This window comes from Acetobacter oeni (assembly GCF_011516825.1).
GTDB lineage: Bacteria > Pseudomonadota > Alphaproteobacteria > Acetobacterales > Acetobacteraceae > Acetobacter > Acetobacter oeni.
On record NZ_WOTA01000016.1, the window covers coordinates 1 to 57,671 of the forward strand.

General features: G+C 59.1%; 48 protein-coding genes (1 of these 48 running past the window's edge). 26 read left to right on the forward strand and 22 right to left on the reverse strand.

Going from position 1 to position 57,671, the window contains the following annotated elements:
• Nucleotides 1–724: 724 nt before the first annotated feature.
• Entirely contained in the window at nt 725–910 is a 186-nt protein-coding gene (locus GOB90_RS19795) for a TraK family protein (protein ID WP_373322062.1), read from the reverse strand.
• Between the two features lie 234 nt (nt 911–1,144).
• Between GOB90_RS19795 and GOB90_RS11265 the strand changes: the two genes are divergently transcribed.
• From GOB90_RS11265 to GOB90_RS11310, 10 genes are all read left to right on the forward strand, one after another.
• Nucleotides 1,145–1,525, forward strand: a complete 381-nt coding sequence (locus tag GOB90_RS11265) for a plasmid mobilization protein (RefSeq protein ID WP_081563065.1) — start codon at nt 1,145–1,147, stop codon at nt 1,523–1,525.
• 152 nt (nt 1,526–1,677) lie between these two features.
• A complete protein-coding gene (locus GOB90_RS11270) occupies nt 1,678–2,250 on the forward strand; it encodes a recombinase family protein (protein ID WP_146888786.1) in 573 nt (190 codons plus the stop codon).
• A gap of 58 nt (nt 2,251–2,308) precedes the next feature.
• Nucleotides 2,309–3,826 (forward strand): type I restriction-modification system subunit M, encoded by a 1,518-nt coding sequence (locus GOB90_RS11275; protein ID WP_242011968.1) that lies wholly within the window; start codon nt 2,309–2,311, stop codon nt 3,824–3,826.
• Nucleotides 3,823–5,046, forward strand: a complete 1,224-nt coding sequence (locus GOB90_RS11280) for a restriction endonuclease subunit S (RefSeq protein WP_146888789.1) — start codon at nt 3,823–3,825, stop codon at nt 5,044–5,046. Before GOB90_RS11275 ends, GOB90_RS11280 begins: the two co-directional genes overlap by 4 nt.
• The gene (locus tag GOB90_RS11285) at nt 5,046–8,120 is read left to right on the forward strand and encodes a type I restriction endonuclease subunit R (RefSeq protein ID WP_146888792.1); all 3,075 of its coding nucleotides are present in this window, start codon (nt 5,046–5,048) and stop codon (nt 8,118–8,120) included. Before GOB90_RS11280 ends, GOB90_RS11285 begins: the two co-directional genes overlap by 1 nt.
• Nucleotides 8,121–8,196: 76 nt before the next feature.
• The gene (locus GOB90_RS11290) at nt 8,197–10,155 is read left to right on the forward strand and encodes an ATP-dependent nuclease (protein WP_146888795.1); all 1,959 of its coding nucleotides are present in this window, start codon (nt 8,197–8,199) and stop codon (nt 10,153–10,155) included.
• 4 nt (nt 10,156–10,159) lie between these two features.
• Nucleotides 10,160–12,151, forward strand: a complete 1,992-nt coding sequence (locus GOB90_RS11295; protein ID WP_146888798.1) for a UvrD-helicase domain-containing protein — start codon at nt 10,160–10,162, stop codon at nt 12,149–12,151.
• Nucleotides 12,148–12,384, forward strand: coding sequence for a hypothetical protein (locus GOB90_RS11300; RefSeq protein WP_146888801.1), 237 nt, complete (start codon nt 12,148–12,150; stop codon nt 12,382–12,384). Before GOB90_RS11295 ends, GOB90_RS11300 begins: the two co-directional genes overlap by 4 nt.
• Nucleotides 12,385–12,562: 178 nt before the next feature.
• A complete protein-coding gene (locus GOB90_RS11305; protein WP_146888804.1) occupies nt 12,563–13,222 on the forward strand; it encodes a peroxiredoxin in 660 nt (219 codons plus the stop codon).
• Nucleotides 13,219–13,626 carry an ArsR/SmtB family transcription factor gene (locus tag GOB90_RS11310; protein WP_146888807.1) on the forward strand — a complete coding sequence of 136 codons (408 nt, stop codon included), beginning with the start codon at nt 13,219–13,221 and terminating at the stop codon, nt 13,624–13,626. The genes GOB90_RS11305 and GOB90_RS11310 overlap by 4 nt, the downstream gene beginning before the upstream one ends.
• Nucleotides 13,627–13,651: 25 nt before the next feature.
• Here the strand turns inward: GOB90_RS11310 and GOB90_RS11315 are convergent, their stop codons facing one another.
• The 8 genes from GOB90_RS11315 to GOB90_RS11345 all read right to left on the reverse strand — a co-directional run bounded on the left by GOB90_RS11315 (nt 13,652) and on the right by GOB90_RS11345 (nt 20,305).
• Complete coding sequence (locus GOB90_RS11315; RefSeq protein WP_146888809.1) at nt 13,652–13,990, reverse strand: DUF1488 family protein; 339 nt, start codon at nt 13,988–13,990, stop codon at nt 13,652–13,654.
• Between the two features lie 78 nt (nt 13,991–14,068).
• On the reverse strand, nt 14,069–14,203 hold the full coding sequence (locus GOB90_RS19525; RefSeq protein ID WP_260175960.1) for a hypothetical protein: 135 nt from the start codon (nt 14,201–14,203) through the stop codon (nt 14,069–14,071).
• Nucleotides 14,204–14,486: 283 nt separating this feature from the next.
• Entirely contained in the window at nt 14,487–15,431 is a 945-nt protein-coding gene (locus tag GOB90_RS11320; protein WP_242011969.1) for a hypothetical protein, read from the reverse strand.
• 48 nt (nt 15,432–15,479) lie between these two features.
• On the reverse strand, nt 15,480–16,550 hold the full coding sequence (locus tag GOB90_RS11325; RefSeq protein ID WP_183187344.1) for a hypothetical protein: 1,071 nt from the start codon (nt 16,548–16,550) through the stop codon (nt 15,480–15,482).
• Between the two features lie 86 nt (nt 16,551–16,636).
• On the reverse strand, nt 16,637–17,611 hold the full coding sequence (hslO, locus tag GOB90_RS11330) for an Hsp33 family molecular chaperone HslO (RefSeq protein WP_146888933.1): 975 nt from the start codon (nt 17,609–17,611) through the stop codon (nt 16,637–16,639).
• Between the two features lie 140 nt (nt 17,612–17,751).
• Entirely contained in the window at nt 17,752–18,117 is a 366-nt protein-coding gene (locus tag GOB90_RS11335; protein ID WP_146888816.1) for a hypothetical protein, read from the reverse strand.
• On the reverse strand, nt 18,114–19,115 hold the full coding sequence (gene argF / locus GOB90_RS11340; RefSeq protein WP_261765967.1) for an ornithine carbamoyltransferase: 1,002 nt from the start codon (nt 19,113–19,115) through the stop codon (nt 18,114–18,116). Before argF ends, GOB90_RS11335 begins: the two co-directional genes overlap by 4 nt.
• Nucleotides 19,112–20,305 (reverse strand): aspartate aminotransferase family protein, encoded by a 1,194-nt coding sequence (locus GOB90_RS11345; RefSeq protein ID WP_146888820.1) that lies wholly within the window; start codon nt 20,303–20,305, stop codon nt 19,112–19,114. Before GOB90_RS11345 ends, argF begins: the two co-directional genes overlap by 4 nt.
• 1,386 nt (nt 20,306–21,691) lie before the next feature.
• On the opposite strand from GOB90_RS11345, the gene GOB90_RS11350 reads away from it, so the two are divergent.
• Nucleotides 21,692–24,607 (forward strand): TonB-dependent receptor plug domain-containing protein, encoded by a 2,916-nt coding sequence (locus GOB90_RS11350; RefSeq protein ID WP_306309435.1) that lies wholly within the window; start codon nt 21,692–21,694, stop codon nt 24,605–24,607.
• A gap of 289 nt (nt 24,608–24,896) precedes the next feature.
• Here GOB90_RS11350 and GOB90_RS11355 read toward each other — a convergent pair whose 3' ends face one another.
• Nucleotides 24,897–26,210 carry an Nramp family divalent metal transporter gene (locus tag GOB90_RS11355; RefSeq protein WP_146888824.1) on the reverse strand — a complete coding sequence of 438 codons (1,314 nt, stop codon included), beginning with the start codon at nt 26,208–26,210 and terminating at the stop codon, nt 24,897–24,899.
• A 461-nt stretch (nt 26,211–26,671) separates the two neighbouring features.
• Here GOB90_RS11355 and GOB90_RS11360 point away from each other — a divergent pair, with 461 nt between their 5' ends.
• The 7 genes from GOB90_RS11360 to GOB90_RS11390 all read left to right on the forward strand — a co-directional run bounded on the left by GOB90_RS11360 (nt 26,672) and on the right by GOB90_RS11390 (nt 37,639).
• Nucleotides 26,672–27,454: a response regulator gene (locus GOB90_RS11360; protein ID WP_146888942.1), complete on the forward strand. Its 783-nt coding sequence runs from the start codon at nt 26,672–26,674 to the stop codon at nt 27,452–27,454.
• 115 nt (nt 27,455–27,569) lie between these two features.
• On the forward strand, nt 27,570–28,898 hold the full coding sequence (locus GOB90_RS11365) for an ATP-binding protein (protein ID WP_373322060.1): 1,329 nt from the start codon (nt 27,570–27,572) through the stop codon (nt 28,896–28,898).
• Between the two features lie 89 nt (nt 28,899–28,987).
• Entirely contained in the window at nt 28,988–30,058 is a 1,071-nt protein-coding gene (locus tag GOB90_RS11370) for a purine-nucleoside phosphorylase (RefSeq protein ID WP_146888827.1), read from the forward strand.
• 357 nt (nt 30,059–30,415) lie between these two features.
• A complete protein-coding gene (locus GOB90_RS11375; RefSeq protein ID WP_146888830.1) occupies nt 30,416–31,453 on the forward strand; it encodes a CorA family divalent cation transporter in 1,038 nt (345 codons plus the stop codon).
• A gap of 305 nt (nt 31,454–31,758) precedes the next feature.
• On the forward strand, nt 31,759–32,280 hold the full coding sequence (locus tag GOB90_RS11380) for a DUF2501 domain-containing protein (protein WP_146888833.1): 522 nt from the start codon (nt 31,759–31,761) through the stop codon (nt 32,278–32,280).
• 216 nt (nt 32,281–32,496) lie between these two features.
• Nucleotides 32,497–34,929, forward strand: a complete 2,433-nt coding sequence (locus GOB90_RS11385) for a helicase-related protein (RefSeq protein ID WP_146888837.1) — start codon at nt 32,497–32,499, stop codon at nt 34,927–34,929.
• A gap of 220 nt (nt 34,930–35,149) precedes the next feature.
• Nucleotides 35,150–37,639, forward strand: coding sequence for a TonB-dependent receptor family protein (locus GOB90_RS11390; protein WP_146888840.1), 2,490 nt, complete (start codon nt 35,150–35,152; stop codon nt 37,637–37,639).
• Nucleotides 37,640–37,702: 63 nt separating this feature from the next.
• Here the strand turns inward: GOB90_RS11390 and GOB90_RS11395 are convergent, their stop codons facing one another.
• Nucleotides 37,703–38,923 carry a glycosyltransferase family 4 protein gene (locus tag GOB90_RS11395; protein ID WP_146888843.1) on the reverse strand — a complete coding sequence of 407 codons (1,221 nt, stop codon included), beginning with the start codon at nt 38,921–38,923 and terminating at the stop codon, nt 37,703–37,705.
• A 258-nt stretch (nt 38,924–39,181) separates the two neighbouring features.
• On the opposite strand from GOB90_RS11395, the gene GOB90_RS11400 reads away from it, so the two are divergent.
• From GOB90_RS11400 to GOB90_RS11415, 4 genes are all read left to right on the forward strand, one after another.
• Nucleotides 39,182–40,108 carry a tetratricopeptide repeat protein gene (locus tag GOB90_RS11400; protein ID WP_261765968.1) on the forward strand — a complete coding sequence of 309 codons (927 nt, stop codon included), beginning with the start codon at nt 39,182–39,184 and terminating at the stop codon, nt 40,106–40,108.
• On the forward strand, nt 40,105–41,010 hold the full coding sequence (locus tag GOB90_RS11405) for a glycosyltransferase family 9 protein (protein WP_146888846.1): 906 nt from the start codon (nt 40,105–40,107) through the stop codon (nt 41,008–41,010). Before GOB90_RS11400 ends, GOB90_RS11405 begins: the two co-directional genes overlap by 4 nt.
• A gap of 78 nt (nt 41,011–41,088) precedes the next feature.
• On the forward strand, nt 41,089–43,017 hold the full coding sequence (thrS, locus tag GOB90_RS11410) for a threonine--tRNA ligase (RefSeq protein WP_146888849.1): 1,929 nt from the start codon (nt 41,089–41,091) through the stop codon (nt 43,015–43,017).
• 161 nt (nt 43,018–43,178) lie between these two features.
• Nucleotides 43,179–43,940 carry a glycosyltransferase family 25 protein gene (locus GOB90_RS11415; protein WP_146888853.1) on the forward strand — a complete coding sequence of 254 codons (762 nt, stop codon included), beginning with the start codon at nt 43,179–43,181 and terminating at the stop codon, nt 43,938–43,940.
• 37 nt (nt 43,941–43,977) lie between these two features.
• On the opposite strand, the gene GOB90_RS11420 is transcribed toward GOB90_RS11415, so the two are convergent.
• On the reverse strand, nt 43,978–44,325 hold the full coding sequence (locus GOB90_RS11420) for a zinc ribbon domain-containing protein YjdM (RefSeq protein ID WP_146888856.1): 348 nt from the start codon (nt 44,323–44,325) through the stop codon (nt 43,978–43,980).
• A gap of 166 nt (nt 44,326–44,491) precedes the next feature.
• Here GOB90_RS11420 and GOB90_RS11425 point away from each other — a divergent pair, with 166 nt between their 5' ends.
• Complete coding sequence (locus GOB90_RS11425) at nt 44,492–44,749, forward strand: hypothetical protein (RefSeq protein ID WP_146888858.1); 258 nt, start codon at nt 44,492–44,494, stop codon at nt 44,747–44,749.
• A gap of 471 nt (nt 44,750–45,220) precedes the next feature.
• Here GOB90_RS11425 and GOB90_RS11430 read toward each other — a convergent pair whose 3' ends face one another.
• Together GOB90_RS11430 and GOB90_RS11435 are read right to left on the reverse strand one after the other, a co-directional pair.
• On the reverse strand, nt 45,221–46,039 hold the full coding sequence (locus GOB90_RS11430) for an OmpW/AlkL family protein (protein ID WP_146888861.1): 819 nt from the start codon (nt 46,037–46,039) through the stop codon (nt 45,221–45,223).
• 75 nt (nt 46,040–46,114) lie between these two features.
• Entirely contained in the window at nt 46,115–46,603 is a 489-nt protein-coding gene (locus GOB90_RS11435) for a hypothetical protein (RefSeq protein WP_146888864.1), read from the reverse strand.
• Between the two features lie 186 nt (nt 46,604–46,789).
• Between GOB90_RS11435 and GOB90_RS11440 the strand changes: the two genes are divergently transcribed.
• Nucleotides 46,790–47,560, forward strand: a complete 771-nt coding sequence (locus GOB90_RS11440; protein ID WP_146888867.1) for a Crp/Fnr family transcriptional regulator — start codon at nt 46,790–46,792, stop codon at nt 47,558–47,560.
• 2 nt (nt 47,561–47,562) lie between these two features.
• On the opposite strand, the gene GOB90_RS11445 is transcribed toward GOB90_RS11440, so the two are convergent.
• From GOB90_RS11445 to GOB90_RS11460, 4 genes are all read right to left on the reverse strand, one after another.
• Nucleotides 47,563–48,324 (reverse strand): C1 family peptidase, encoded by a 762-nt coding sequence (locus tag GOB90_RS11445; protein ID WP_146888870.1) that lies wholly within the window; start codon nt 48,322–48,324, stop codon nt 47,563–47,565.
• A gap of 184 nt (nt 48,325–48,508) precedes the next feature.
• A complete protein-coding gene (locus GOB90_RS11450) occupies nt 48,509–49,405 on the reverse strand; it encodes an S-methyl-5'-thioadenosine phosphorylase (RefSeq protein WP_146888873.1) in 897 nt (298 codons plus the stop codon).
• Nucleotides 49,395–50,171 (reverse strand): cytochrome c1, encoded by a 777-nt coding sequence (locus GOB90_RS11455; protein ID WP_146888876.1) that lies wholly within the window; start codon nt 50,169–50,171, stop codon nt 49,395–49,397. Before GOB90_RS11455 ends, GOB90_RS11450 begins: the two co-directional genes overlap by 11 nt.
• Entirely contained in the window at nt 50,168–51,433 is a 1,266-nt protein-coding gene (locus tag GOB90_RS11460; RefSeq protein ID WP_146888879.1) for a cytochrome b, read from the reverse strand. Before GOB90_RS11460 ends, GOB90_RS11455 begins: the two co-directional genes overlap by 4 nt.
• Before the next feature lie 247 nt (nt 51,434–51,680).
• On the opposite strand from GOB90_RS11460, the gene hemF reads away from it, so the two are divergent.
• Together hemF and GOB90_RS11470 are read left to right on the forward strand one after the other, a co-directional pair.
• Entirely contained in the window at nt 51,681–52,625 is a 945-nt protein-coding gene (gene hemF, locus GOB90_RS11465; protein WP_146888952.1) for an oxygen-dependent coproporphyrinogen oxidase, read from the forward strand.
• Between the two features lie 54 nt (nt 52,626–52,679).
• On the forward strand, nt 52,680–53,873 hold the full coding sequence (locus GOB90_RS11470; protein ID WP_146888882.1) for a hypothetical protein: 1,194 nt from the start codon (nt 52,680–52,682) through the stop codon (nt 53,871–53,873).
• An 86-nt stretch (nt 53,874–53,959) separates the two neighbouring features.
• Here GOB90_RS11470 and ptsP read toward each other — a convergent pair whose 3' ends face one another.
• The 4 genes from ptsP to rapZ form a co-directional block, all read right to left on the reverse strand.
• Nucleotides 53,960–55,843, reverse strand: coding sequence for a phosphoenolpyruvate--protein phosphotransferase (ptsP, locus tag GOB90_RS11475; RefSeq protein ID WP_146888956.1), 1,884 nt, complete (start codon nt 55,841–55,843; stop codon nt 53,960–53,962).
• A gap of 79 nt (nt 55,844–55,922) precedes the next feature.
• Entirely contained in the window at nt 55,923–56,222 is a 300-nt protein-coding gene (locus GOB90_RS11480; RefSeq protein ID WP_146888885.1) for an HPr family phosphocarrier protein, read from the reverse strand.
• Nucleotides 56,223–56,741, reverse strand: coding sequence for a PTS sugar transporter subunit IIA (locus GOB90_RS11485; RefSeq protein WP_146888888.1), 519 nt, complete (start codon nt 56,739–56,741; stop codon nt 56,223–56,225). It abuts the gene before it with no gap.
• On the reverse strand, nt 56,738–57,671 hold the 3' portion of the coding sequence (gene rapZ, locus GOB90_RS11490) for an RNase adapter RapZ (protein WP_146888891.1). 146 nt of this gene lie beyond the right edge of the window; the window shows 934 of its 1,080 coding nt (coding positions 147–1,080); its start codon lies beyond the right edge, outside the window; the stop codon is at nt 56,738–56,740. The genes GOB90_RS11485 and rapZ overlap by 4 nt, the downstream gene beginning before the upstream one ends.

Here is a 57,671-nt window from a genome sequence, read left to right on the forward strand (position 1 = left end):
CAGAAGAAAACGCCGTCTTCCCGCTCATGCTAATCTGATCTCCGTTCGACACGGAAATGCAGAATCATCTTTCCCGCCCTACGTCATCTCAGAAATGAGGGGATGCCTGAGAGCGTGACCACGTAACTTTCTTTGCCAATAGAGAAGATCGCTAAAAAGCAGCTGCCCGCAATCTGTCGCTGAACGGGGCGCTCATTTCATCAGCAGCAGCGCGATATTGAATACCTGATCCTCCAAAAATGCCCTGTTGATAAGTGGTGACAGCTTTGTGGAATGACACGTACCTTCACCCACGTTTCCCTGTGGATTAGCACGTACCTTTACACACGCCCGGACACGTACTTTCACCCACACAAGTGGTATATAACATATTGAAATTGATATGTTTTTCTAACCCGTAACACGCGCGCGCGTTTTAACTTAAATATATTCTTTTAACGTCTGAGGGGCTCTTCCAGCTGGGGATATGTCTACAGCAACGTTCCGCAGTATAGGATGTAGTCGAGAGCCGAGGGTGTTTAAACACTTTGATCGTAGCGTTTAAACGGTACGCAATTCATTGTTTCTCTGGGCCACCTGCGGGAGACAGCCAGTAGGCAATACGATCAGGGCTCGGATTGAGGTTTAGCGGCCTTGGGCTGGAGACGTGACGTTTCGGAGATGCCTTTGGGCTCTGTTTCTCGAAGGCGGTAGAAGGGGCAGAGGACGGCTCTTTTTGGGATATCTATGAGGAGAGCCCCAAAATAAATTTCCTGACGTGCCGAGTGAACTGACTGTAGCTCATCTGAAGAGCATCGTGATGTTTTTGGAAGACATCTGACCTGTTGTAACCTTGCTCCAACTCTTCTGCGATGACGGATTTCAGGGCAAGAAACCTCACGCGAGCCATCCCCTTCTTATTTGGCGTCATTGTAACCACTTCCAAGGCATAGCCTTCCTATTAGCGCGCGAATATGCGCGAATATAATCCAATATGTGCAATTATAGGCGAATATATGCGAAAATCTTCCAGATCGTGAGACCGGGGGTGCATTCGCATATAATTGCATATTGTCGCGTGATGTTTGAAAGCAAGATAGGCTGCCCCGTCCGGGGCAACGTGCTTATTCGCCTTTGGCTCAACGCTGGATAAGGGGCAAGCCTAATGGAAGATCAGAGCAGAAAGCGCAACAAGCATGTGGGGCCGAGGGCCGGAACGCCAATCAAAGTTCAGGTTACGGCGGATGAGAGGAAGGCCATTCAGGATACTGCACGGAAGGTGCGGCTTCCTGTTTCTGCCCTGCTTCGGAAGTTGGCTCTTGGATACGAACCGCCAAGCAAGATTGACCTTGAAACCCTCTATGCGGTTGGACGGTTGCGGGGTGACTTCGGGCGGCTGGGTGGTCTCTTGAAATTGTGGCTTGTGGACGCGCCCGGTCAGGGTGTTCCTGAGAGCGACGTAAGGGCCGCGCTCGATACGATTTTGGCTAAGCAAGGTGAGCTTTCCAGCCTTATTGCAGCCATTGAGAAAGCGACTTGTAGCTGATGGCTCGTTTGGCATGGAAGCATGAGAACAATGCAAGACTGTCCAGAAAACGGTGGTTTTCCAAACACATCAAAAAATGACATCCGAGACTATCCGAACCCCAATTGTCGAGTTAACATTCTCGTCAAGTTTTCAACGTCCCGGTTGTGTCAATGAAACAGCGAATCGGCTACGCACGGGTCTCCACGGAGGACCAGCATCTGGACTTGCAGCGCGATGCGCTTCAGCAGGCCGGGTGCCATGTAATCTATGAAGAAACGGCGAGCGGAAAGAATGCCTCGCGTCTGGAGCTGGAGCAGTGCCGAAAGGCTCTGCGCGACGGCGATACGCTGGTGGTGTGGAGGTTGGATCGCCTAGGGCGCAGCCTACCGGATCTCGTGCAGATCGTAGCCGAGCTGGAGCGCTCTGGAATTGGCTTTGAGAGCCTCACCGAGAAAATCGAAACGAACAGCGCGGCGGGCAAGCTAGTCTTCCACGTGTTTGCGGCCCTCGCGGAATTCGAACGCAGTCTGATCCGCGAGCGAACTCATGCTGGTCTGGCTGCAGCGCGTGCCAGAGGCCGCTCTGGCGGCCGCAAACCGAAGCTCGGGGAGAAGCAGGTCCGCGAGATCAAGGCGCTGCTTCGTGACCCTGAAATACAGGTTGCCGATGTAGCCCGGCGCTACGGCGTGTCCCGAACCACCCTGTACAAGCATGTCGGTGTCGTGGCCCCACGGCACCCATGACGTTCAGCGCACATAGCCGCTCCCAAGGAATCACAAGAATGCTGTCTCGGAGACCACATTGAGCATCGAAAAAACCCTCTTCGCCGCCGCTGACAAGATGCGCGGCGCGATGGACGCCGGGGAATACAAGCACATCGCGCTTGGCCTGCTGTTCCTCCGCTATGTCTCCGAGGCCTTTACGCGACGGCATGATCTGATTGCCGAGGAGGGCGGCGATCCGGAGGACCGCGACGAGTATCTGGCCGAAAACACGTTCTTCGTGCCGCCATCGGCCCGCTGGTCTTCACTCGCCGCGCAGTCGAAGGATGCCCGCATCGGCGTGATGATCGATGACGCGATGCGTGAGATCGAAGCCGAGAACCCCAGCCTCAAAGGCGCGCTGCCAAAGGTCTTTGGTCGCGAGAGCATCGACCGCGCCATGCTCTCGGGCCTGATCGACCTATTCTCGAACCTTAAGCTTGATGGCACTCGTGCTGATTTCGACCTGATCGGGCGCATCTACGAATACTGTATTGGCGAGTTCGCCAGTAGCGAAGGCAAGCGCGGCGGAGAGTTCTATACGCCAAAATCAGTGGTCGATACGCTAATCGAGATGATTGAGCCCACCCATGGTCGCGTTTACGACCCATGCTGCGGTACGGGCGGCTTCTTTGTCCAGTCGGAAAAGTTCATCGACGCCCATCAGGGACGCACCGACGACATCGCCATCTACGGGCAGGAGCGCAACCACACCACCTTTGGTCTGGCCCGTATGAATCTGGCCATTCGTTCCATCTTCGCCGATATCCGCTGGAATTCCGAAGGCACGTTGCTGCGCGACGAGTTCCCGGATGAGCGTTTCGACTACATTCTCGCCAACCCGCCATTCAACATTTCGGACTGGTCGGGCAACCTGCTGCGCGAAGACGCCCGCTGGCGCTTCGGCGCACCGCCAGTTGGCAACGCCAACTTTGCCTGGATTCAGCATATCCATGCGCATCTGTCCGCCGTCGGAATCGGTGGCGTGGTCATGGCCAACGGTTCCATGTCGTCCATGTCTGGCGGTGAAGGCGAAATCCGGCAGGCGCTGGTGCAGGGCGATGCGGTGGATTGCATGGTCGCGCTGCCCGGGCAGTTGTTCTATGGCACGCAGATTCCCGCGTGCCTGTGGATTCTGGCCAAGGACAAGTCCAACGGTGTCGCCATGAACGAGAAGCTGCGCGATCGGCGCGGCGAGGTGCTGTTTATCGACGCGCGGAAAATGGGCGCGCTGGTGCCCGGCTCACGCAAGCAAAAGGAACTGTCAGAAGACGAGATCCGCCGTATCGCTGCCACCTATCACGCGTGGCGTGGTGAGGCGCGCGAGGGGGCTTACGAGGACGTGCCTGGCTTCTGTAAGTCGGCGACGCTGGCCGAGATCGAGGGGCATAACTTCGTTCTGACACCGGGCCGTTATGTCGGTGCGGGTGTGGGTGAGGAAGATGATGAACTGTTCGAGGAGAAGTTCGAGCGGTTGATGGGCGGCTTACGCGAGCAGTTTGCTGAAGGGCGAAGGCTGGAGGTTGAAATCGAATCTCGGTTGGGATCGCTCCAATGAAGGGATTTCAGTTAACCGAGGTCGGACGAATTGTTACAGGTAAGACGCCCAAGACCAGTCGCCCTGAATATTTCGGTGGCGACATCCCATTCGTCACCCCCTCGGACATGCAAGAAAGTCGCGTTATCGAAAGTACCGGCCGCAGCCTTACAGCTGACGGTGCGGCTACGGTGAAAAACTTGGTCATACCTCGTCATGCAGTGATGGTTTCTTGTATCGGTTCTGATATGGGAAAGACATATCTGTCCAATGGGCGGTGCGTTACCAATCAGCAAATCAACTCAATTATTGTGGATCGTGAAAAATTTGATCCTCTATTCATCTATTACAACCTCTCTGGAAGGCGCAGTGAGATACGCAATGCTGCGGCTGGCGCTGCGCAACCTATCCTGAACAAAACCGAGTTTGGAAAGATCCTCGTCGAGGCTCCATCGCTAGAGGAGCAACGCGAAATCGCAGCCACCCTTGGCGCCCTAGACGACAAGATCGAGCTGAACCGCAAGACGGCGGCGACGCTGGAGGAGATGGCGCGGGCGCTCTATCGCTCGTGGTTCGTGGATTTCGACCCGGTGCGCGCCCGCGCCGAGGGCCGCGCACCCGCCCACATGGACGCCGCCACTGCCGCACTCTTCCCCGACACCTTCGGCAAGGACGGGCTGCCGGAGGGCTGGAGTAAGGCGCCACTTAACACGCTTTGCAAAATCACAAGCGGCAAACGACCATCGCAGAAGGTATTAACGGAGAATGCAGACAATCCGATTCCTGTTTATGGCGGGAATGGGATTTCTTGGTTTACCAATAAAAAATTATTTGATGACAAATTTTTAGTTACAGGACGCGTTGGGACGTTGGGTACGGTCTTTCGTGTGCAAGAGGCGTGTTGGGTGTCAGATAATGCTCTTTGTCTTTTTCCGAAGAATGACGCAGGCTTTGAATATCTGTTTTTTGCACTTTCACAGATTGATATTCTCAGTTTGAACAGTGGTTCTACCCAACCCCTTCTTACACAGACTAGTCTTGCGGCTCAGAATTGTTTGCTACCCAACCAGCGGGTAATCTTGTCGTTTCACGAATATGTCTTTCCGTGGTTTGAGTCCCAAAGACACTTAGTGAGCCAAAACCGTACCCTGGCAATTCTACGTGACACTCTTCTCCCGCGCCTCATGTCCGGCGAACTGCGTGTGGCTGCCGCCCGCGAACTGATCGAGGAGGTCGCCTGATGGCCTGGATCAGCGAGGCGCAGCTTGAAACGCATTTCATGGAGAGCCTCGCGCCGCTCGGCTACAGGCTGGCAGATGGGGCAGATGTATCGCCCGAGGTGAAGGACCCGCTGCGGGCCAGCTTCCGCGAGACAATCCTCACCCCGGTGTTGCTGGAAAGTCTGGCGCGGCTGAACCCGGATGTGCCGAAAACTGCGTTAGAGGACGCGGCCCGGCGCGTCACCGACAGCGTATTTACTTCCGACATCGTGCAGGAAAACCGTCGCCTCCATGATCTGATGGTTCATGGCGTGCCGGTGACGTTCTTTCGCGATGGGGAGGAACGCAATGCCCGTGTTCAGCTGATCGACTGGAGCAACGCGGCCAATGACTGGTGCGCGGTGCGTCAGCTTGATGTGGTGGGTAAAACGGCGCGCATTCCCGATGTTGTGTTGTTCCTCAATGGCCTGCCGCTAGTAGTGGTAGAGCTGAAGGGCGTTGCCGGAGCGGATATCAAAGCCGCCTGGAACCAGATCGACACTTATCGGACCGACATCCCGGACCTGTTCCGAACCAATCTGCTGACCGTGATCTCGGACGGGCTGCATGCGCGCTACGGCTCGCTGTCGGCGGGTTTCGATCGTTATATGAGCTGGCGCACGGTGGACGGCACGACATTGGTGCCGAAGGGCTCAGAGCTTGAGCTTTCGACGCTGACGAAAGGTTTGCTCACGCCGCAAGTATTACTAGACATGCTGCGCTGGTTTGTGGTGTTCGAGGATGAGGGCAAGGGGCCGATCAAGAAGATCGCGGGCTATCATCAGTTCCATGCAGTGCGTAAGGCGTGCGAGACGATCCTGAGCGCTCGTGCGGGCGACGGCAAGGGCGGTGTGATCTGGCACACGCAGGGGTCGGGCAAGAGCCTGCTGATGACCTTCCTGTCCGGCCGCGTCATGCATCACCCGGCGATGGAGAACCCGACGCTGCTGGTGCTGACTGACCGCAACGATCTGGACAACCAACTTTTCGCGACCTTTGCCCGCTGCAAGGATCTGCTGGGGGAGGAGCCGGTACAGGCGGACAGTACCGAGGATCTACGCCGTCTGCTGGATCGTAATGTCGGCGGCATCATCTTTTCCACCATCCAGAAGTTCCGCCCGGAAACCGGCGAGACCTTCCCGGAGCTGACCGCACGCTCCAACGTAGTGGTGCTGGTGGATGAGGCGCATCGTACGCAATACGGGTTCGAGGCCAAGCTGAACAAGGAAACCGGCGAGATCCGCCACGGTCTTGCCTATCAGCTGCGCAAGGCGTTGCCGAACGCGGTGTATGTGGCCTTCACCGGCACGCCAGTGGAGCTGGTGGGCGCAGATACGCGCGGTGTGTTCGGCGACTATATCGACGTCTACGACATCGCACAGGCGGTCTCAGACGGCGCAACTGTGCCGATCTATTACGAGGCGCGGGTCGCGAAGATCACACTCGATGACGATATTGCCGCGACACTGGACGACGATTTCAACGAGGCAACGGAGATGCTGGCCGAAGATCAGGCTAGTGCGACCGCGAAGAAATGGACACGGGTTGAAGCGCTAGTCGGGGCGGATAAACGCCTTGATACGGTAGTTCAGGACATCCTTACCCATTTTGATGCCCGGCTGGAGGCGATGGACGGCAAGGCGATGATCGTCTGCATGAGCCGCCGCATCTGCGCCGAGGTCTATGATCGCATCATTGCCGCACGGCCAGACTGGCACGGTGACACAGACGATACCGGCAATGTCAAAGTGGTGATGACCGGTTCGGCGACCGACCCGGCAACGCTGCAGCAGCATATCCGCTCCAAGACCCGGCAGGAGGCGATCCGTAATCGGTTCAAAAACCCGGCCGATCCGCTGAAACTCGTCATCGTGCGCGACATGTGGCTGACGGGCTTTGATGCGCCGTGCATGCACACGCTCTACGTCGATAAGCCGATGAAGGGGCACGGGCTGATGCAGGCCATCGCTCGCGTAAACCGCGTGTTCCGCGACAAGCCTGCGGGTCTGGTGGTGGACTATATCGGCATCGCGGCAGAGCTGAAGGCGGCGCTGGCGCACTACTCACAGACCGATCAAGCCCAGACTGGCATCGATGAAGCCGAAGCGGTCGCTGCCTTTCTGGACGCCTTGGACGTGGCACGGACGCAGTTCCATGGGTTTAATAACTATGGGGCCGCGTTGCATGGTGCGCCGAGCGAGCGTCTGGCCGTGCTCCCGGGCGCGATAGAACACATTCTGGCCCAATATCGCGACAGCGACGCGGGACCGAAGCGTTTTCATGATGCTGTCGCGGCTCTCGTCAAGGCTTACAAGCTGGCATCGGGCAGTCCTCAGGCGACCGAGCATGCGGAGGAGGTGGCGTTCTTCGCTGCCGTCCGATCAAGCCTAGGCAAGCTGGATGTAGGCGGCGGTCGCAATGATGGCGGGACCGATTTCGCGATCCAGCAACTGGTCAACAACGCCGTGGCATCGACAGAGGTGGTCGATATCCTAGAGGCCTGCGGATTCGACCGGCCGGACATCAGCGTTCTGTCCGACGCCTTCATGCTCGAGCTTCAGAACATGCAGCACCGCAATCTGGCGGTGGAAGCGTTGAAGAAGTTGTTGAATGGCGAGATCAAGGCACGGACGCGCACTAACGTGGTCCAACAGGAGGCTTTCTCGTCCCGGCTGGAAGAGGCAATCGCTCGCTACCATAACCGCAGTGTTGATGCCCTTCAGATCCTTCAGGAACTGATCGCGCTGGCCAAGGATCTACGCAACGAGCCCGAGGATGGCCTGAATGCAGCCGAGCGCGCGTTCTACGACGCGCTCGCTCAGAATGAGAGCGCCGTGCAGGTGATGAGCAATCAGGAGCTGAGGGTGATTGCGACGGAGTTGGTGTCCACAGTTCGCAACAATTCGGGGGTGGACTGGTGGAAGAGGGAGAATGTCAGGGCCAAGATGCGTGTGGCGATCAAGCGAATCTTGCACCGGCATGGCTATCCGCCAGATTTGGCCTCAGAGGCCGTCAAGCTAGTGCTGCGGCAGGCGGAAGCTTTGGCAGTGAGCTGACTGAAATCTCGTAGCTTATTCTAGATCAGTGACCTTTCTTTGCGCATGGCTTGTCGATTGTTAGTGAGAAGAGATCGTGTACATTTCAGAGATATATGCAAGTGGTTTTCGTTGTTTCGATCCTCTCACTCCGCTGCAGCTTTGCCTCTCTTCTGGCTTAAATATTTTCGTTGGGCCAAATGATGCGGGCAAGAGCGCAATTGTTGACGCTGCTCGCTACGTCCTATGGACGCGTGGCGACGACTATATCCGCCCGGACGAGCACGATTTCCACGTCGACGCCGATGGCGCACGGGGTTGCGACTTCATCATTCGCTGCACCTTCGACGATCTCAGCGCGGATGAAGAGGCTCGGTTCCTCGAATGGTGCACCAACGAAAAGGGGAAGCTCCGTCTTCACGTCTGTATGCGGGGCGCTCGGCGCGTTTCTCCTGGTGGTGGCAGCATCATCTCCAGCCAGCACCGCGCCGGCGCCGAAGGCGAAGGCTTACCGCTCGACGGGGAACTGCGCGAGTATTTGAAGGCCACCTATCTCAAGCCTCTGCGGGACGCCGAGCGTGAGATGCGAGCGGGGCGCCGGTCACGCCTGTCGCGTATTCTGGGGGCAATGCCCACGATGGGGCCTCAGAGCAAGCCGGCGGCGCCAGGCGCCAACGCTACGCTCTATGACACGCTTGCCGCCGCCGATGTCGCCGTCCGAGACAACCCTGCCGTGTACGGCGTGGCCAATAGCGTGAACACTGATTTCCTCGACAAACTGTCGTTCGTCGATGATCGCCTCGTGGCGACGCTGGACCTCGGCGCTGGTGGCTCGTTCGATCAGATTCTCGAAAGGTTCGAGCTTTATCTGAATGCCAAGGCTGGCACGGAGCGAGTGCAGCGGGGGCTAGGCTACAACAACCTGCTCTTCATGGCAGCCGAGCTGCTATTGCTTCAGTCGCATCCCGACCAGGTGCCGTTTCTGCTGATTGAGGAGCCCGAAGCGCATCTGCATCCGCAGCACCAGACGCTCTTCATGGAAGTGCTTGCGGCCCGCGCCGCCAAGCCGGACCCGGACAAGGGCGAGACCCATCAGCAGGTCCAGGTGTTACTCACCACCCATAGCCCGCAGCTCGCGGCCGGCGCTGAGCTTGAAACCATGACGATGATCGTCGGTCACCGCGCTTTTCCGCTGGGCGCGGCCCATACCCGGCTCGAAGTGGACGATTATGAGTTCCTTCGCCGGTTCCTCGATGCGACCAAGGCCAACCTGTTCTTCGCTCGTGCGCTGATTGTAGTCGAGGGCGACGGCGAGCACCTGTTGCTGCCGGCCGTCGCCGAGAAGCTAGGCCGTCCGCTCAGCCGCCACGGCGTGTCGATCGTCAATGTCGGCCACCGTGGTCTGTTCCGCTATAGCCGGATTCTGCAGCGTAAGGCCGGGGACGCGGTGCCGGTGCCTGTGGCGCTCATTCCAGATAGGGACATCCCGCCACCTGAAGCCAAAGGTCTCGTCGGCGAGCGCAAGACTGAGAACGAGTTGACTCAGGACGAGATCGCAGCGCGGCTGAAGACGCTGCGGCGCGATATCGGAGATCCCGTCGACGCTTTCATCGCCGATAGCTGGACACTTGAGTTCGATCTCGCGCTCCGACCCGAGCTTGCCGAGAGCGTTCACCAAGCGGTCCAGCTCGCCAAGACCAGCAGTCGCAAGCCCGAGTGGCTGGCGAAGATCGTGAAGAGCGCTAGTGAAACCTACGCGGGCTGGAAAGAGGCGGGGCACTCTGCGACCGAGATCGCCGTCAAGATCTACCAGCCCGTCCATGACAAGGACGCCTCCAAGGCCGAGGTCGCCGAGCAACTCGCTGCCATATTGCGCAAGCGCACGGATACGCCGGAACAGATGCGCGATCGGCTCCCTCCTTATCTGGTGCGCGCGATCGATTACGTGACGGGTGGCTATGTTCCCGGCGCGCCGGCAACCGCTCCTGAGCTGGATGCTGAAGACGAAGAGATTGGGGCCGCCGGGATAGAGGGCGCGGCGGCGGCGGAGGGGTAACGTCATGTTCGAAATCCTGCCGCTGACGCCTGAACTGCTTGCTGAACTTGGCGACGAACTGGGCGGCCGCGATTTCACCGACGCGAGCCAGACCGACTTCCTGGCCAAGACCACCCCATGTGACGTCCAGGCAGCGCCCGGCAATGGTAAGACGACGCTGCTGGCGGCGAAGCTCGCGCTGCTTTCACGTAACTGGCTGACCCGCAGGCGGGGCGTCTGTGTGATCTCGCATACCAATGCCGCACGGACGGAGGTCGAAGACCTGATCGCCCGCCACCCGACAGCGGCGCGACTGACGTCCTATCCCCATTTTACCGGCACGGTCACGGCTTTCATCAACCAGTACCTTGCCTTGCCTTACCTCAGCGGCTTGGGCTGGAGCGTGCGCCAGATTGATGACGACGCCTTCGCGGCGGAGGCGTTGAGGCGGTATCCCGGTTGGGGCGTCCTCGACAGTCTCGCCAAGAACAAGAAGCTCAAGCTGAAGCGTAGGCTCGAAGAGTGGATTGCGCTCCTCGATTTGGATCCGGGTTTCACGGACATAGATGCAGAGCCCCAGACACTCACGGTGCGCCGCCGCAAAGGACAATGGGGTGCCCACACCGATTGCGGGAAGGCGCTCGAATCCCTCAAGGCCTCGATGGTCAGGAGCGGACTCTATCGCTACGCCGACATGACTGCGCTCGCATGGCGTGCGCTCCGTGAAAACCCGGCTCTGGCCGCGCGGCTTCGTGATCGCTTCCCGCTCGTCATTCTTGATGAGGCGCAGGACACTCATGGCGAACAGCTTCGACTGCTGGAGCACGTCTTCAAGCAGGACGGGACAGCGTTCCAACGCCTCGGGGACAGCAATCAAACGCTCTACGAGGACGATGGAGCGGCCCCGGCCTATTGGACGCCAGGCCCCGACTGCATCCCTCTTGATACGAGCCGCAGGTTCGGCGGGGAGATCGCCGGTTTTGCAAGCCGGCTGACCGCGCGGCAGGCTCAGACGATTGTGGGCTTGGGCATACGGCCTGCGTCGCGGGTGATGCTCCTGTTCGACGAGAGTACGATCGGCAGGGTTCTCGGAGCCTTCGCCGAAGAAGCGCGCGCGCTGTGGGGCGAAGATTGCAGCAGGCGCGACGTCTGGGCCGTCGCATCGCGTCACAATCTGACCGGCAAAAAGGGGGCGTGGCAGCCGAAGAGCCTAGTCGACTATCACCCTGCATATCGCAGCGAAGGTGGTTCTCGCGGGAAGGCCAACCTTCTGTGCCGGCAGTTTCAGAAGGCTGCGGTACACCATGCCTCAGCACGCCCTCCCGCCGAGGTTAGTGAGATGCTCGCGGTCGGCATTTCCAGTTTGGCGCGCGCCCATGGGTGGAGAGCGGCGAATGATCGTCCAATTACCGCGCACAATGTGTGGACGGCACTATCACATCGCGACCTCGCGTTGCCACGGGCTGTGCGCCGACTACTGCGGGATCATGTGCTTGCCGGCGACGCGGCGTGGGATCAGGCGGCATGGTTGATTTTCATGGAACAGTTGTTGCCGCTCTTCAGTCCGCATCCTCTGGGCGCTGAAGCGGAAATCGCGGACTTTTGCAGTTTCGTCGCCGAACAAAAGGCCGATCCCGCCGACCCCGAACGCCGCTCTACGAAACAGGTGCAGTTCGACGATCTCACATTGCGGCTGGGATCGATCCACTCGGTCAAGGGCAAGAGCGTCGACGGAATTCTCGTCGTCGAGAGCGAGGTATGGAAAGGCAGCGGAGCAGACGAGCAGTGCATCGATCTGACCACGGTCCTGCCCCGTGCCTTTGGAGTTACTGACCAGCCATTTACGGGCGTAGGACTAAGCGCCGCGACTAACGTCTTTGTGGGTGTGACCAGGCCGCGGGAATTGCTTGGACTGGCGTTGCGCAAATCCGAAGCAACGGCGCTGATAGGGCCTGCCACGGATCAAGGGTGGAAACTCGTTGACCTTGTAGCCCAGGCGGCGGAGTTGAAGGAGTGAGCGAGCCCGTGTCGACCACGGGGTTGGGAACGTTGGACAAGCTGATTGGTTTGACGAAGCACACGACGCACGGCCAAGTACCAAGCCCGGTCTCTCCGCATTACTGGTTCTTACGCATCCCAATCGCCATCTGCTCGATAGCTCCAGTCAAAGTCGAAGCCAAAAAGCCTACACATGGTATTTTTCGTGGTTTGAGAGTCGTTAGTTTTGATAAATATAAGCAAAAACAATGAGTTGGTATGTCTGTTTATAATTGAGTGGGAATGAAGAGTTTTTGAGAGGGGCGATGCTCCTGCCGGGTTTGAGGGATGGTCTCTCAGACGTCCGGCTTGCCGAACGACACTTTGCCGGTTTAGTTAATTAAGAAACACTGACCCGCAAAAGACTGTTTGTTCTGGCATAAGGATGACTATGACCGGCCTGTCACCCGCTCCTTCTCCGGCCCCGCATGAGGCTGTTGCGCCGCGTATTGGCGATATGGCGCCGGATTTTACGGCTCGGACCACGCAGGGCGCTCTGACGCTGAGCGATCTGCGTGGACAGTGGGTGCTGCTGTTTTCGCATCCCGCGGATTTTACGCCGGTGTGTACGAGCGAGTTTATTGCGCTGGCACGGGAGGCGGACCGGTTCGCCGCGCTGAACTGCCGGCTGGTGGGGCTCTCGGTGGACAGTTTGCCGTCCCATCTGGCGTGGCTTGAGGCGATCCGTGTCAGCTTCGGGGTGCGGGTGCCGTTTCCGGTGGTGGAAGATCCTTCGATGGCCATTGCGCGGGCTTACGGGATGCTGGATGTCGCGGCGGACAGCAGTGCGACAGTTCGCGGCGTGTATGTGATTGATCCGGCAGGGGTCATTCGGGCCATCACATGGTATCCGGCTTCGGTCGGCCGGTCGGTCGAGGAACTGCTCCGGCTGCTTCAGGCCTTACAGCAGGCGGATCGGGCCGGGGTTCTGACGCCTGAAGGCTGGCAGCCGGGGGACGATGTGGTCGTTCCGGGCGAGCTAACGGAAGGCGCGGTCACAGCGACAGGGCAGGCGTGGTTTTTGCAGTATGCGCGATGCACGCAGTCATGACGCGGCTGACCGGGGAGGATGCGCGGCAGCTGACTGAGCGTTTGCGGCTTCTGGCGCAGCCGCAGCGGCTGATGATCCTGGATCTGTTGCTGGAAGGAACGCTTGCGGTCAGCGATATCGAGGCGCGATCGGGGATCGGACAGCCGACGCTAAGTCAGCAGCTTGGCACGTTGCGCCGGGCGGGGATTATTGCGGCAAAGCGGGATTCCCGTTCCATGCATTACAGTTTTTCCAGTGAGACGGAGCGGGAGAGGACGCGGCTTCTGCTCGGGCTGCTGTGTGGCAGTCAGGTCATGGCACCGGTTATCACGGTTTCTGAGGGATATGTGGAGCGTGAATCCGGCGGCGATGGCGGAGGGGCGCGGTTTGCGCGGGTTCTTGGTTCCGGGCGACGGACACCCTGACCCGCCAGATTGCCGGGGGAGAGCTTCATTCAGATATTACGGCAGTATCCCGGGGTATTTTGCCGAAGACCGGGACGCCTTTTTCGGGCGGGACGTGGCGTAAATCTTCGCTTCCGAGCATGACGATCACGTCGGAGGCTTTTCCTGATCTGGCAAATTTCAGTGTTGCGGCGGCATGAATAAGAACCCGGAAACGCTGGAATGACTGCCGGCGTGCTGCCAGAGTGGCGGGCGATGCGAGGCCGGCGGCGGCTTCCAGAGCTTCATCAAGGACACGGCAACTGACGCGCTGATTGCCGGCGAAGATTTCAAAAGAGATATGGCCCCTGTCTGCCTGATCGGAGGGCTGTGGCGTCAATGTCATAGATCCTCAGTCCTGCTCCGCAGACGGCCGGTTTTTCGGAAAATCAGAGTAATATCCGGAAACCGGCGCAATGCGGGGTTATTTTTTTCCGCTTTTTGAGAGGGAGGCCTTACCCTGCAACTGAAGCAGGGCATGCTGCGCCTCGGGGCTTGTTTTTTTTACAGCTTTTGGCTTCTTTAATTCACGATTGCCGCGTTTCTGACCTTTGGCCATGAGATAATTCCTTTCTGAATACGGATCAGAGAACCGTACAAGAACTGATCGCGGATGCGGTTGTCCGTATGGATAATATTCAGACACAGGGAAGCCTGACGGCAGAACGAAATATTTTAACTTGTTTGTTCTGAAATTTCTGCCGTTGATATCTTCTCTATCACTTCGGAGACAGGCGCGGCTATTTTTATTTTATTATCTCACGATAACATTTTGGATATAATGGCAGACAGCCGGCTGGCAAACCGGAGTATTCTGTCTGCCCGGTTTGTCAGATGGTTGCTCAGTATCCTGTTGAAGAGGTGGATGTTGATTGTGTCGTCGGGGATGGCAGATGCAGATAGCCGGCTGCCGGGGTGCGCTTCTGTTCTGTTGTCGTTTCCGATGAGTCCGACGAGGAGCCGCTTGGGAAGATAGCATCCGGTTCCGTGGATGCCGCCGCCGGCGCAGAGGCTGTGCCCGCTGAAGATGCGGCAGTGCCTGTGGCCTGTCCGGTTGTTTCTGGTGTGGCGAGTGCCGTTCCGGAAGAAACAGGCGCCGCGTCCGTTGTTGCCGGAGCCGTATCGCCGGTTGTATCGGTGGTGTGTGTTCCGGAACCGGTCAGCGTCTGCGTCTGAATCGCCCCGGCGACAGGCGTGCCGCCTGCATCAACCAGCCAGTCCTTCAGGTTTTTGCGGATCTGAAATTCCATCTCCACGTTCATGTCCTGCATCATCTGCCGCGTCATGTCATAGAGATTTGCGCGGCTGTCGCTGTCCCCCTTGTTCAGATCGGGTTTGAAGTTGCGTGTCACATGCGCTTCCGCGACGCCGAGTTGCTGGCCGGTTGCGGAGTTGATGTCGAGATGCGCATCCATCTGCCCGGTTAATGTGCCGCCGGGCTGATGCAGAATCGAGGCGTGGTCTACAGTGAAAATAGCCGACCCGGTTTGCCCGGCTGCGACGAGGCGATCCTGCGCGACCTGCACGAGGGCCTGATCAGGGGGGATCGGTGCCTGTCCGGACTCGTCGCCGGGAACGCTGCCGGCGATTGCATGATCGAGAACCTGCACCGTCGCGACGTTAAACTGCAGCTTTGAGAGATAGTCGTACTGATAAGGCGGGAACGAGGTTGTTGCATTGTCCGATCCGCAGCCTGACAGCAGGCTGGCGGATGCGATTGCGGTGGCCATCAGACCCGCGCGTGAGACGCGCGTGAAAGTCAGAAACCGGTTGCGAACACGCGTCATTTCACGTTCCTTCATTTCTGCGGGCAGCACGGTTTCTGATGCCATGCCTCAGAGTACTTTGTCATGATACGATTCAAAAGCAGCCGCGTCGGCAGCTCTCGTATGGTTTTTGCTGATTCTCTCAGAAGAGAATGCGGGGCCGAACGCATCGGTAATCTGAGCGTCTGACAGGCTGAGTTTCCCCGTTGTGCTGTCCGGCAGCCAGTTCCCGGGCAGAGGAGGTGGTGAGGTCGCGAGCGACGAAGCCGCGCCAAGGGTAAAGCTTCCCGTTGCGCCGAAATCCATGAGGAGGTGGTCGGGTGCGGCGGAGACATGGTTCGGATCGTCCATGAAACGGGATAGTATCCGCCCCGGGATCTGCTGTGCCTGAGAGGCAGGGAGGTCGGTCACGATCGTATCGGTCCCGGGACTGTAAATAACCGGTTTCGGAATGGGATCACGGGATGAGGTTCTGCCGGTGCCGACATAAAGAACTGTGCCGGAGACCGGGTCCGCGAACCGTGTCAGGTGGAGGTCATTGTCTTTCAGAACGTGATGGCCGCACAGAACGGAAGACCCGTAGGGGAACAGGATAACGGGTGACGTCTGTTCCGAAAGGCCCTGCGCCGACGGGAGGAGCGGAGCGAGCGCTGGCAGGTCCGAAGACGGCGCATCGGATGGCGGGACGAGAGACATTCCGGACAGGGCGACCGATGTAATGCAGCGCGGAGGACGAAACCGTGCCAGCCAGGTTGTGATCATGGCGTCGCGCAGCCGGGCGCTGAGGTTTTTTATCTGGCTGGCGGCTTCCGAAGGTGTCTGTTTTACGGCTTTCAGCGATCGTTGCGTCAGTGAGTGGAAAAATGGTGACAGAGAGTCGACCATTTCGTTCCGCTCGGACTCAGTCAGATCTTCGAACAGACTGGCGCGGTAATTGAGGTTGGCGTCGAAGATCCAGTAAGCTTCCGTCCCGTTTTCGTGGCATAGCCGGGCCACGGCCATGGGAAGCAGGGTGACGTGCAGAGCGGTGATATGCCAGCCGGGATAGAGAGTGCGGATCGGTTTTCCGCGGATACAGAGCGGGAAAATATGTGGTCCGAGACGGATGACAAACGCATCTGATTTGCCGGGTGATGACATTTGTGACGCATCCGTGCTGATGGTTCTCACTCCCTGCTCCGGGGCGCCCGATGGTTTAGCAGAGCTCTGACCGGTCTTGTCCGTCGTCATTGTTCAGGCGGGTGCCTTCCGACCTCGTCGCGCCTGAAATGGAAATCGACGTTACAGAACTCGCATTTCATCGTGATCTGACCGTCTTCAGCCATGTGGTCCAGGTCGTCGCCCGGGAAGCGTTCCAGCACGTCGGCCAGTTTTGCTCGTGAGCAGCGACAGCCATAGGCCAGGGCGCGCGACGTGCCGACACGGAGTTCTTCCTCATGGAAAAGCCGGTGCAGCACGGTTTCCGGTGGCAGCGATTCATCGAGCAGTTCGTCTTCGGTAAGAGTGCGTGCGAGCACGACGGCTGTGTCCCAGGCATCTTCGCCGAGTTCGTCCAGAGCCTCGCTGACATCGCTGTTCCGGTGCGTTCCGCCTGTTCCGGCGATCCGCTCCAGAATCAGGGCTCCGGCACGCCAGCCTTCCGGAGTGTGTCGGGCGGCCAGCATGAGCCAGCAGGCATGCTGTTCGCTGGTTTCGAAATAATGGGCCGCCATATCGGAGAGATTATTTCCAGAGATTTCGACGATTCCCTGATGCCGGTCCATTTCCGGTCCCTGATCCACGGTCAGGGCGAGATAGCCTGAGCCCGTCAGGTCCCTGTCTGTCGGATGCGGATTTCCGGCCAGAAGTTTGTCCAGCGCTTCCTGGTCTTCGCGTACGTAGAAACGCAGCGCGCCGGTATCCGTGCAGTCCGCGAGCAGCAGGCTGAGCGGGCCGTCGCCCTTGATCTGGAGAGAGAACGAACCCTGAAATTTCAGGGCCGTGGAGAGGGCGGCGACCAGGGCCAGGGCCTTTCCGCCCAGGGCGGAGACAGCGGGGACCGTGTCGTGGCGGCTGAGCAGCGCGTCGGCCAGGCGACCGAGCCGCACGAGGCGCCCGCGAACCGGTCTTCCTGCAAGATGAAACGGCGTGACGCCGCCGGGGACCACGATATCGGGAACGTCAGGGCGACCGCGATCGAGAAAAGCCGGGGTCTCTGGCATGGTCATACTCCTGTCCGTCCGCGGAGCCGGGTTTCCGGTCGCCGCATCCGGGCCTCCTGAATGGTCCGGGCCGGGCCGTCCATGACACAACGTATCTGTCCGGCGCCCCACGGACGCATATGTATTACGTCACGTCCGGTTTACAAATCGGACGTCAGTTCGCTTTCTATGGTTTCCAGCTTTTCCCCGAAGGCACGCCAGACGGCGTCATCAAGTGTAAATCCGTTTTTCAGAGCGCGCAGCAGACCGAGACGGCAGGCATCATGGCCTGTATCGAGATCGGTGGTGCGGGGCACGCCGGCCAGGCAGTCCAGATAGGAATCCCGGTAGCGGCTCAGTTCGGCTGTGCTCAGGTTCAGCGTTGCAAACGCTGCATCCACTTCCGGTTCCAGCCATCCTGGCGCTGCGGGCGTGTCTTCGGTCGTGCTCGACAGCGCCGGGCCATCTTCAGGCCCTGTCCCGACAACCCGTGTCGGTTCGCTGTCATTTTCTGTCGTCCCGGTCATTCCGGCTCCTTTCCGAAACGGGTCCAGTCCTCGCCGCCCAGCGCCCACACCAGCAGGCCTTTCTGCGCGTGAAGACGGTTTTCCGCTTCGTCAAACACCACGGACTGAGGTCCTTCGAAAACCTCTTCCGTCACTTCCTCGCCAATATGAGCCGGGAGGCAGTGCATGAACAGAGCATCTTTTGCCGCGTGGGACATCAGGGAGCGGTCAACGCGATAGGGTTCCAGCAGGATGACCCGCTCGGCGGCGGCTTCGTCCGACATGCTGACCCAGGTGTCGGTAAGGATGCAGTCCGCGCCCGACACGGCCTCGCGCGGGTCATGTGTCAGGAACAGTTTTGCGCCGTTGGTACGGGCCCAGGCGACGACTTCCTTGTCAGGTGGCAGCTGTTTCGGGGTGGCCACGCGGAGGGCGAAATCAAAGCGTGCGGCGGCTTCCATCAGTGAGGAGGTGACATTGTTGCCATCTCCGACCCAGGCCAGCGTGCGGCCTTTAATGGGCCCCCGATGCTCTTCGAAGGTAAGGATGTCCGCCAGGATCTGCACCGGATGGGACGCCGGTGTCAGTCCGTTAATGACGGGGACGCTGCTCCAGCGCGCGAGATCACGCAGGGAGGTGGTGCGTCCGGTGCGCAGCACGATGGCGTCCACGAAGCGGGACAGCACCCGGGCTGTGTCCTGAATGGATTCGCCGCGGCCGATCTGGGTATCGCTGGCTGAGAGGACGACGGCGTCCCCGCCGAGCTGGCGGATGCCGACTTCGAAGGAGACGCGGGTTCGGGTTGAGGGTTTGGAGAGCAGGATGCCGAGGGCGCGGCCTTCGAGAGGTTTCGCCGGATGCAGCGGGCGTTTGCGGCCCTGCTGCATTTTTTTGATACCTGCGGCGACATCAAGAATCTGGCGCAGTGTGGCTGCATCCAGGTCACGGATATCGAGGAAATGCCGGGGCGTGCTGCCGTTCTGATGAGCGGGGGGGAGAATGTTGGTTGCGGTGCTCACGAGACGGTCTCCCGGGAGGTGGCCCGAATGGCTTCGGCGGCCTGTTTCAGCCGGGAGACGGCTTCGTGGCAGTCGGCTTCGGTGATCACCAGCGGGGGGACAAGACGGAGCACGTTATCGCCAGCCGTCACGGCCAGGAGACCTGCGTTATGGGCGGCATTCAGCACATCCGCTGCTTTTGGAACGCATTTCAGGCCGATCAGCAGGCCGAGGCCGCGCCGTTCGGAGAATATGTCGGGGCATTCCCGGATGAGGTTATCAAGCAGCGTGTCGAGCAGACGCGCCCGCTCGCGCACCTGTTCCAGAAATCCCGGGGCGAGAAGCACGTCGAGCACGGCGTTGGCGGCGGCACAGGCAAGCGGGTTGCCGCCGAAGGTTGTGCCGTGGGAGCCGGCAGTCAGGTGCTTTGCGACGGTTTCCGTGGCGAGAATCGCGCCGATCGGAAAGCCGCCGCCGAGACCTTTGGCTGTCGACATGACATCCGGCGTGACGCCGGCCCATTCATGCGCGAAAAGCTTTCCGGTTCGTCCGACCCCGGTCTGCACTTCATCGAAGGCGAGGAACAGGCCGAACTCGTCGCACATGGTGCGGAGTTCCCGGAGGAAGCGCATGTCGGCGGCTTTGATCCCGCTTTCGCCCTGGACAGGTTCGAGCATGACGCCGGCTGTCTCAGGGGTGATGGCCGAGCGGACGGCGTTCATATTGTTCAGCGGCACATGATCGAAGCCGGGTGCGCGCTCGCCGAAGCCATCGAGATAGGCCGGGTTTCCGGTGGCCGAGAGCATGCCGAGTGTGCGGCCATGGAAGGCGCCATCGAAGCAGAGGATGCGCGTGCGTTCCGGATGGCCGGATTTTGCCTGGGCCCGGCGGACGGCTTTCACCATGCCTTCATTGGCTTCCGCGCCGGAATTGCAGAAGAACACACTGTCCGCGAAGGTGGCTTCGACCAGTCGCGCGGCCAGTTTTTCGGCCTGAGGGATCCGGAACAGGTTGGATACGTGAATCACCCGCGCGGCCTGTTCGGAGATGGCCTTCACGAGATGCGCGTTGGCGTGTCCGAGCGAGCAGGTGGCGATGCCTGCCGCGAAATCGAGAAATCGTCGCCCGTCCGTCGCGTACAGCCAGGCGCCTTCGCCCCGCTCGAAAGCGAGGTCGGCACGGTTGTAGGTCGGCATAAGAGCGGGAATCATCGAACGCGTTACTTCTTGTCTGAATTAATATTCCTGAAACGGAAACCGCCCGCTGCCTGGTGGGAGCGGGCGACCGGTTCGGTACTATGATGACCGTGCTGTTACGCTCAAGTCAAACGGTGATGGAGCGGGAGGTGATAAATATGTGCGGTTCCGGATGTTTCAGACCTGATTATCGGGGCGGGCCGTCTTTCTGAATGAAGAAAGGTTTTCGGGCCGTAGCCAGGCCCCTTAAAATTGAGGGGGCTCTTTTTGATCGCCGGTTTATTATACAAACCGGGTGACGGGGCTGCTTTATCTTCTCTTTACTCGCGCAGTTATCACCACATGAATCTGGTATGGTGGAAATGGCCCGCAATTATCCGTCTTCTGCCACTATGAAAACGGATAATTCATAAAACTATCTGATATGGTTTGTTGTTTAAAGCTGGTCACGGTCAGCCGGGAATGAAGCAGCTTATCCCGCTAATCTGCGGGCACCTTGCTCCAATGGGGATCGCAGGTCGGTAGTATGCTGGTATGCAGACTGCTGTTCATGGCAACAATCAGATACCCGAGACTCAGGAAGGGCTCCCGGGCGGGTTGTCGTCACAGTATTGCCTGATCGCTTTTGACAAGCCTCTCTCTGCTTTGCCGCAGATAACGATGCGGATTTCATACGACAGGTCCGGAGCCTGGATTCAGTAAAATACGTTTTCCGGGCGCTTTTTTTACAACTCCGATGCAGTTGGGGCTCTTCGTTGTTTTCGACTCATTTGCGAATGCAGAAATCTTTGGACCTCCGACATATTTTGTAAGCAACGGAGTCCTTATCAACGCATGTCGGAGCAATCATCGAATAGCCGGAGGGGTATCATCAGCCCCATATTCGCCCGAAAAAAGAAAAAAACCGGCCCATAACGAAATACGTTGTTGCTTTTCGGCAACATTAAGCCGGGCAAATGTATCATGAGCACTGTTATCTCGTTGACAGTGCGGCCTAACAGAGACGTAAATTGTCCATATCAAGTTCGAAACGTGTTGCCATACCCGGAAAAGCAACAGAGGCATTTCCGAAAGCAATAGCTGATGGAATGCGTCATGCAGGGTACGTCAGCACGTCCGGGTCACATCGTTGTTTATGCTTGCCTCGCCCACGGCCAGGCCATCTGAAACCAGACAGGCCTGAAGCGAGGAAAGATTCATGTGGAAGCATGCCGAATGAGCCAGATGTTAACTAAAACTGTCCGCTATCGGAAACTGCTTCTCCTTACTTTTTCGGCCACGAGCGGGATGATCTGTTCTTCCGCTTTTGCCCAGAGTACAGACACGCAGCCTCATTCGACCAGCAAAGCTCATACTAAAAAATCTAGGCCGGCCAGTAAAACGCCGGCGACAACGACCGCCGTGACAAGACCGCCAGCCTCAGCTGCTGCAGTCCCCGCAACGACTGTACGGTCAACGAACGCTTCGGTCGTCTCGAAGGCCGCCGCTATGCGTGGTATGGAGGCCAGATCCTCCGAATCAGAAAATGTCGTTGTAACCGGCACATTGTTTCACGACCCGAATGCCGCCAGCGCGGCTCCGGTTGAAGAGCTGACCGCTCGCGATCTTCAGCGTCGTGGCATCAAGACCGTGACAGATGCTCTGCAGCAGCTGTCCTCGAACGGCTCGGGTAATCTGACCAACGCGTTCGGTTCCAATGGCGCGTTTGCGACGGGCGCATCAGCACCATCGCTGCACGGACTGACGACCGATTCAACACTGATCCTGATGGATGGTCAGCGCCTGTCCTACTATCCGCTGGCTGATGATGGCGAGCGCGATTTCGTTGACACCAACTGGATGCCGAACTCGATCATGCAACGGATCGACGTAAAGGAGGACGGCGGGTCCGCGACCTATGGCGCGGATGCCGTGGGCGGCGTGATCAACTTCATTACCCGCAAGGAAATCAAGGGGTTTGAAGGCAATGCCGAAGGCGGGCTGAGCCAGCTCGGGATCGCGGGCCATCAGCGGCTGTACGCGACCTACGGACATGGTGACCTAGCGAATGATGGATACAACGTCTACATCAATGCGGAATACCAGCAGGATGACGCCGTCTATAACCGGGATGTCGGCTATCCGTACAACACCTCTAACCTGACCGGGATCGGTGGCACGAACTGGATCAACAACAGCAGCAATCCCAGTGCGACTTACGGAAGCACGCAGGCCATCGTTGCGCCCGTGGTCAACGGGCAGGTCGTCGGCTCCTATCAGCTTCTGAATCCATCCGCTTCGTGCGGGAAGTACGGTTCGCGTTCAAGCGGAACTCTCGGAGCGACGAATAACTACTACGGCAGCGGCTCGGCTTTTACGGGGTGCAGCACTGATACGACCAAAGCATATGGCCAGATCAGCCCGTCTATTCAGCGCATCAATACCACGCTCCATTTCACTGCCAATGTTACGCCGCGCTCACAGTTCACGACGATGTTCACCTACTCGCAGACCCTGACGGTCGCTCAGGGAATAACACCGGCCACCCTGCAGTCACAAACTCAGTCGAAGCAGGCCAGCTCGTACGATCTTCTGATTCCTGCTGTTCTGTCCAACGGGAAACTCAATCCAAACGATCCGTTCGCGGCACAGGGCGAGGCTGCGAGCATGAATTACATGTTTGGAGATCTCGTTCCGACAACCACTGCTTATAACCAGAATTTTCGTGGTTCGATGCGCTATAACGGCACGGCGGCCTCGAAGTGGGGATCGGACTGGAACTACGATTTCAATTTCGTCGGCATGGATTCTTTGCTGACCCAGACCTACACAGGTTACCCGACGATCAACGGAATCGAGAACGCGGTTAATAACGGCACATACAACTTCGTCAATCCGTCGGAAAATTCACAGTCCGTCCTGAATTCGATCGCCCCGAAAGACGTGGTCCATGACAGGACCCAGGAATATTCCTACGAGATGACGGCCAGCAAGGGTCTGTTCAAACTTCCCGGCGGTATGGTGAACATTGCTATCGGCGGAAACATACGCTGGGAGGCCCTGAATGCCCCCAACGCAAATCCGTACAATGCCGCCGATCCCGGAGCACAGTACTGGACCATCAATCCGGTCAGCGCGAAAGGCAGCCGCTGGGTGGAATCCGGATTCTGGGAGCTGGGTCTTCCCTTCCACAAGATGCTGAAGGGCGATCTTGCTGGCCGCTACGACAATTATTCGACCAGCACCGGTGTCAGTTACCACCACTATACGCCGCAGGCTAATCTCGTGTTCAAACCGGTCGATGAGTTCGCGCTCCGCGGTACATTCTCACGTGGTTTTCGCGTTCCCAGCTTCTCTGAAACTGGTGGCGACACTGTCGGTTATATTCAGAATACGATCACGAATTCCGCGTGGCTGGCGGAGCACAACAATAACTCTTACACCAATGCGTACTATGTCGGGCTGAACTCGGTTGGCAATCCGAACCTGAAACCGGAAATCGCGACGAATTTCAGCGGCGGCGCGGTCATCAGGCCACTCCCGTGGATAACCCTGAGTGCCGATTATTATTATATCAAGAAATCCAACTATATTATGGGCAATCCGCTGGGACAGGATGCGTCCGCGATCAGCGAAGATTATGTTACGGGCGCCGCGTTACCTGCGGGCATAACGGTCACGCCCGATACGGTTGATCCGGCAAATCCGACTGCCACCGCGCGCCCGGGCCTGATCAATTACAGTTACATCAACGCGCCATGGATGCGTACGGACGGTGTCCAGCTCGGCTTTACTGCCTCCCATCGCCTGCCAGGAATTCTGCATGAGATAAACTGGTACAGCAAAGGCGAAATGACCTTTGTCCGCCGGTTCTCAGTCGCGTTGCCCGATGGTGGCGGGGTTGAACAGTTCGCCGGGACAATCGGTCCTTACAACACGACGTCGGCTTCCGGCACGCCGCGCTGGAAGGCCAACTGGTCCAACACATTTATGTGGCGCAAGCTCGCGGTGACACCAACGGTGTATTACACCAGCGGTTACAAAACCGTTGCGCAGGACGCTGAGGGAGCCGGCGTCACGTCCTGTTCCGAGGCCCTGACCGGCTGGGACCAGGTTCCTTCCGGCCAGTGCCATGTCAAAAACTACTGGGACGTTGATCTGACCGTTAATTATCAGATTAGTCCACGCTGGTCAGTCTACGCTAACGTGTACAATCTGCTTGGCTTCCGCGCACCGTATGATTACGCGACTTACGGTTCGTATCTTTACAACTCTTCCTGGTCGGAGAAGGGGATTGTCTATCGCTCATTCCAGTTCGGCGTGAACGTGAAACTTTAATGGGGTGATTTCGGAGAGCCCTTTCGTAACGGGCTCTCCCCTTATAACAATTTCGGAAAGTCAGGATTCATTTTTTAAAAACAGAAGATGAAACTGGCGGGAATATAGATTGTGGACATGACCGTGCGTGTATGCCGGTTGTCGGTCTTTCAGCATTGCAAACATATTTTCGATGTAACGGCATTTCTTATACAGGTTCGGGTTTTCCTGGAAGGAATGCAGACTGCAGATATTCTGCCCGCGAGAGGCTTGCTGCCGGGTTATGTTGCTGTTCTGGCGCCGGTCGCTGTTATCCGGCAAGACTGCTGTAAAGCAGCTGAAAATTCAGCACCAGAATGATCCCCGCCACGGTCCAGGCCGCGCCCGCCGTGAGGCGTGAGATCACGAATTCTCCCATCAGCTTCCGTCGGGATACGAACCAGACCAGCGGGATAACAGCGAATGGCAACTGCATCGAAAGGACGACCTGACTGAACAGGAGAAGTTCGTCGACGCTCCGGTCACCATAGAGCCAGGTGGCGATCACGACCGGGATGATGGCGAGGCTGCGGGTGAGCAGGCGGCGGGCCCAGTTGGGAATTTTCAGGTGCAGGAAGCCTTCCATCACGATCTGTCCGGCGAGGGTGCCGGTGATGGTCGAGTTCGTTCCGGCGGCGAGCAGCGCCACGGCGAAGAGGGTGGAGGCGATTCCGGCGCCAAGGATCGGGGCCAGAAGGTGATAGGCATCGGCAATATCGGCCACGTCGGCATGGCCGCTGGTATGAAACGCGGCGGCCGCGACGATCAGGATGGCGGCGTTGATGAACAGGGCGAGGGTCAGGGCGATGGTGCTGTCGAGTGTGGCGAAACGGATGGCTTCCCGTTTTCCGGTCGGGGTGCGCGCGTAATCCCGGGTCTGCACGATGGATGAATGCAGATAGAGATTATGCGGCATCACGGTGGCGCCGATGATTCCGATGGCGATGTAGAGCATCGCACCGTCTGTCACGACCTGAGTGCGCGGGATGAAGCCACGGAGAATTTCCGCCACCGGAGGGGTGGCTATGGCGAGCTGCACGGCAAAGCACAGGGCGATGATGGCCAGAAGCGCGATGATGAAGGCTTCGAGATAACGGAAGCCGCGTCCCATCAGCAGAAGGACGAGAAAAGCGTCCAGTGCTGATATCAGCGCGCCGGCGAGCAGGGGCAGGCCGAAGAGGAGCTGCAGGGCCACGGCGGTGCCGATGACCTCGGCCAGGTCGCAGGCGATGATGGCGAGTTCGCAGGCGATCCAGAGCAGAAAGCTGATGCCGCGTGGAAAATGCGCGCGGCAGGCCTGGGCGAGATCCTGGCCGGTGGCGATGCCGAGGCGCGCGGAAAGGGCCTGCAGGAGGATGGCCATCATATTTGAGAGCAGGATGACGCTGAGCAGGGTGTAACCGAAGCGTGCGCCGCCCTGGAGGTCTGTAGCCCAGTTACCCGGGTCCATATAGCCGACCGAAACCAGATAGCCGGGACCGACGAACGCGAGGAACCGACGCAGCCATGAAGCGTCGGGACCGGGGACGCGCACGGAGGCGAAGACTTCGGACAGACTGCGATCGTGGTTTTCAGTGGTCGGCACGTGCGCTCCCTGGCTTTCGGCTTCGTATATGCATTATGCTATATTAAATTGCCTTCTGAAAACAATGTTACGTGTCTCCGGGGAGAAGGCCTGTCTGTTTGTCGGAAAATGTTCATGGGTTTGTTTCGGGCAGAAGCGGATGATGTGAGGGAACTGCATGACAAACCATGTCTGTTTGTCGGCGGGAGGGCGCAGGCTGCTTTGCGTTCGCGGACAGTTTCACCGTCCGGGGTGTGACTTTAAGTTATTGAAAAATAGAGTTTATATGAGTGTGGGGGCATGCCGGACACAGACGAATGGTGCCGACAATGTGCTTCCGGCCGGGTCGGTCGGGCTGAAAGCGCCAGTTGCAAAAAATCGCAACTTTTACCAGGTTCCGGAATACAGGGTCTCTGTCTGCAACATCTGACGCAAAAATGCGTTTCTATCTCGCTCCTGCAACCGGACAACACGACACGCGCATGAACGACACATCATTACCTTCACTTGCTCTGCAGGATCTTCCCGTCAGACTCCTCATCGTGGAGGATGATCCCGGGATGCGCACGCTTCTGAGCCGGACATTACAGTCGGATGGTTATCGCATCCGCGCCGTGCCGGACGCGCGGTCAATGTGGGAAGCGCTGGAGACCGAGGCTGCTGATCTGATCATCCTGGACGTGATGATGCCGGGCATGAACGGGCTTGATCTTTGCCGTGCGCTTCGTCAGGGCGGGGTGAGGGGCAATGTGGAAGACAAGGGATTTTCGCGCATTCCCATCATCATGGTTTCAGCCAGGGGTGAAGAACTCGACCGCGTTCTGGGGCTGGAACTGGGTGCCGACGATTATGTGGCCAAGCCTTTTGGTCAGAAAGAACTTCTTGCCCGAGTGCGGGCTGTTCTCCGGCGCGGTCAGCAGAACAGTGCGGTTGCGGCTGACCGGCCACGACGGGAGATGATCACCTTCGCGGGCTGGTCTCTCGATCTCCGGCGCCGTGAACTCTATGATCCGACCGGCGCCGTGGTCGAAATTTCCGGGGCCGAGCACGATCTGCTGGTCAGTTTTCTGGATAATCCGCAACGGGTGATTGGCCGGGATCGCCTGCTTGAGTTGTCGCGTACCCGTCTGGGGGATGTGTCTGATCGTTCGATTGATGTACTGGTCAGCCGGCTGCGTCGTAAGCTTGGCACCGACGCGGACAATCTGATCCGGACTGTTCGCGGGCAGGGATATATTTTTACGGCGCCGATTGAACGGGTCTGAGACTGCTTCTGTTCGGAACCGGGGCTAAAGGGCGGGTACCTTTGGGAACTGTTTTATAAATGGGCCGGTTTTTACAGGCCCGGGGTACAGTTTTTTGACATCGCAGGCACCATCCGTGAAACGCGAACGCCGGATCCGTCTCTGGCCGCGTGGTCTGGTCGGGCGCGTGATGCTCGTTCTGCTTGCTTCGATCGGTCTGGTCTTCGTCGTCAGCTGGACGCTCTATGAACATGCCGAAGCCTATATCGAGGATGGCGACCGCCTCGATCTGATCGGCGAGCGTCTCGCCACCGATGTCCGCGTGCTCGACGGTGCCGCACCGACGACGCGGCCCATGCTGACAACCATGCTGTCCACCAATGATCTGCGCATGATCTGGCTTCCTGTCAGCGCTCCTCCGGACAGGGAGGGGGAACCGGCGCGCATGTCGGAGCTTCACAGACAGCTTGTCGCTGCCAACCCCGTTCTCGCTCATGCCCAGCTTCGCCTGCATCCGGGGCGGCCCGGGAAATGGACCGATGTTACCGGGACCATTCTGCTTGCCGATCACAGTCAGATCCGTTTTACGGCCCCGGACATTCTTCGCAGCCATGTTGTGACCCGTGGTCTTGCCACGGCCACGATTGTTTCGCTCTCCGTGCTGCTGGCTGCGGGCATGCTCGTTCATGCGCTCAGCATGCCTCTGCGTGCTCTGGCCACTGTTGCCGATACGGTGGGGTCCGGGGAATGGGAGCCACTCGAAGAGAAGGGGCCGCGGGAGGTTCGTCGTCTGGCTCATGCCATTAACGAAATGCAGAAGCGGATCACGCATCTCATCGAGGATCGCACGGAGGCTCTGGCCGCTGTTTCTCACGATCTTCGCACGCCGCTCGCCCGTTTGCGTCTGCGTGCCGGTTTTCTCGCGGATGCGGAATCCCAGGAGTCCATTGAAGCTGACATCGACGAGATGGAAGCCATGGTCGGCGGTGTGCTGGCCTATCTCTCCGGCGAGAAGAAGCGTGAGCCCTCCCGCTCCATTGATCTTGCCGCCATTCTGACCACCATTGCCGATGACGCTCATGATCGGGGCGCCGTTGTGATTTATGAAGGTCCGCATCGTCTTCCCATGTGTCTTCCGCCTCTGGCCATGAAGAGGGTTTTTACAAATCTTGTGGAAAATGCGCTGCATTATGCAGGTTCGGCATCGATCCGCCTTACGGCGGAACGTGGCTGGGTCATTGTGGATGTGGAGGATGAAGGGCCGGGTATTCCGGATCTCGAAATCGGTCGGGTCACCACGGCTTTTTACCGGGTGGAAACTTCCCGGTCGCGTAAGACGGGTGGCCTTGGTCTGGGGCTGGCCATTGTAAAACGCGAGGTCGAACGGACGGGCGGGAGTTTTACGCTGGAAAATCGTCTGACCGGAGGCCTCAGGGCGCGGGTTATGTTGTTAACGGCGGTATGACGGTGGTGAGGCGGGACCGGGCATTTCCTCGCTTCCGTTTGTTCTGCTACCGTTTCGTGATGATGGTTCACGACGGAAAAGTACACCCGATGGCTCGTTTATCTGCTGCTGTTCTTTCGCTTGCCTGTGTTCTGGTTTCCGTTTCCGTGCGACCGGCTGCTGCTCAGCCTGTCATACAACCTCGCGTGATCGTGGTTGCCGGCTGGGAAAACGGCGCTGACAGCGGAGACGCGCCCGGTGAGTATCAGGACTGGGTTGAGCGTGAGCACCTCAGTGAGACAGTCCCGGTCCGGGGCGTGCCGGGCGTCATTTTTCGGCGCAATGATGATGGTGTGTACGGGCTTGTTCTTCGCTATGGGTCTTCGGATCTTCTGACGCTGGCGCTTGATCCACATTTTGATCTGACAAAAACATACTGGCTCTTTACCGGCATTTCCGGCGTGAACCCTGATGTTGCGTCTGTTGGCAGTGTTGCGTGGGCGCGCTGGGTTGTGGATGGCGATGCTGTCAGGGAAGTCGATGACCGCGACATACCGAAGGACTGGCCTTACGGACTCTATGCGATTGGCGCGGCCCGTCCGGACACTCTGCCTTCTGCTGCCAATCATTATGGGTCGGTTACGGATGTTGCGGAACTCACCAGAGCCTATCCTCTGAATCAGGGACTTGCCCGCTGGGCTTTTGCCATCAGCAGGCAGGTCAGGCTGGATGATGATCCGAAAATTGCCGCTGCCCGAAAAGTCTGGATCGGGTATCCCCTGGCTCAGAAGCCGCCTTTTATTCTGATGGGAGAAACGCTCGGTGCGGAACGCTACTGGCATGGCGCAAGCCGCAATCTCTGGGCGGAGAGATGGGTGAAGCTCTGGACAAAAGACGCAGGCACGTTTGTCATGACCAATGAGGAAAGTCAGAGTAATCAGCGTGAGATGCGGTTGCTTGCCAGCCGGCAGCTCATCGATCCTGAGCGGATCATGGTGCTGCGTTCGGCCAGTAATTTTGATATGCCGCCTCCGGGGATCGGGCCGACGCAGTCGATGGGAGACGAAGGCCCGGGTCAGCCGCTTGCCTTTGACAATAATGAACGGGCCGGCGCGCCGGTTGTGCGGGAACTGGCGACGCACTGGAGCCGCTATCGGGATACCGTGCCGATGGCGCAGTGATACGGTCTTTGCATGGCGGGGCAGGATATTCCGGCTGCCGGCGGTTGCTGTCCGGCCCCTGCACCGCGATCTGCTGATAAACAAACAGGTTTCCAAAGGCCCCGGCCTTTGGCGGGTTTCAGGGCAAGGCCCTGAGAAGTAATGCGAACAGAGCCACTGTTTTTCGTTCCATGCCCGAAAGAACGGCAATTCTGCGCCCGCCGGAAGACGTTTCCTTTGTCGTCATAAATTCAGCAATTACTCCGAGCCGGATTGTCAGTCCACAATGCCTGTGCGACATCATCCCCCGATGGCGGTCGGCTGTCTCCGGAGCATTTTGCCGGCTTCCCGTTCCGCGGAGATACGAGGAGGGATTCAATGCACGATGTTCAGTCTCTCCCGCTTGCCGCAACGGATGTGGGCGCTGCCCTCGCGGATGGTCTGGTCTGGGCTATTCTCTGTAATCCGGGAGAAAAACCTGAAAAACTGCATCCGGAAGAGGTTGCGGCACGGCTTTCGGGGCGTCCGTTCGGACATCCGGGATGGGCATGGCTTCATTTTGACATCGTGCACACTGTTTCCCGCGCGCAGGTGGAGGCCATTCCGTGTCTGCCGGACGACGTGAAGCAGGCTCTGACCAGTACGGATCGCGGCGCCCGTCTGGAGTCTGAGGACGATCTTGTTTTTGGCGCGCTGCCTGCGTTTGACGATGCGGCTTCCGATGATGATCGCGATGTCTGTGTCTGGCGCTTCGCGCTTCTGCCGGACCTGCTGATCACCACCCGCCGGCATCCGATCCCGGCGCTGGGCGTGGTTTATCGCGAATTGCAACGCCAGAAAGTGCCGGAGAACCCGGCCTGTCTGGTGGATCGCGCGCTGCTTGAGTTTGCCGATACGGCCCGGCGGGATCTGTCGCGCCTTGATGATCATCTCGATCGTGCCGAGGATGTGCTTCTTCTGCTGGATCGCGATACCGATCTCGGCCGGATGGGTGGTATGCTGGGTCAGGTACGCCGCCGGTCCACCGAACTGCGTCGGGTCATTGCGCCGGTAAACCGCATTTTTCACGATGAGGAACTGGAACTGCCGGAATGGGCGGAAGATGATTTGCGGGACCGGTCGCAGCGGCAGATTCATGGCGCGCTGGACGATCTTCTGGCGCTTCAGGACCGGGCGCGGTCGCTGCAGGATGAGCTGACATCCAGTCAGGCGGAAGAGACGAACAGGCGCCTCTACATTGTTTCCGCTGGCACGACCCTGATGCTGCCCGCAACTTTTGTGACCGGATTTTTCGGTATGAACACGGGTGGAATGTTCCTGACCGGCGGGTCGTGGGGCACCGTTTATGCAGGTTTCATCTGCTTTCTCATCATGTTGGGAACGTGGTTTGTACTCAAATTTACACGGATGCTCTGAGCATCCGTAAGGGCATCTGTTTTTGTTTCGGTCGCAGATATTATTCCAGGATCGAATTGCTAATAAAAGCAGTTTCAATGCCAAAATGAGGTAAAATTTTTCTCTAACGCAGTAAACTCTGTCCGGTTGCTATCGATTCAGTGAGCCCTGTATCGCGAAAAAAACGATTGCTGTCTGGAAAAACTTTTCGGACTGTCGCGCTTTAATATCGCGAGATGGCTGGTAATGCCGCATCAGTCTGCAGCAGAGCTGTTTTTATCTGATTGTGGCAGTTCACCGGCCTCGTTGAGAAAGGTTGATTATCAATGTTTGGTTCCAGACAGCTTGCTCTTCTTGCGTCCTGCGGGCTTGTTTTTGCCTCTGTCGGTGCGGCGCACGCACAGACGTCACAGCAGCTCCCGGCCGGTACTACGCTTTCCGCTCCGCCTCCGGGTTCTGTTCCTGTGACAAATCCGGCGGATGCGGCTTCCGCGCCGACGCAGGGTGCTCAGATGGTTCATGGCGTGACCGGCGCGGACACGGCGGGAACGCCGGGCGCTGTGGGTGCGGGTGGGATGCCATCAATTGACAATGCGGGCACAGGCAATGTTGCAGGGCTGCTGTCCTACTGTGTCGATAAAAAATACACGCCTGGCACCACGCCCCGGACCGTTGCCCGCAAACTGGCGGAGCGTCCCGATGTGAAGAACGACCAGGCCTATTCGCTTGGCGGGCAGGGACTGTTGCAGAACGGCACCAGCACACCGTTCGATATCTCCACGTTAAAAAAATCCCAGCGCGTGAAGCTTTGCAGTGATCTGACCAAAAAAGGCCAGTCCCTTCAGTAATAGTGGCGAAGCAGAGCTTTAACCCGCTCAGACGGGTTCAGGCCTCTGCTGTGAAGACTTAAAGGGGGCAGGTCTTCAGAGACCGGTTCGCTTTATAAATCAGGGCGCGGAAGCTGAGGTTTCCACGCCCTTTTTCCTGCAGACCTCACGGCGGATAACGATACGTCCCATCTCCTGCCATTGCTCAGATCGGGATGATCGCGCACACTTGAGCGCATGAATACGCCGAACGGCTCTCCGCCCCCTTCGACCGGGCTTCCGGATGCGGAACTGATCCGCGATCCATCGCTTTCTCCTGCCAGAGCCGCTCTTGAGGCTGCTGTCGCACGCACCGGCATTATCATTGCGCCGCGTGAGGAGACGGCCCTTCTGCGCCGGATCAGCCGCGCTTTGACGCCGGACGCCCGGAACATATCGGACGAAGTCTTCCGCGCCGCGCTTTGTGCGGTGCGCCGCAAGCGGTGGACGTCCCGTCTGATGGATCTGACCCGGCGTGAGAGCCGGATATGGGTCTCACGCGAGGATATGGAGCGGGCGGCGGGAACGATCACAGATCCGGGGGCCTCCGATCCCGCGCTGCTGATCGCTCTGGACCCGGTGATGAGCGATCGCTTCCATGAACTGGGCGCGACGCCCCGGACGGCGCTGGAGGCGATGAAGGCCGATCTGCTGGATACGGGCCGCGTTCTGTCCGCCGCGCAGACAGCCCGTCTCGCGGAAGAAATCGCGGAGGCCTTCGATCTTACTGATCGTGCCGGCTTTGTCGGTGGCGCTCAGCAAGAAGCCGAGAAGCGCGCGCGCGCCGAAGCAAGTATCGAGCACACGGCCCGGACGCGTCGCGAAAGCGAGGAGCGGCGCCTGAAGGAGTGGGAGAGCAGTCTCGTCCGCTTCCAGGAGGTGCCGCGCCTGCTGCATTGCTCGCATCGCGAGGCTCTGCGCTGGATTGCTGAGAACCGTCTGCCGGTTGCGCGTCGTGTCAGCCAGCCGGAAGGGCAGGAGCTCTGGGAGTTCGATCCGGCGGAGATCATTGCGCTGCGCCCGCTGCTGCCTGAGTGGCGGCGCGGCACTTCGGAGGGCGGTGATCGGAAGGAGCGGCAGGGTCGGGGGCGAGACCGGCGGGACAATCAGCTTCCCGAACCGCCCGCGGTCGGCAAGCATGTTGCGAATGCGGTAATCGCCCGTGTGGCGGCGCTGGATCGCTATGCGGCTCATTTTCGCACGGCGCGGGCTCTGGATCGCCGGATCACCCTGGTTACCGGACCGACCAACAGTGGCAAATCGCATACGGCGCTGGATGCGCTGGCCCACGCGGAAAGCGGGCTGGCCCTGGCGCCGCTGCGACTTCTGGCCCATGAATTTCGCGAGGCGCTTGCGGCGCGCGGCGTTGAGGCTTCGCTGGCGACGGGCGAAGAGCGGTTCATCATTCCGGACAGTCGTCATCTGGCCGCGACTGTCGAGATGTGTCCGTTCAGAAATCCTGTCGATGTTGCGGTCATTGACGAAGCGCAGATGCTGTTCGATGCGGATCGCGGGGCGGCCTGGACGGCGGCGATCATGGGTGCGCCGGCGCGACATCTTTATATTCTTGGGGCGCCCGACTGTATTCCGATGGTCCGGCGCATCGCTGAACTCTGTGGCGACCCGGTCGATGAGATTTCACTGGAGCGGAAAAGTCCTTTGCGGGCGGCGTCCTCGACCGTGCGGCTTACGGATCTGCGTTCGGGAGATGCTCTGATTGCATTCTCGCGTCGGGAGGTGCTGGATCTGCGCGCGGCCCTGATGGAGCACGGACGGCGCGTGGCGGTTGTGTACGGGGCGCTCAGTCCGGAAGTTCGCCGGGCGGAGGCGCAGCGTTTCAATTCCGGGGCGGCCGATATTCTGATCGCCACCGATGCGATCGGCATGGGGCTCAATCTGTCGATCCGGCGTGTCGTGTTTGCATCGCTGCGAAAATTCGACGGACGACAGACGCGGGATCTTTCCGTTCAGGAGGTGAAGCAGATCGGGGGGAGGGCCGGGCGTTACGGCAAACACGAGGACGGCATTGTCGCTGTGCTGGCGGATGCGGGAAGTCCGAAATTCATCCGGGACCGGCTGAACGCACATCCCGAACCGCCGGAAGAACTGCGCCCTTATGTGCAGCCGGACGCGGAGATCGTTCGGGCCATTGCGACCGAGATCGATTCAGACAGTCTCTATGGTGTTCTGGCCCGTATCCGGCGGGCGGTTCTGCGGCATGACGATCCGAATTATCGTCTGGCTGATATGGAGCAGCCTTTTGCGATTGCGTCCGCGCTGGAAGGGGTTGTGGGGCTCGATCTGACACAACGCTGGACCTATGCCATGTGTCCGGTGGATGACCGGGACAACGGCATCCGTCGGCTGGTCGGCTGGGCGGCGGACCATGCCGCGGGGATCAGGGTTCCGCCGCCAGGAACCGGACGTCTGCCACCCGCTGACAAGGCGGGCCGGGAGGAGCTTGAACGCGCCGAGAAGCGTCACAAGCGGCTGGTGGCATGGCGCTGGCTGGCATTGCGCTTTTCGGATTTTTATCCTGACCGGGAAGAGGCTGAAGAGTCGACCCGCAAGCTGAATGACTGGATTGAGAGCGTGCTGCGGCAGCAGAGCAGAGCCCGCAAACGGCACTGAGGAGACGGCCCGGCGCCTGACGGATATTATCTTAAATAGCTCTTATCCGGCGCCGGTATAAGGTGTTGCGGATACAACACGATACAGAGTCTGAAACTCATTCCGGAATATCTGTGTCTTGTCGCAGGGAAACTTCGCCGCATAAACCTTTCCGCAATTGTCATATTTTCGACATATACGGCACGTCGTCCCTTTGCCGTGCCGGGAGGGATAGTTTTTTATGCATATCGACGTGCGCCAGGATTTTCTGAGCAGAATCGGCGCCCGGTTACGACGCTTCCGACGCGTTACGCCGGTTCTGCTGTGCTCCACAGCGATTGCATCTTCGGCTTATGCGGCTGACAAAAAGCCGGTGGCACGTCATGTGACCAGTCATCCGGTCGCAGGGTCGCAAAAGACTGCGGCGGCGCGCAAGCCGGCCGCGCCTGTCCGGCATCGGCCGACCTCGATGAATGCGTCCGGTGATGCCGAAGCCGTTGTCGCCACCGGGCACCGTCACGTTTCGCACGGCGTGAACGAGGTCGTCTCCCGCACGACGATGGATCATTTCGTCGCGGGAACCAGTCCGATGCAGATTCTGGCTCAGACCACGCCTGGTGTGAGCTTTCAGTCTTCCGATGCGCTCGGTCTCGATACTGTTGCCGCCACGCTCTATGTTCGTGGTTTCAATCAGACGCAGCTTGGTGTCAGTCTCGACGGTATTCCGATGGGAGAGCAGGGTTTCCATAACTGGTACGGGCTGAATGTCGATCAGATGGAGATCCAGGATAACGTCAATTCCATTACGGTCTCTCAGGGCGCCGGCGCTCTGAGTACGCCGTCCACACAGACTCTGGGTGGCGCGATTACTTTCACGTCTTCCGATCCGGAAGATAAGGCCGGTGGCCGGATCAGCCAGACTTTCGGCAGCTACAACATGTTCCGGACTTTCGGGCGCGTTGACAGTGGTATTCTGAATCCGACCGGTACGAAGTTCTATGCCGCCTATGCCCGGACGGATATGGATCTCTGGAAGGGTTACGGAGATCAGCAGGAGCAGCAGGCCAATTTCAAGCTGGTCCAGCCGCTTGGCAGTAAGGGCAAGATTCAGGCGATTTTCGATTATTCAAATTTCACACAGTATAACTTTCTGGGCATGACGAAAAACATGTGGGAGCAGATGGGGCGCCAGGCGGCCTACCTGAAGCCCAATTATCAGAAGGCCATTCAGTGGGCGAATCTTGCCCAGTCCGGCTCGGGTGTGCCGGCTGAATATGCCGGTCGCCTGAGCAATGACGAAGTCGGCGACGTGACCTATGACGGTACGCAGATCCAGCGGAACTATCTGTCGGCTCTGACCGGCGAATACGAGATTTTTCCGAATGTCACGTCCAGGACGGTCGCTTATGGCCATGTCTCGAATGGTGTATACCAAGGCACGAACAATTTTATGACCTCGCCTTCATCGGGCGTTCCGCTGGTCGATGAAGCGGGGCATCCGGATGTCAGACGGCTCGGTTTTACCCAGGCTTTCGAGATCAGACTGCATAAGAACGATATTCAGACCGGGATCTGGTACGAAAACAACAGCTTCAATTATCCGATGCGACTTTATCAGGATGGTCTCACCGAAGCGCACAATTCGAAAAGCGATTATCTGGAATCACAGGCGACCAATCTGTGGAAAGATTCGTTTAATACGAACACGTTCCAGTTCTATCTTCAGGACACCTGGACGATTATTCCTGGCATGACGTTGCTTGGCGGCTTCCGGTCCATGACGCAGACGACGCATGGCGGCACGAAATATGACAATACGGCTGCTCTGGCTTCCACATGGGATACCTATTACCAGCATCCGGCCAATGGCAGCCTGACGGCTTCAGCCGCGTTTCTTCCGCATTTCAATTTCGACTACCATTTTCTGGATCATCACGAATTTTACTGGGACATTGCCGAAAACGAGCGGGCCTATGATTACTCGCAGCAGTCCGGCAGCGGATCAGCATGGTCAGGTCTCGGGACAAGTGCAACTGTTGATTCGGCTCAGCAGGTATTTAACGAGAACAAGAGCAAGCTCAAGCCTGAGCGTACATGGAATTATCTTGTCGGCTATCGTTTCAACTCCGAATATTTTTCGGGAAGCGCTGATTTTTATCATACGGATTACTATAATCGTCTTGCTGCCATCACGGCCGGCACGACAAACAATATGTACAGCTCGTACATCAATGTTGGTCGTGAGACGATGAACGGCGCGGATGTCATGGGCACGGTTCGTCCCTTTAAAGGTCTGGCCATCACCAACAGCTTCAGCTGGAACGATGCAACCTACCAGACGAAGGATCTGCCTTACGACGGGTCAACCATCAGCCTGAAAGGAAAACATCAGGTCTATTACCCGAAGTTTATGTATAAAGCCGATGTGACCTACACGTGGCGTCAGGCAACGTTCAACTTCAACACTTCGTATATGGGTTCCCGTCCGATGACCTATACGAACGATGTCCGGATTCCGGCATACTGGGCATCTTCCCTGTCCGCGAGCTATAATTTCGGACAGATCGGTTTCATGCGCGGTTTCAAGACGGCGTTTGGAATCAACAACCTGTTCAATCAGGGCTATATTGGCGGTGTCTATGGTGCTGCCTCGGTCTCCGGCGATGACAACCCCAACCTGTTTGCGGCGGCTCCGCGTCAGTTTTTCGGAACCGTCAGCGCTCAGTTTTAAGAAACAGAGATGTGACACGGGGGCCTGCCCCTGTGTCACGGCCCGGACGATCCTGGAAGACTGTTATCCGATAAGGGAAAAATCCGGCTGTGAGTCTGATGTAAACTCTTTGCTTTTGCTCAGCGATGTGCCGAGCAGTTCGTCATAGACCGCGAGTGTGGCGGCCTGCATGGCCTCCGTAGTGTAATGCATCAGTACATTTTCGCGTGCCCGCCATCCCATGCCGGCACGGTCCTCCGCCGAAGCTTCAAGTGTGGCGGCGATCATTTCGGCCAGAGCGCCGGCGTCACCGGGTGGAAAGAGGATACCTGTGTCGCCGTGGGTGACCGTCTCCATGGCGGCACCATGTGCCGCAACGATCACCGGTCGCGCCATGGCCTGAGCTTCCACTACCACACGTCCGAACGGCTCCGGTTTCAGGGACGGGATGACCACCAGTTCGGATAATGCCAGGGCGGCGGGCATATCGGCGCAATGGCCCCCAAAGCGTATCTGCTCGGACAGGCCGAGCGTTTTGACCCGTTCTTTCAGTTCTTCCGGAAATTCCGACCGGTCAGGAGCTGAGCCGACGAAAACGCAAACCCGGTTCCGGGTCGTCAGGCCTTCCCGCATCATCAGGGCGAGCGCGTCGAGCAGCAGGGTCTGGCCTTTCCATTCGGTCAGGCGACCGGGCATAAGGATAACGGGAGCATCTTCCGCGATGTCCCAGGCATCGATGAGCATCTGAATGCGGTCGCCACGGACCAGCTCGGGGTCGAACTGGCGTGTATCGGCGCCTCGCGGGATGACGCGGAGCCGGTCGGGGCCGACATCGTAATCACGCAGCAGACGGTCACCGATAAACTGGCTGATGGCGATCACACGGTCGCCTGAAGCCAGAACGGAGTTGTATTTCTTCTTGCCCGGAAAGCTTTCGCTGTGGACACCGTGCCAGGTCGTGACGAATCGGGTCTGCTTCGCACGGGTCGCGAGCCGGGCAGCCCAGGCCGGAGCGCGGGAACGGGCATGAACCAGACTGACATTCTCGCTGGCAATCACGGATTTCAGCCGGCTGGCATTTCTCAGAATGGCGTAAGGGGATTTGTCGCCAAGATTCAGGGGAATATGGCGGCCGCCGTAATACGCGACTTTTGGCACAAGACGGCCTTCCGCGCTGGCGACAAGCGCTGTGCCACCTGCGCGGGTGATGGCTTCGACCATTTCGATGGTTCCGCGCTCTACCCCTCCGGCATCGAGTGCGGGCAGAACCTGGAGAATAACGGGGCGGCGGGGCGGCACACTCATAGTTGTTCAGCCCTAGCATGCCCCAGGCAATCCTGCATCCATAACGATGCTTCGCAGCGGCCAGTCTTCCCGGTCAGGATATGCGGTTCAGCTTTTCCCCGGATTTAATCGGGTTGCGTGAGGCAGAGACGCCTGTCTCAAAGGCGTAAAGTCAGCCGCGAGACTTGACCGGAATGACCAGGACGCGGTCAAGTAACAGGGATGTCCGCCTGTCTTCAGCCCGCCCGCGGCGCAATCCCTGTTCCGGTGATGGCTTCCGTGACTGATTATCGCCGCGAGCACACTTTGCGCGGGTTTGTTATGTCACGCGCGCCCGCGCTCATGGCACCGGCCGTCTGCTTAATGCTGATCTGTGTCTCTTCGGCACTTGCGAGTCCGGCGGCAGTGCGGGGAAAGCCTGTCGAAGCGGCACTGCCTTCGTTCTCGTTCTCTGATTGCCTGGCATTGCTGGATGATGATCCGTCCGATGTCAGTGATTATGTCGCCAGCCATAGTCACACCGGCGATGAACGGGCTGTCCGTCACTGCGAGGCGCTCTCGGATGTGTTGTCGGGCGATTTTACCGGCGGCGGGGAGCGGCTTGATGCTCTGGCGTATGATGCGACCCGCAATAAGAATACCGAAGATGCCACACCCGAGGAACGGGCGGATGTCGCGGCGGATGCTGCTCGGGCCTGGCTCGCGGCCGATATGGCGCGCAAAGCGGAAGAGTCCGCTTCTTATGGTCTGACACTCGCGCCGAACTCTGTTGCGCTGCGTCTGATCCGGGACCGGGCGCTGCTGCGTCTCGGACAGCCCGATACCGCTCTCACCGATCTTAAGGAACTCTCATCCAATCCTCTGCTGGCCTCCGAAACGCACCTGCTGAAGGCAACGGCTGAACGGGAAACCGGTCATATGAAAGCCGCACGGACGGATATCGACATCACCCTTGCTGAGACGCCGGATGATCCTGCTGCCCTGCTGGAGCGTGGTATTATCCGCCAGCGTCTTGGCGATCCTGCCGGGGCCAGGTCTGACTGGGAGCAGGTTATCTCGCTGGCCGCCGACTCGCATGAAGCCGATCTTGCGCGGCAGGATCTGGATGTCCTGGCTTCGGACCCGGATTCGGCTCCGGTGCATACTGACACGGCAGCCAATCAGACGTCCGCCGCTCCCGGACAGTCCTCGCCCGCGCATCCATGAACCGACATATTCTGGTCATCAAACTTGGTGCTCTTGGCGATTTCGTGCAGGCATTTCCGGCTTTTCAGGCGATCCGGACTCATCATCCGCACGCCCGGATAACTTTGCTTACAACCCGGGCCTTTGCTGGTCTGGGAGAGGCCAGTCCCTGGTTTGACGCGATTGAAGTGGATGAGCGCCCGAAAATTACGAATCGTCGGGGGATGAGACATCTGAAGGACCAGCTTTCCGGCTTCGATCTGATTTACGATCTGCAAACGTCCGCACGCTCGACCTGGTATTATCGTTTTGCCGGGCACAGGATGTGGTCGGGGATCGCCGGACAGGCGGCTCTGCCCCATGCAAATCCGTGGCGCGACCAGATGCATACGCGGACCCGGCAGCGGGACCAGTTGCGGATGGCGGGGATTCCGGAGGTGCCGGACGCCGACCTTTCCTGGCTTGTCGAAGCGGGACCGGTGATCGCGGAGCCTTATGCGCTGTTGTTCCCGGGGGCCGCGCCGCATCGCCCGGGCAAGCGCTGGCCGGCGGAACGGTATGCGGAGCTGGCCTGTGAGCTGAGCCGGCGCGGGGTGCTGCCGGTGATTTCCGGTAGTCGGGAGGATGGAGAGCTGGCGTCTGTTATCCGTGCGGGCTGTCCCGGAGCCCTGGATCTGACCGGGCAGACCACGTTGCCCGAACTGGGAGGGGTGTGCGCGCGCGCCTGCCTGGCCATTGGCAACGACACCGGGCCCATGCACCTTGCTGCCGCCATGGGCTGCCGCGCCATCACCCTGTTCTCGGGCGAGAGCGATCCGTCCCTTACCGCGCCGTCTGGCCGGACGGCGGGGCAGGTTCGGGTGATCCGGGTCAACGATATGGCAACTCTTTCCGTGGACAGGGTTGTCTCGGCTCTCGGCTGACGCCATTAAAGTCGGCTTTTCGTGCAACGGTCACTTATGCGGCCGTTCGATCTGATTTCTATGACCGGAGCGCTCATCATGCTTGCCATAACTCTGCCTGACGGATCCGTTCGCCAGTTTGATGGCCCGGTCACGGGCACGGAGATCGCAGCTGCCATTGGGCCCGGTCTCGCCAAAGCGGCGCTCGCGATAGAAGTGGACGGTCAGCTTCGTGACATCTCGCGTCCGGTTGAACAGGATGCGTCCATCCGCTTCATCACCCGCAAGGACGAGATCTCGCTGGAGATGATCCGTCATGATGCCGCCCATATCCTCGCCGAAGCCGTGCAGTCGCTGCATCCAGGTACGCAGGTGACGATCGGGCCTTCAATCGAGAACGGGTTCTATTACGATTTCTACCGCAATGAGCCTTTCAGCCCGGAAGACTTCCCGGCCATTGAGAAGCGGATGCGCGAGATCGTGGCGGCAAACGAGCCGTTTACCCGCGAGGTCTGGGACCGCGATGTCGCGATTAAATTCTTTGAAGATCGTGGCGAGCGCTTTAAGGCCGAACTGATCCGCGACCTGCCCGGTGACGAGCAGATTTCGATTTACCGTCAGGGCGAGTGGCTGGATCTTTGCCGTGGTCCGCATCTGCGCGGCACGTCGGACGTCGGCAATGCTTTCAAACTGATGAAGGTAGCGGGGGCTTACTGGCGCGGCGATCATCGTAACCCGATGTTGACCCGTATTTATGGCACGGCCTGGCGCGATCAGAAGGAGCTGGACGCGCATCTGCTTCAGCTTGAGGAGGCTGAACGCCGCGATCATCGCCGGATCGGCAAGGAGATGGATCTCTTCCACATCCAGGAAGAGGCTGTCGGCCAGGTGTTCTGGCATGCCAAAGGATGGCGTCTCTACACCGCGTTGCAGGATTATATGCGGCGTGCGCAGACCCGGGCCGACTATCAGGAGGTGCGCACCCCGCAGCTGGTCGACCGCAGCCTGTGGGAGGCTTCAGGTCACTGGGACAAATACCGCCACCACATGTTCGTCGCCACGGTCGAGGACGAAAACAAAACCCTCGCCCTGAAGCCGATGAATTGTCCCTGCCATGTGCAGATCTTCCGCCACGGCCTGCGTTCCTACCGCGAGCTGCCGCTCCGTATGGCCGAGTTCGGTGCCTGCCATCGCTACGAGCCGTCCGGCGCATTGCACGGCATTATGCGTGTGCGTGGTTTCACCCAGGATGACGCGCATATCTTCTGCACGGAAAACCAGATAGCAGCCGAGACCGTTCGTTTCGTCGCCATGCTGTCAGAGGTCTACAAGGATCTCGGTTTCGAGCATTTTCGCATCAAGTTCGCGGATCGTCCGGAAGCCCGCGCCGGTTCCGACGAAACATGGGACAAGGCCGAAACCGCCCTGAAAGAAGCCTGCGCCACGGCTGGCGTGGATTACGAATATAATCCTGGTGAAGGCGCTTTTTACGGCCCGAAACTTGAGTTCGTTCTGCGCGATGCCATCGGTCGTGACTGGCAATGCGGAACTTTGCAGGTGGATCTGGTCCTGCCGGAGCGACTCGACGCAAGCTATATTGGCGAGGACAGTGCGCGGCATCGTCCGGTCATGCTGCATCGTGCCATTCTGGGGTCATTCGAGCGCTTTATAGGTATTCTGATTGAGCAGCATGCCGGTAAATTCCCGCTCTGGCTGGCGCCGACACAGGTTGTCGTGGCGTCGATTGTCTCGGATGCCGAACCTTATGCGAGTGAGGTGGTTGCGCGGCTCCGCAAAGCGGGTCTCATCGTTGAAGCCGATGTCCGCAACGAGAAGATTAATGCCAAGATCCGTGAACACAGTCTGGCGCGTGTTCCGGTGATTCTGGTGGTCGGTCGCAAGGAAGCGGAAGCCGGGACGGTGGCGATGCGCCGTCTGGGCGGGGCTGAGCAGCAGATTCTGTCGCTCGACGAGGCGGTGACGCTGCTGGCGGAAGAGGCAAAAGCACCGGATCTGAAGCGGGGCTGATTGTCCGCCCGTTTCGGAGCAGCCGCGCTTTAGAGGGCATGAAGCTGCTTCTGATATGCGGTCTGTAAATATGAATTCTGCGTTTTTCTTCCCGACGCATTAACGAATTCAAAAGTATTTGGATGTTCATCTGAGGTTCTGAAAAGTCAGGGCCTCAGATTATGAGTTATAAGATCAGAGTGATCAGTCTGGACCGGATACCCTGGAGGTTTGAGGCGTTCGTCCGGGCCAATCCGAACCTTCCGGCTGAACGCGTCTCTGCCTGCGACGGGTCCGGACTGGATATTGCCACATGCGTGCGCGACGGGCTGTTTGCCGATACGTTTGGCTACCGGGCCGGAGAAATGGGCTGTGCCGTCTCCCATATTATCCTGTGGCAGGAATGCGCCGGTGGCTCCATTCCGTTTCACATTGCGGAAGACGATGCCATTATTCGCGATGATTTTTTCAGACAGGTCCACAATATTCTCAGTCGCAGGGAAGACTGGGACATTGTTCTGTGGACCTATAATTATAACTGGCCCGTCGCGCTGCGTCCTGCATCCGGGACAGGCCATGTCGTCCTGACAGGCCCGGACAGCAATCCTGCTATTGTTGCCCGGCAGAAAGAGGAGTTTCAGTCCGGCTTGCGGGAACCCGCTCTGCTCCCTCTCGCATCTGCGGCGGGCATTGGCTGTTATTCCATTTCGCCGAAGGGGGCGGCCAGAATGCTCGACGCCTGTCTGCCGCTGACACAGCAACCGGCCCGCTATGCCATCAATCCGGAGGTTGCCTGGATCAACAGTGCTCTGGATGTCGAAATGTCACGATATTACGAAAAGCAGAATGCCTGGCTCGCCTACCCCCCTCTCGCTCTTATGATCAATGATGAGAGCGTTTCCACGATCCGGGGCAGCCATTGCTTTGAGGCTGAAGCCTTGTAAGCGAGGACGGAACAGCCCGGGTGTGTGGCTCTGGCTATCAGGCTTTCTTCACGAATTCAGATTTCAGATTCATTGCTCCGATACCATTGATTTTACAGTCGATATTGTGTCCGTCGCTGCCGTTTGTCAGACGAATGTTTTTTACTTTGGTGCCGCTTTTGACCACAAGGGACGAGCCTTTCACTTTCAGGTCTTTGAGCACCGTGACGGTGTCACCGTCAGTCAGTACATTTCCGTTGGCATCCCGGATGGCGTCGTCTTCTGCCGCGCTGTTCTCTGTGCTGTTCACACCCCATTCATGCGTGCACTCAGGGCAGATCCACAGGCTGCCGTCCTGATAGACATGTTCGCAGCCGCATTCGGGGCAGTTCGGTGTAGAATCCATGCGTTGGGTCTCGTTGCTGGTGGCCGGTCCGGTGATGCCGGCGATCTGAAGTTCGGGCCTGAGATTAAAGAAGAAATGATGTCCGTCCGACTATTTTCCTCGTCCCCCTTTCTTTTTCCCCGTCATGTCGGATACCTCACAAACCTGAAGCGAAGAGGAGTACACCATGAGTGACGAAGACAACGACAACGAAGTGATCGCAGGATATCTGATTCAGCGCGAATATGAGGAAGACGAGTTCGACTTCTGGGATCCGGAGAACGAGTGGCAGGACGATCCCAACGAAGCGAAGCTCTACGAGTCGGAAGAAGAAGCCGAGCACGATGCGAAGGCACTTCAGACCGAGGACAGTTCCATGGAGATTTCGGTCGCCGTGGTGATCGAAGATGACGAAGAAGATGATGAGGACGAAGACGAGGAGTAAGATCAGTCTGTCCTGATCTGCTGAAACACACCTCCCTGGTGTTACGTGCCGGGGAGTGTGCTGATTCAGCGCGGAACTGACGAAAGCAAGTCAGGTGCAATGGTATGAATCAGATCTCAGAGAATATTTTCAGGCTGTCAGTGATGAGTACCGGACAGAGAACGGGAAGGTTCGGACTGCAACGGATATAGTCGCCGCATGACACTGATCGCTATCCCGGTGGTTCCCCGAAGTTCTGACGGAACGACCAGTTCGTTCGTTATTTTCCGGGTCGCTCTTTCAATGAGACAAAGGTTGTCACCGACATAGTCGGGATCGGAGAGCGGCACGTTTTCTGCAAACGCCCGGGCCACAGATTCAGCTTTAAAAAGCCGTTTTCGCAGCGAAATGAACGACCGCACTTTAGTATTTAGAGCGTGTAGCCAAACCGGAAAACTGAAGCGGAGCGACCAGTGCCCCGCTTCAGGCAGATCAGAAGCGGTATGCGATACCGGCCGATACGACGGTCGGGTCCAGGGATTCGTGGGCGCGCACTTTGAGGCTTTCGTCGGAGTTCTCAAGCCAGGCGTGCATGCGAACGAACATCTGTTTGACGTCAGCATTGAAGAACCAGTTGCCGACAATCTGATAATCGAAGCCGGCATTGACCGACGGGCCACCCGTGAAGCCGGCATTGAGCTTGTTGAAGCCCATTGCGCCTGAGGCATTCATGTTGTGGAACCACATCATGGTGCCACCGACGCCCACATACGGGTTGAACCGCTTGTGCGGACGGAAGTGCCACGCGACGGTGATGGTCGGCGGAAGCACCCAGGCGCTGCCGACGTCAAGCTTCCGCGGTCCGCCGATGCCGGGAACATCACTGCCCAGAGCCGCGACTTCGTGGCGTGTGCTGGTGGCGATCAGATCGAATGAAATGTTGTCCGTGAGAAAATATTCGAATGTCAGCTCAGGCATGGCCTGGTTGGTCGTCGAAAGATGCGTGTGGGTGAGCTGGGCACCGTTCAGCCACACTTTGCTGTCCCGATCCTGCGGCAGGACGCCGGCGCCGGACAGGCGGATCATGAAGTCGCCTTTGCCGAGACCGATTCGCGTGCTGGCGCATGTCTCGAAGATGCCACAGTGGCCGCGGTGAGCGACGGGTGCTGAAACCGGGGCAGCGACCGGTGCGTTGACGTAAGTGGTTGCCGTCGGGCCGGCGGGGCGCATGGTCTGGGCCTGTGCTGCGGCGCAGAGGGCGGTGCCTGTGAAGAGTGCTGCTGCAAGCAGAGCACGTGGTGTCCTGATCATATTTCCGCTCGTCTTTCGAAAACTTAATATTACGCGCTGAAAAACACGCCTGTTACGGAGCGGCCTTGATCTGAATCAATTCTTCGCAAGTTCTCGCGAGGTGAGATTTTTATGCAACAGGATGACGCTGTCGGTGAAGCCGTCCTCGGAGAAGCGGGAAATCAGCGCGGGACTGTCTGTCGCGATATGACAGCGGGTTTCGTCGCAGCCGAAATTGTCGCCCAGCCGGACGCTTGCGCGGGCCAGGGCGCGCATCACAGGCCATTCCAGACCTGGCATCGCGGCGGCGAGTATTTCGACCGAGAGAAAGCGTTTGCCGCGCATATTTGCGCCTTTGACCTGGTAGAACGCGGCGCCACACGGGCCGGGCCATTCCGCATAACGTGCCAGGATAACGCCGTTTTTTTCAGGAAATCCGGTCCGGGCGAGGCGCATACCTCTGCGGGACCAGGCACGCCGGGTAAGCTCCGGGTCATAGAGCTGCAGCAACGGAAAAACGAGCGGAACATCTTCCGGGAGCATCGGAGCGATGCGGACGGCAACGGGTTCCTCTTCTCCGGTCACTACTGCCTGTGCCTCCCCGGTTTCCCCGATTCCGGCCGGGGCATTACCGATCGGGTGCCGGGATGCACACGCCGGTGCAATGATCCAGGTCAATGCTGTTATTTGCAGACAGGGGATGTGATTTGCGATTTTTCGGGGTAAGGATCAGTCGGCTTGATCCCGCTTACTGCCAGGGAGAAGGAAAATATGATGCCGTCTTCCCTGACTGCTGAAAACACAGCTGGCCGCCCGAGACGCCTTGTGATTGCAGGGATGGAGGGGTGTACCAACTGCGCGATCTGCGAAGTGCGTGCGCATGGTGTCTGCAGCGCATTGCGTGACGATGAACTGGAGCGCCTGGCACGGGCGGCGGTTCGCATGACGGTGCCGCCAGGACATATTTTTATTGAAGAAGGGTCACGGGCGACTGATTTCTTCAATGTTACCGGTGGAACGGTGAAGCTGTTCAAGTCGCTCCCGGACGGGCGACGTCAGATTACGGGCTTTGTCAGCGTCGGTCATTTCCTGGGGCTGGCGGTGTCGGATCGTTATGCATTCGGGGCCGAGGCGATTGATCAGGTCAAGCTGTGCCGGTTTTCCCGTCCGAAGCTTGAGGGCATGATTGAGGAATTTCCTCGTATGGAACGGCGGCTGCTGGCCGAGGCCGCCAATGAACTGGTGACGGCTCAGGACCAGATGCTGCTTCTGGGCCGGAAGACGGCCCGCGAGAGGGTGGCCAGCTTCCTTTACGGTCAGCTGGAGAATCATTACGGAGATGCGATTCCGCCGAATGCGCAGATCAGTTTTCCGATGACCCGCGCGGATATCGCCGATTTTCTTGGCCTCACGGTGGAGACTGTCAGCCGCACGCTGAGCGGTCTGCGTAAGGACGGTCTGGTCACGCTGAACGCCGGGCATGGAATCACGGTCATCTCTCCGGTACGTCTTGAGGCCATTGCCCGGGGTGGCGAAAGCTAGAGTCAGCCCTCCGCCGTTGCTTTCAGTTCATCGACGAGGCTGTCGAGGTTTTCGTGTTCAGGGGAAACGCCCTGGAGTGTTGTCCAGTTCTGGCGTGAAATCAGGCCGTAGGCTTCATCGCTGAATTGTGAGAAAAACTGCCAGGACATGCGCTTCGGTGCGCCCCAGGTATTGAGATAGAGCCAGTCCTGATCGTAGCCATGCAGCCAGACAGCATGGCCACCGGCGATGGTGTTGTCGGCCTGCGGGTCGATGACCCAGTCATTGTTCCCCTCACAGGCGTAATTCGGCAGGGAAAGGCCGATATACAGGCCGCCGAGCATGGAAATGGCCCGGTGAACGGAAGCGGTGTCGCACGGATTGATGTAACCGAAAGCGGTCAGGTAATCGCGGGTCTGACCGGGCCGTTCATAGCCGACCCGGCACCAGCGTGAGAGAACCTCGACTTCAACACCGCCCTGATCGGTAGCGGGATTGCCGGGGGTGTATCCTGATTCGGCGCTGTAATTATCGACCACTTCCTGACCGGTGAGCTGGACGGGGCTGAGTGCGGCGCCTGTCCAGGTGCGGATCGCGGAGGCCACTGAAACTTGGGTGCAGCATCCGAGCGTGTCGTTGCACCACATCGGCCACTGCACGTCCTGTGCCCAGTTGACGGAGGGAGGCGGCTCCGGCAGGCGAAAAGCCAGAGGGGCTGTGAGTTTGTAGGTTCTCGGATCGAGGCGAGCGGGTTTTTTACCGAGTTTGCGGTGATGTGTTGTCATTCTTTCTCCACGGGATCGGCGCGGCGTGAAGCGGCGCTGGTGTGATGGAGAAAATAACTGTCCCCTGCTTTTCTCAGGGCGCTGCTCTGAAACCGGTTCCGGAGACCGACAGCCTCCGGAACCGGTTTGTTTAATAAGAAGCTGGTGTGTCCTTTTGTCGGTACGGATGGAGCCCCGCGAGACTTCAGACTGAGAGGACGCGCCCGGCGATGACCTCAAGCCGGCTGAGGAGCGCCGGATCGCGTTTGGCCGGGGCAGTGATCAGGGCGTGCTCAAGCGCCCGGTCGCAGCCGGCAGGGCAGAGGCCGCGGGTTTTGCCGAGTTCGGGAATCATGGCTTTGACCAGGGACCGGGCGCGATCGGCATTGGCATGCATGACCCTGACGACGGCATCGACGGTCACGCTGTCATGACCCGCGTGCCAGCAGTCATAATCGGTCACCATGGCGATGGTGGCGTAAGAGAGTTCGGCCTCACGGGCGAGTTTGGCTTCCGGCATGTTGGTCATGCCTATGACCGAACAGTTCCAGCTTCGGTAAAGCTCGCTCTCGGCGCGGGTGGAGAACTGAGGTCCTTCCATGACGAGATAGGTGCCGCCCCGGGTATAGGTGATGCCGAGCTCTTTCAGCTTTGCTTCGGCGACGTCTCCGATCCGGGAGCAGACAGGGTCGGCGACCGAGACATGAGCGACGCAGCCGGTGTCGAAGAAGCTTTTTTCACGGGCAAAGGTGCGGTCGATAAACTGATCGACGATGACGAAATGTCCCGGTGGCAGATCTTCACGCAGGGAGCCTACGGCAGAGAGAGAAATAATATCCGTCACGCCGGCAATTTTCATCGCGGCGATATTGGCGCGATAGTTCAGCCGTGACGGAGGCAGCGGATGGCCGCGACCGTGGCGGGGCAGGAAGACGCAGCGGATACCGTCGAGTATGCCGAACAGGAGCTTATCCGACGGCGCACCCCAGGGTGTGACCACGGTACGCCATTCCTTGTTTTCAAGGCCTGCGATGTCATAGAGACCCGAGCCACCGATAATGCCGATGACAGGATGAACCGCATGCGCGGTGTTAGTAGACATTGGACCAGAGTCTCCGTTTCAGGACAAAGAGAAGGACGCCCAGGAACACCAGGTAGATCATGACGCGAACGCCCGTACGGTGCCGTTCTGCGAGGTGTGGTTGCGCTACCCAGGCAAGAAAGGTGGTGACATCCCTGGCTTCCTGCTCGGTGGTGGCCTTTGTGCCGTCCGGATATTCGACGGCATCGTCGCTCAGCGGTGGCGGCATGGCGATCGCGCGGGCCTGGGCGAAGCGATTGTAGAACAGGCCGGGCGGCGGCGTGACCCCGGGGGGCGGAGGGCCGTATCCCGTCAGCAGGGCATAGATGCGGTCAGGTCCGCCTGGATAGACTTCGGCGAGACGTGACTGGTCGGGCGGGATGACGGCGCCGGGGATCAGGCCTTGCGCGACCGGCGGAGTCGGAAAGGCATCATCGGCGGTCGCCGCGCGCAGGGCAGGCTTGCCGTCTGAACCGATGCCGTCGGGAATTTTGTGGCTGGCCGCAATGGCCTGGGCCTGTGCGGCGGTCAGGCCTGTGCCAGCCAGGTCTCCGAAGTGAACATGCTGCATTCCGTGACAGGTGGAGCAGATCTCAGCATAAACCGTGTAACCACGCTGCACGCTGGCGAGATCGAAATTGCCAAGCGGACCGTCGAAACTCCACTGCTGATGGGGCGCCGGATCGTGGGAGGGCGGTTCCGCGTGTGCGTTCTGGCCGCCAGCGATGAGAATGCCGGCGGCAACCAGAGCAATAGCAGTGGCAGAGCGATGGCGGAGAGCGGTCATGGCGCGTCTCCGACCCGGAGAGCGGAGCCGTAGGCTAGCGCGGCGTTTTCACGACGGGAGACCAGCGGCATCAGCACGAGGAAGTGCAGGTAGTAATAGAGCGTGGCAAGCTGGCCGACATAGAGCCATGCGCCTTCCACATGGTGTTTCCCCGCGAAACCAAGCAGCACGAAGGCGACCACAAGAGCAATCATGCCGATCCGGTAAACAGGGCGGTTACGGGCCGACCTTATGGGCGAGGTATCGAGCCATGGCGTGAGGAACAGGAGCAGAATGGCGCCGACAGACACGACCAGGCCACCAAATTTGGAAGGAATCGACTGGAGGATTCCGTAGAAGGGCAGGAAATACCACTCCGGCTCGATATCGGTGGGCGTGTGCATCGGATTGGCCGGACGATAATTCTCGGGTTCGGAGATCAGGCCGGGCAGGAAGAACAGGACGGCAGCGAAAAGGATGGCGAACACGACGAGGCCGAGGCCGTCCTTGACGGTGAAATAGGGATGGAACGGCAGCGTCTGTTCGGGCTCTTTTGCCGGAATGCCGGTGGGATTTCCGGGGCCTGCCACATGGAGCGCGGCGACATGCAGGCCGACGACGCCGACGATCCCGAAGGCCAGAGTGAAATGCAGGACGAACAGATGATGGAGCGTCACGTCCCCGGGCTGGTCGCCCCCGAGGAAAAGTCGTTCCAGAAAAGGACCAATCCCGGGCACGGCACCGACGGCTTTGCCGGCAACGTCCGCGCCCCAGTAGGACATCTGGCCCCAGGGAAGGACATAACCCGCGAAAGCCGTCACCATCACCATGGCCAGCAGCGCGACACCGATGATCCACAGAATTTCACGCGGGGCCTTATAGGAGCCGTAATAGAGGCCGCGAAACAGGTGGACGTAGAGCGCGGCCAGAAAGAGGCTGGCGCCGGTCATATGCATGGACCGGAGCAGCCAGCCGGCTGGCAGGCGGCGCTCGATCGCCTCGACGGAGGCAAAGGCGCCGGCGGCGGTGGGCGTGTAATTCATCGCCAGGGCCAGGCCTGAAAGCAGCATCAGAACGAGCACAACCGTGAGCATGGCGCCCACGGTCCAGAGCGCGTTCAGGGAACGCGGCATCGGGAAGCGGATGTATTCGTTGCGAAAGGCACTTATGACGGGCAGACGCGCGTCCAGCCAGCCGGCAAATCCTGTCGACTCACTGTCCTGCGGGTTGTCATCGCCGGTTACACCAGGCTCTGTCGTGTGTCTGGAAGGCGAACCCGCCATTGCTGCTCCCCGTTTCCGTCCGCTTTCGCGACCGGTTCTTCCTGTTCCGGTTTCGATCCGGTTGCCGCGTGTTTAGCTGTGGGGGCGCCGCTCTTGCAATGATTTACGGGATAGCGCACCCCTTAACGCGCCCGTGATCCCGGCATTCAGCCGCGGAGCAGGCGCGACGACGGGCAGGCCTGAGTGCGCCCACGGGGACGAATAAGACCAGAGCAGGAGAAAACCGGCTATGGGGGAGACAGGCAGGATGCATAACGAGCAGGCAGGCGGTGCCGAGTCCGATACATCTGAAGCAACCAGACTGGAATATGAGGCTCTTAAGCCGCAGGCCAGGCAATGGTTCGAGACGCTTCGTGACAGGATCTGCGGGGTTTTTGAGGCTATTGAGGATGAAGCGGCAGCACGCCGGTCCCCTGTTTTACCCGACCGCGAAAAGGCCGGTCGCTTTGAGCGCATTTCCTGGGAGCGCGAAGCGGATGAGGGGGCGCAGACCGAAGGCGGTGGCGTGATGAGCCTGATGCGCGGACGGGTCTTTGAGAAGGTCGGGGTCAATGTCTCAACGGTTCAGGGGGAGTTCAGCCCTGAATTCCGTAAAAATATCCCGGGTGCCTCGGAAGATCCCCGGTTTTTTGCGACCGGAATCAGTCTTGTCGCACATATGTCCAGCCCGCTTGTTCCCGCCGCGCATTTCAACACGCGGATGATCGTGACGACACGCGGATGGTTTGGCGGGGGAGGGGATATTACGCCGATGTTCCCGGACAGCGCGGAAGCCCAGGTGGATGCGGCGCACTTTCATGCCGCGTTCGAACGGGCGTGCTCACGGCACGATCCGGACTATTATCCCCGCTTCAAGGCGTGGTGTGACAGGTATTTCTATCTGCCTCACCGGAAAGAGCCGCGCGGACTTGGCGGGATTTTCTATGACCATCTGAACAGCGGGCATCCGGAAATGGATTTTGCTTTTACCCGCGACGTAGGACTGGCTTTTCTTGAGGGTTATCCGGAGGTCATCCGGTCCCGCATGATGGAGTCCTGGACACCGGAGCAGCGGGAGGCTCAGCTGGTCCGTCGCGGGCGATATGTGGAATTCAACCTGCTGCATGACCGTGGCACGCTGTTTGGTCTGAAGACCGGTGGCCATACCGAAGCGATTCTGATGAGTTTGCCGCCCGAGGTGAAATGGCCATGATCCGGCCCTGATCGGAGTTTACGGGATAGCAGGAATAATCCGGTAATCACGGTCATGATCAACAGACAGCAACAGATTGAAGAAAGGGGCACCAATGCCGTCGCGCCCGGCCCTGATAACCAGAGCGCACCTGCCGTGAGTCGTCCGCGTGTCTCAGCGACCCGGCGGTCCGTACTTCGTGCGTCTCTTTCGCTTGCGGGTGGTGCTGCGGTCGCCGCACTGGGGACGACGCGGTACGCGGGCGCCACGGAGCCGGAGCGGCTGGCGGGTTTTCAGACTACCGCGGTATTAAATCCCGTGTCATCCGTCGGTGCGCCCACAATGATCGTGGCCGGGACCAACGGTCCGGCTCGCTGGGCGCCTGTGCTCTCCGAGACCTTTTCGGAGACACTGCCGACTGATGGTCCCATTGTCTTACAGCCGACGGCGGGATGGGACGGCGTAACGGGGGCCAACAAATTTGAATCCCAGACCGGTGGTGACAATGCCGGAACTCTTCTGGTGCCAGGTGCGGCTATTCTGGCGTCCCTTACGGGCAGTTCGAGGGTGCATTTCGATTATCAGCGCTGGCTCCCGGTCTTTTTGAGTGTCGGAGCGCCTGTTGTGGTGGGCCGCGTCGATTTTCACCGCTCATTGAGGATGCTTCTTGGGGATCACCCGGTCCGGGTTGCCGTGTCGACTCCGGACGGGCTGGAACTGCCCACTCTGCTTGCTATGACAATCCTGTCGATGCGGGTGATTCCGGTCAGCGGGATTGCCTCGCCGGAAGATGCCATTGATGCCTTGCGAAGGGGCGAGGTGGATGTGGTGCAGCTTCCCGCCAGTGCGGCGCGTCCGGCGATGTTGCAGGGACTCGCGCAAAATGGATTTGAAGTGCTGTTCACACTGGGTCAGACGGATGGCGGCGGTTCGGCTGATTTTGTTACCCGTGTTGCAGCATTGCAGGGCCATGCGTCGCGACATCCGCTTTATCAGGCCTGTCTCAGTGCGTCCGTGGCGGCCGGGATGGATGCGGCCCTTGTGCTGCCGATGCTGACCTCCCCGGCGCAAACGGCGCGCTGGCGACATGCTGCTCAGCTTGCGGTGCTGAGGCCTGAGGTTACGGCCCTGGCAAAGACCGATGGCACGCGGGCTGTCGGCGGGGCTGATGTTGCCACGCTTTATCACACTTTGACTCCGGATCTGTCCGGTCTGCTTGCGTTACGGCGGTGGCTGGCGGAGCGCACGCCCGGCTGGCGGTCAGGGTAAGATTTCCGACTTGCTTTTTGTAAACGGGGAGGCCGGGGCCCCGGCAGATGTTTTCGCGGGTCGGGCGGAGCGGTCATCGGCCCGCATCAGGCTTCCCGAAATTCCTCCAGAAGACGCCTGATTTCCGTGCCGTCTGTCTCGGCCAGAATCCGTCGGGCCAGCATATGACAATCTTCGTAGCGGGATGATCGCACCACCTGTTTTACGCGAGGTACGGCTGATGCGGTCATCGACAGAGACCGCAGGCCGAGACCGATCAGGAGCGGCGTGATGCGCGGGTCACCGGCGATTTCACCGCACAGGGAGACAGGCTTTCGTTCGTGCAGCGCCGCCGTGACGACACCGGAAATCATCATCAGAACCGCTGGGTGTAAGGGGTCGTAAAGCGAGGCTGTCTCTGCCGACGCCCGGTCGGTGGCGAGCGTGTACATGGTCAGATCGTTTGTTCCGATCGCGAGGAAGTCAACATAACGGGCGAGGGCTTCGGCTGTCAGCGCCGCGCCGGGTGTTTCGATCATGGCTCCGAGCGGCGGGAGCGGATCGCCGATGCCGACCCCTTTTCGTTTCAGCCGGCGGGCCACCCGTTCATAGATCTCGCGCGCGGTCTCAATCTCGCTGGCCAGCGTGACCATAGGCAGCAGAATCTGTACGGGGCCTTTTGCGGCAGCGCGCAGAATTGCGGCGAACTGGGTTTCCAGCAGAGCCGGATAGCGCAGCAGCAGACGAATGCCCCGCAGACCAAGAGCCGGATTTTCGTTGTCTTCGCCGTCACCGGAAAACCCGGCGCGATTCAGAGCCTCGCTTTGTTTTTCTCCGCCCCAGTCCAGCACCCGGATCGTCGTCGGATCAGATCCCATCGCTGCGACCACGCTCGCATAAATTTCGTACTGTGCTGCCTCATCAGGGAGTTTTTCCGCATTGATGAAAAGAAATTCCGTACGGAGCAGACCGATTCCCGCGGCACCTGACTGAGCGATCAGCGGCAGTTCCGCCGGCAGTTCCAGATTGGCCTGCAACTGGATTTTTTCTCCGCTCGCCATGCGTGATGAAAGCCGCTTCAGCCGTCCGAGTTGCTGTCGCTCACGGGCATAAGCCGCGACGTGGCGCTGCGCCTGTCTCAGCGTTTTCGGTTCAGGATTTCTGATGACCTCGCCGGTATCGCCATTGACGACAAGCGTCGTGCCATTTGCCAGATCTGTCAGCACACCCTGCACGGCCAGCACGGACGGGATGCCGAGCGCACGGAGCATGATGGCTGTGTGTCCGGTTGTGCCGCCGCTTTCGAGCACCACGGCGCCGACACGGGACGGATCAATCAGAGCAGCATCAGCCGGACGTAATGTTTCCGCCACCAGAACGGCACCGTCGGGGAAATGTCCCAGTGCCAGAAACGGGGTTCGTGTCAGGTTGCGGATAAGGCGACGTCCGATTTCGCGGAATTCTCCGGCGCGTCGTTCGGCGGCGGCGGCCTCCTCTCCGGCCAGAGCTTCTCCGCCTGGGGAAGACAGCATCGTCCCGGCGAGGGCTTCCGTTTCATCATGCACGGATGCCTCGGCGGTCAGCCCCTCGTCGATCCGGGCCATAACGCCACGCTGCAGCCGGGACGGTCCCAGCATGCGCTGATAGACATCCAGCAGAGGACCTATTTCAACCTGACTTTCTTCGGGCAGCAGAGCCAGCCTGCCCCGCAGCTTTGTCAGTTGTGTAATGGACCGTCCGACGGCCTCATTGAACCGCGTGCGCTCCTGTTCTGGGGGCAGGGCGCTCAGGCGGGCGCCGGGTTCCGGCGCAGGCGCTTCTCCGGCGATGAAAGCCGGTCCGATTGCGAAGCCCGTGCCAACCGGTTCGCCTTCAAACAGCAATTCATCCGGGGCATGCCTGTTCTCGTTGCCATGTCGCTTCAGCGCACGGATCCCGGCGGTCGTCTCCCTCCCGTTTTTTTCCGATTCGCTCTGAGCCAGCTCTTTCATGGTGTAATCACTTGCAGTTCCCGTGGCGGGGCCGGTCACTGTATCCGGGTCAGGCCCACGCCTGTAGCCGCCATTTTTATTATTCGTTCTCGTCGAAGCCTGACGCAATCAGTAATGTCAACGCCGTCAGGGCTTCTTCGGCCTGCGGGCCTGTCGCCCGAAGTGTGATTGTCGCGCCCATCCCCGCGCCGAGCATCATGAGCCCCATAATTGAGCACGCCGGGACAGTCTCCTGTTCATATGCAACACTGATATCGGCATCCCACAGCTCTGCCGCCGCGACGAATTTTGCCGAGGCCCGGGCGTGCAGCCCCTTTGAGTTGACGATGGTGACAGGCCGGACAATTTCCCGTGGTTCAGCCGGCGCCGGAATGGTCATTCAGCCGACAACCCTGCGTGGATGGATGCCGATGACGGGCAGCGAAGATGTAACAGGCTGCGGGTGAAATTTATGCACTTTGCTGGCGGCTTCTTCAGCGCAGCGCCGCGCTCCGTCAAGACATTGCTGGGGCAGATGCGAAGCGCAGTTAATGTATTTATGCGCGGCTTCCTCGGCCAGCGTGGTGCATTCGCCGAGTGTGTGCGTCTCGCGCATCTGAGCCAGTTTCACGAGCATCGGAAGGTTTGCCCCGCCGAGAACTTCAATCCGGCCGGGGAGCATCATTGCAACGGCGAGATTGGATGGTGTGCTGCCGAACATATCGGTCACCAGCATGACACCGTCACCGTGATCGACGTCCCTGATCCGGTTTTCCAGTTCAAGTTGCCGCGCCTGAAGGTCATCATCTGCACCGACACTGACGGTTTCAAGCTGTCTCTGCGGCCCTACCACATGTTCCATGGTTTCTCGCAAAGCTACGCCGAGCGCGCCCTGCGTGACCAGAATAATGCCTATCATGCGTTTCCCCGCGCCATGGAACGCTGGCCTTTCGTATCCGGCGAAGCATGGGCTGCCTCGCCGGTCAGTTCCTGATGTCTGACGTCTGCTTCGGCCGCGTCATCGGACAGAATCTCGGCCGGTTTTCTTACCCAGCGCCAGGCGGCCGTGCTGAGACCGGCAATCCCCTGTCTGGCCAGCTCACGGTGAACCACCGCGATGGGCCATTCACCGTCTGTTTCGCAAAAATCCCGGGCGGCCAGTTTTCCTGCCAGCGCTTCCACCAGCGTTACCGAGCGGTGACGCCCCCCTGAACAGCCAATCGCAATCGTGGCATATTTCTTACCTTCCTGCACGAAACGCGGGATCACGAGATAAAGCATATTACTGATCTGATTCAGGAACGGCTCATAGTCCGGATCGGCTGCAACGTAATCCGCGACCGGAAGGTCCAGCCCGGTCATGGGGGCCAGAGACGGATCGTAATATGGATTACGCAGGAAACGGGCGTCAAAAACCATATCGGCCTCGCGCGGCAGGCCCGCCGGAAAGGCGAACGACATCAGGACCACGGTCAGTCCCTCATCCGGACTGCCGTGCCAGGAGCCAAACCGGGTTTCGATCAGCCGCCGGAGTTCCGGCGCGGAAAGATCCGAGGTGTCGATGACCATATCGGCGCAGGCGCGGAGTTCGGCGGTCAGCGCCGTCTCGGCGTCTATGCCTTCCTTGACGCTGCCATGAGGCGCAAGCGGGTGCCGGCGACGGGTTGCCGTGTAGCGGCGCAGCAGCGTGTTCCGGTCAGCGGTTGCGTAAAGCACCTCTGTCCGAAGCTGCGGACTGAGGCGAAGCCGCGCCACGGCGGCCAGCACGGCAGAGGCATCAAACCCCCGCGTTCTGGAGTCCACGCCGATTGCAATCGGCCTGTCACCTCTGGCCACGATTTCATCGAGC

What these genes read in the sequence shown, in the direction of transcription:
- GOB90_RS19795 (WP_373322062.1), bottom strand. Translation starts at nt 910, where the DNA reads ATGACGCCAAATAAGAAGGGGATGGCTCGCGTGAGGTTTCTTGCCCTG.
- GOB90_RS11265 (WP_081563065.1), top strand. Translation starts at nt 1,145, where the DNA reads ATGGAAGATCAGAGCAGAAAGCGCAACAAGCATGTGGGGCCGAGGGCC.
- GOB90_RS11270 (WP_146888786.1), top strand. Translation starts at nt 1,678, where the DNA reads ATGAAACAGCGAATCGGCTACGCACGGGTCTCCACGGAGGACCAGCAT.
- GOB90_RS11280 (WP_146888789.1), top strand. Translation starts at nt 3,823, where the DNA reads ATGAAGGGATTTCAGTTAACCGAGGTCGGACGAATTGTTACAGGTAAG.
- GOB90_RS11285 (WP_146888792.1), top strand. Translation starts at nt 5,046, where the DNA reads ATGGCCTGGATCAGCGAGGCGCAGCTTGAAACGCATTTCATGGAGAGC.
- GOB90_RS11295 (WP_146888798.1), top strand. Translation starts at nt 10,160, where the DNA reads ATGTTCGAAATCCTGCCGCTGACGCCTGAACTGCTTGCTGAACTTGGC.
- GOB90_RS11305 (WP_146888804.1), top strand. Translation starts at nt 12,563, where the DNA reads ATGACCGGCCTGTCACCCGCTCCTTCTCCGGCCCCGCATGAGGCTGTT.
- GOB90_RS11310 (WP_146888807.1), top strand. Translation starts at nt 13,219, where the DNA reads ATGACGCGGCTGACCGGGGAGGATGCGCGGCAGCTGACTGAGCGTTTG.
- GOB90_RS11315 (WP_146888809.1), bottom strand. Translation starts at nt 13,990, where the DNA reads ATGACATTGACGCCACAGCCCTCCGATCAGGCAGACAGGGGCCATATC.
- GOB90_RS19525 (WP_260175960.1), bottom strand. Translation starts at nt 14,203, where the DNA reads ATGGCCAAAGGTCAGAAACGCGGCAATCGTGAATTAAAGAAGCCAAAA.
- GOB90_RS11320 (WP_242011969.1), bottom strand. Translation starts at nt 15,431, where the DNA reads ATGACGCGTGTTCGCAACCGGTTTCTGACTTTCACGCGCGTCTCACGC.
- GOB90_RS11325 (WP_183187344.1), bottom strand. Translation starts at nt 16,550, where the DNA reads ATGTCATCACCCGGCAAATCAGATGCGTTTGTCATCCGTCTCGGACCA.
- hslO (WP_146888933.1), bottom strand. Translation starts at nt 17,611, where the DNA reads ATGCCAGAGACCCCGGCTTTTCTCGATCGCGGTCGCCCTGACGTTCCC.
- GOB90_RS11335 (WP_146888816.1), bottom strand. Translation starts at nt 18,117, where the DNA reads ATGACCGGGACGACAGAAAATGACAGCGAACCGACACGGGTTGTCGGG.
- GOB90_RS11345 (WP_146888820.1), bottom strand. Translation starts at nt 20,305, where the DNA reads ATGATTCCCGCTCTTATGCCGACCTACAACCGTGCCGACCTCGCTTTC.
- GOB90_RS11360 (WP_146888942.1), top strand. Translation starts at nt 26,672, where the DNA reads ATGAACGACACATCATTACCTTCACTTGCTCTGCAGGATCTTCCCGTC.
- GOB90_RS11370 (WP_146888827.1), top strand. Translation starts at nt 28,988, where the DNA reads ATGGCTCGTTTATCTGCTGCTGTTCTTTCGCTTGCCTGTGTTCTGGTT.
- GOB90_RS11375 (WP_146888830.1), top strand. Translation starts at nt 30,416, where the DNA reads ATGCACGATGTTCAGTCTCTCCCGCTTGCCGCAACGGATGTGGGCGCT.
- GOB90_RS11380 (WP_146888833.1), top strand. Translation starts at nt 31,759, where the DNA reads ATGTTTGGTTCCAGACAGCTTGCTCTTCTTGCGTCCTGCGGGCTTGTT.
- GOB90_RS11385 (WP_146888837.1), top strand. Translation starts at nt 32,497, where the DNA reads ATGAATACGCCGAACGGCTCTCCGCCCCCTTCGACCGGGCTTCCGGAT.
- GOB90_RS11390 (WP_146888840.1), top strand. Translation starts at nt 35,150, where the DNA reads ATGCATATCGACGTGCGCCAGGATTTTCTGAGCAGAATCGGCGCCCGG.
- GOB90_RS11395 (WP_146888843.1), bottom strand. Translation starts at nt 38,923, where the DNA reads ATGAGTGTGCCGCCCCGCCGCCCCGTTATTCTCCAGGTTCTGCCCGCA.
- GOB90_RS11405 (WP_146888846.1), top strand. Translation starts at nt 40,105, where the DNA reads ATGAACCGACATATTCTGGTCATCAAACTTGGTGCTCTTGGCGATTTC.
- thrS (WP_146888849.1), top strand. Translation starts at nt 41,089, where the DNA reads ATGCTTGCCATAACTCTGCCTGACGGATCCGTTCGCCAGTTTGATGGC.
- GOB90_RS11415 (WP_146888853.1), top strand. Translation starts at nt 43,179, where the DNA reads ATGAGTTATAAGATCAGAGTGATCAGTCTGGACCGGATACCCTGGAGG.
- GOB90_RS11420 (WP_146888856.1), bottom strand. Translation starts at nt 44,325, where the DNA reads ATGGATTCTACACCGAACTGCCCCGAATGCGGCTGCGAACATGTCTAT.
- GOB90_RS11425 (WP_146888858.1), top strand. Translation starts at nt 44,492, where the DNA reads ATGAGTGACGAAGACAACGACAACGAAGTGATCGCAGGATATCTGATT.
- GOB90_RS11430 (WP_146888861.1), bottom strand. Translation starts at nt 46,039, where the DNA reads ATGATCAGGACACCACGTGCTCTGCTTGCAGCAGCACTCTTCACAGGC.
- GOB90_RS11440 (WP_146888867.1), top strand. Translation starts at nt 46,790, where the DNA reads ATGATGCCGTCTTCCCTGACTGCTGAAAACACAGCTGGCCGCCCGAGA.
- GOB90_RS11445 (WP_146888870.1), bottom strand. Translation starts at nt 48,324, where the DNA reads ATGACAACACATCACCGCAAACTCGGTAAAAAACCCGCTCGCCTCGAT.
- GOB90_RS11450 (WP_146888873.1), bottom strand. Translation starts at nt 49,405, where the DNA reads ATGTCTACTAACACCGCGCATGCGGTTCATCCTGTCATCGGCATTATC.
- GOB90_RS11455 (WP_146888876.1), bottom strand. Translation starts at nt 50,171, where the DNA reads ATGACCGCTCTCCGCCATCGCTCTGCCACTGCTATTGCTCTGGTTGCC.
- GOB90_RS11460 (WP_146888879.1), bottom strand. Translation starts at nt 51,433, where the DNA reads ATGGCGGGTTCGCCTTCCAGACACACGACAGAGCCTGGTGTAACCGGC.
- hemF (WP_146888952.1), top strand. Translation starts at nt 51,681, where the DNA reads ATGCATAACGAGCAGGCAGGCGGTGCCGAGTCCGATACATCTGAAGCA.
- GOB90_RS11470 (WP_146888882.1), top strand. Translation starts at nt 52,680, where the DNA reads ATGATCAACAGACAGCAACAGATTGAAGAAAGGGGCACCAATGCCGTC.
- ptsP (WP_146888956.1), bottom strand. Translation starts at nt 55,843, where the DNA reads ATGAAAGAGCTGGCTCAGAGCGAATCGGAAAAAAACGGGAGGGAGACG.
- GOB90_RS11480 (WP_146888885.1), bottom strand. Translation starts at nt 56,222, where the DNA reads ATGACCATTCCGGCGCCGGCTGAACCACGGGAAATTGTCCGGCCTGTC.
- GOB90_RS11485 (WP_146888888.1), bottom strand. Translation starts at nt 56,741, where the DNA reads ATGATAGGCATTATTCTGGTCACGCAGGGCGCGCTCGGCGTAGCTTTG.